The organism is Geobacillus sp. WSUCF1 (assembly GCF_000422025.1).
Taxonomy (GTDB): Bacteria; Bacillota; Bacilli; order Bacillales; family Anoxybacillaceae; genus Geobacillus; species Geobacillus zalihae.
The window spans coordinates 1-57,671 of sequence record NZ_ATCO01000118.1 but is presented as its reverse complement, the minus strand read 5'-3'; the positions used below and the strand labels follow the sequence as shown (position 1 = coordinate 57,671).

The following is a 57,671-nucleotide window of genomic DNA, read 5'->3' as shown; positions in this document are numbered from 1 at the left end:
CGAAAAGAGACGGCAATGTACCGATGCAAGCCAGCAACAAAGTCCCAGCGGCAAACAACAAGGAAAGAAGCCGCATTCCCCCGATCCGGTCGGCGATATAGCCGCCAATCGGCCGGATGAAACTGCCCGCAAACACGACGGCGGTGACGAAATCGCCGGCCGTGACTTTGCTGACGCCGTATTCATCAAAGAAGAAAATGCCCAAGTAACCCGTCAGCCCGACAAATCCGCCGAATGACAAGCTGTAGAAGAAACAAAACAGCCATGCTTCTTTTCGCTGGAGGACTGCTCGGTATTCACGCAAGGAAATGGGCTTCACCGCTGTTGGACATTCACGCGCCAGCCAAGCGAACAAAAGGAAGACGACAACAAGCGGTACGAGCGCCAACCCGAACACCGCGTTCCAACCATACATCTCCGCCAGGCGCGGACCAAACAGCGTCGCCAGCACCGTCCCGCTGTTGCCGGCCCCGGCGATCCCCATGGCCAGCCCTTGATACTCTTTCGGATACCAGCGGCTCGCGAGCGGCAAGGCAACAGCGAAGCTGGCTCCGCCCACCCCTAATAAAAATCCGAGCGCATACACATCCGTCATCTGATCTGCAAACCGCCAGCCCCACACAAGCGGCATAGCCGTCACCGCCATGCCAAGCAGACCGGCCCGCTTCCCGCCCCAGCGGTCTGCCAAAAGCCCCATCGGAATGCGAAGCAGCGCCCCGCCCAACACCGGAATGGCGACCATCAGCCCTTTTTCCGCCGGTGTGAGCGCAAACTGTTCAGCGACAAACACCCCGAGCGCACCAAGCAAGTTCCAAATCATGAAACTAATATCAAAATAGAGAAACGACGACAATAGCGTCGGCGCATGCCCGACGCGCCAAAACGATTTTCTCGCCATCTTCCCCCAACTCCCCCTTGGCACAGAATGTTCGTTATGCTAAAATGGAAATGAAAGCGATTTCTCCACCTACTTCCCGCCGTATTGCCGGGAAGTTTTTTTTCTTATGGCGCGTCTCGGTCCGCGCGCCCCGCTGGGGATGATTCCCCGCCGCGGACGGAAAAGAGAGCGCTTTTTCCGGCGAAATGAACCACACAAGTCAATTTCTCCCTAAATCGACCACTGGCCGCACCCGAGCTGCGCACCGCTTAAACGCCGGCATGCGGCAATGCGGATCGAGCTCATCGGATGTGACGTTGTTGATTTGCCCAAGGCCGCTCCAGTGAACGGGACAAAAATCGTATCCTCGCGAATTTGGTCATTGTATCGGCTGCGGACGACCGCCGCACCGCGGCGCGTTTCAATGCGCACAAGCATCCCTGGGCCGATCCCGTATCGTTTGGCCGTCCTCGGGTGGATTTCCACGACCGCCTCCGGCTGCCGCGCCGAAAGCGCCGGGCTCCGCCGCGTTTGCGTTCCGCTCAAATAATGAGCAAGCACCCGTCCGGTCGTTAAATAAAGCGGATACCATTCATCCGTCTCCTCTTTCTCCGGCCGAAACGGCAAAACCGCAAACCGAGCCTTGCCGTCCGGATGAGCAAACCGTTCCGTAAACAACCGAGGAGTCCCAGGATGATGCGCATCGGGGCAAGGCCAGTAGACACGTTCGCGCCGAAGCCGCTCATACGTCACACCGTAATAATCTGCTTTGCCGCCGCGGCTCGCCAACCGCAGTTCATTGAAAATCTCTTCGGCTGACGTGAAAGGAAAGAAGCGGCCTTTGCCAAGCTTGCAAGCGATATCACACAAAATTTCCCAATCGTGCTTCACCTCTCCCAGCCGTTTTCGCGCCGCCGGCCGAAAGCACACCCGCCCTTCGACGTTCGTCACCGTGCCTTCGTCTTCCAAATACGACGAAACAGGCAGCACGAGATCGGCCAGCTCGGCTGTTTCGGACAAAAACATATCCGCAACGACAAGAAACTTCAGTTTTTGCATCGCTTTGGCCACAAACGCCGCATTCGGGCTCGAGACGACGGGGTTCGACCCCATGACCAACAGCCCGGTGATCTCGCCCGCATCGATCTTTTGCATCATTTCATACGCTGACACCCCCTTTCGCGGCAGCTCATCCGGCGCAACGCCCCATACGCTTGCGATATACCGCCGGTGTTGCGGATGCTCAATGCTTCGGTAGCCCGGCAGCTGATCGGCTTTTTGTCCATGCTCGCGCCCGCCCTGCCCGTTCCCTTGTCCGGTGATCGAGCCAAACCCAGAGCCAGGACGGCCGATGTTTCCGGTTGCCAGCACGACGTTGATCCACTGTCTGACCGCCGCATAGCCGTCCGTCTGCTGCTCCAAGCCGCGCGCCGTGAGCACGATCGCATCGGCCGCCTCCCCGTACTTTCGCGCCGCCAAGCGAATCTTCTCTTCCGGCACGTCAGTCAGCCGGACGATCTCATCCATCTCCACTGCTTCTATGTGCTGTTTCCATTCGGCAAACCCAACCGTCCGCTCGCGCACAAACGCTTCATCGATATATCCTTCGTCAAGCAGCACTTTCCCGATGCCGACGGCCAGCGCCGCATCCGTTCCGGGCTTGAGCGGCAGGTGCAGATCCGCCAACGCCGCCGTTTTCGTTTCCCGCGGATCCACCACGATGATAAAAGCGCCGTTCTTCTTCGCTTCGTAAACATACGGCATCAACGTCGGCTGGCATTCGGCGACATTGGTCCCAGCCAAAATGATCGTCTGGGCGAGTGGAATGTCGGAGAGCGGATTCGTCAACCCGCGGTCAAGACCAAACGCGTCGTTCATCGCGGCCGCGGCCGCCGACATGCAAAAACGGCCGTTGTAGTCGATGTGCCGCGTCTTGAGCGCCACGCGGGCAAATTTCCCGAGCAAATACGCCTCCTCGTTCGTCAAGGATCCGCCGCCGTAAACAGCAAACGCATCGACTCCATCTTCCTTCTGAATGGAGATGATTCGTTCCGCGATCAGCGAAAGCGCCTCCTCCCAACGGACCCGCACAAACCGGCCGTCCACTTTCGCAAGCGGAACCAACAGCCGCTCGGGATGCAAAGCGTGCTGGTGGGCGTTCATCCCCTTTAAACAAAGGCGGCCGTTGGACGTCGGGTTGTCGGTCGGGACCGCCTTGTAGCGGCGCCGCTCTACAATCCGCTCCTCCACCAGCTGAAGCGTGCACTGGACGCTGCAAAACGGACATTGCGTCGCGGCAGCCGTTTCTGACGCCCGTTCTTTTTCCTTGGCGCGAAAGTAGCGCAGCAATTCGTTCGTCATCGCCATTCCCCCGCTTCCTACAGCTCGACATATACCAAGCCGTCTTTCACCGCCGCGCGGTACGTTTTGACACACCCTTCATCCGGCGCCTGTGCCTGACCGTCTCTTAAGCAAATTTTCCAATCATGAAGCGGACAAAACACATACTCGCCGCTGACAATGCCTTGCGACAGATCACCTCCTCTATGCGGACAGCGGTTTTCAACGGCAAATACTTGATCGTCACCCGTCCGGAACAACGCCAGCTCACGATTCCCGACCCGCACGCATTTTCCGAGCCGCTTCGGCAGCTGTTCCAATGTTCCCACTTCCACCTTCATCCTCTCTTCGTCCTCCCCCTGCATCGATGTCTGATCCTGTTTGGCCATTCCTTTACAAACTTTCATGAACAACAACGTAAAATCGTCGTTTCGCAAACGAAAACCTCGTTTCCGGCTGGACGATGGCCATCATTTCCCTCTCTTCGTTCCAGCATTGATCCTAACCCATGATCAATCCAGGCGGCGGAACATCAACTTTTTCCGCCCGCCGTCATCCCCCTTCATTCCACCGGCACCGGCTCTTTGTCGCCGATATCGCGGAACAACAGTTGCTGCAGTCTCTCGTTTTCGACGATGTCCCGCCACGGATCTGTTGTCGCGGAAAGAGCTTTGTGAAGCCGCTCAAGCAGCGCGCGGCGCGTTTCCACATCGAACAACACTTCGCGGATATGCTCGAGCCCGACGCGCTCCACCCATTTGGACGTCCGTTCCAAATAATGCGCGGACTCGCGGTAATATTGCAAAAAAGCACCGGTCATCTCGATCACCTCGTCTTCCGTCTTGACCGTGCAAAGCAAGTCAGCTGCACGCAAATGGGTGCCGCCGTTGCCGCCGACATAAATCTCCCATCCGCCCTCGACGCCGACGACGCCGACATCTTTAATGCCCGATTCCGCACAGTTGCGCGGGCAGGCGGAGACGGCCATTTTCACTTTATGCGGCGTTTTCAGCCGCTCAAATGTTTGTTCCATCCGAATGCCAAGCCCGGTCGAATCTTGCGTGCCAAAGCGGCAAAACTGCTTGCCGACGCACGTTTTCACCGTCCGAAGCGCCTTGGCGTAGGCGTAGCCTGACGGCATGCCGAGATCGGCCCAAATGCGCGGCAAATCTTCTTTTTTCACCCCAAGCAAGTCAATGCGCTGCCCGCCGGTGATCTTAATCATCGGCACGTTGTATTTTTCCGCGACATCAGCGATGTTCCGCAGCTGTTCGGCTGTCGTCACCCCGCCATATATGCGCGGCACAACGGAGTACGTGCCGTCGGCCTGGATGTTGGCGTGCAGCCGCTCATTGACAAACAAGGATTCCGCTTCTTCATCGTACTCGCCCGGATACAACATGCCCAGGTAATAATTGAGCGCCGGACGGCATTTGGAACAGCCTTCCTCGTTTTTCCATCCCAATACACTCATCACTTCTTTGACCGTCATCAGCCGTTTTTCTTTGATCGATGCAATCACTTCCTCACGGCTTAGGTCCGTGCAGCCGCAGATCGTTTCTTTCACCGCATACCGGTTCGCTTCTTCACCAAGCATATGCTCAAGCAGCTCGGCGACAAGCCCTTTGCATCCGCCGCACGAGCGAGACGCGTTCGTATAGTCGCGCACCTCGGCGACCGTCTTAAGCCCGTGTTCGGCAATCGCCTGACAAATCGCGCCTTTTGTCACCCCGTTGCAGCCGCAAACCACATCGGTGTCGGCCATCGCCGCCGCAAGGCTTCCCTTCCCGCCTAAAGCGGCTTGGGCAAACAGCGACAGCGAGAGCGCCTCAACCGAATCGCCGCGCTGGATCATATCGAACAGCTTTCGACCTTCGCTCGTATCGCCAAACAGCACCGCCCCAACGATTTTCCCTTGGCGAACGACGACTTTCTTGTACACCGAGCGTGCTTCGTCATACAGTTTGATCGACTCCGTCCCTTCGCCATCCATAAATTCACCAGCCGAGAACACGTCGACACCGGACACTTTCAGCTGAGTCGCAACGACCGATCCTTCATACGGCTTTCCTTTTCGGCCGCAAATCGCCTCTGCCAGCACTTTCCCCTGCTCATAAAGCGGAGCGACGAGCCCATACACAACACCGCGATGTTCCGCGCATTCACCGACCGCGTAAATGTGCGGCACGCTCGTTTCCAAGTAGTCATTGACAACGATTCCTCGATTCACTTCAATGCCGCTTCTCCGCGCTAAATCAACATTCGGACGAATGCCGACCGCCATCACCACCAAGTCGGCGGCAATGGACGTACCGTCCTTAAACCGCACTCCCTCCACACGGCCGTTACCGAACAATTCGGCCGTCTCCTTGCGAAGCAAAACGTTCATCCCTTGTTTCTCCAGCTCCCGCTGCAGCAGCTTGGAAGCGGTCGGATCAAGCTGGCGTTCCATCAAATAGTCGAAAATATGGATGACATCGACATCCATTCCTAAGTGAAGCAGGCCGCGCGCCGCCTCCAAGCCAAGCAAGCCGCCGCCAATGACCGCCGCTTTTTTGTACGTCTTCGCATATTCGATCATCCGCTCGCAATCTTGGATATCGCGAAACGCCGTCACCCCGGGCAAATCCGCCCCCGGCACCGGCAAGATAAACGGATTCGACCCTGTCGCGAAAATCAATTCATCGTATTCGACTACCCGCCCACGGTCGGTCCGGACAAGCCGCCGCTTGATGTCGACTTCCGTCACCGTTTCGCCGGCAAACAGCCGAATGCCGTTTCGTTCGTACCATTCCCAACTGTTCAACGTAATGTCATCAAGGCGCGTATCTCCTTGCAGCACCTTCGACAACAAAATGCGGTTATAATTCGGATGCGGTTCGCTGCCAAAAATCGTGATCTCAAACGCCTCGCGGTCAAGTTTTAAAATCTCCTCGATGCAGCGAACCCCTGCCATGCCGTTGCCGATTAACACGAGTTTTCGTCTCACGTCGCCATCCCTCCATCTTCGTTACCTTGTTTATCGTCATCGATGCAGCCAAAGCCAAATCGTCATCACCAACAGCTCCCATAATCCGACCGTTCTTGTTCGCATCACCCTCACAATTTCCCCTTTGCCTTGGCTGTGCCCATCATATCACGTCAAACATGAAGCATGCATTTTTTATGTGAGATTATATAACGCGATTTTAACAAAAAACATGAATAATCGCATGAAAAATCAGAGTAATATACGTATTTGTTGGATTTATGTAACTTTTTACGACATAAAAAAGCGGCCTTCCGCCTGATGGAGCGGAGGCCGCTTCTTGTTTGGAGGGTGCTTCATTAGGGGGATGATCAGTGAATCGGACGGGATTCCAACAGTTCATCGATGATGCGCGCGTAGTGGTCAATGCGCCGCTCCAGCTCCTCCATCTGCCGCTCAAGGCGGGTGATGTATTGACGGAAGGTCATCGGAGCGCCGTATCGCTGTTCGAGCCGTTCTTCGATTTTCTGCCGCTCGCCGTGGACAGAAACGAAGATGCGCATCTCGCGGCCGAACACTTCGCGGACGGTTTCACTGATGAGTTCGCCGTATCTTGTTTGCAGCCATTCACATTGAATGTCGTTGAGGCATTCGATGATGAGCCAATCGTCATCCACCGTCGCCGACGTCGAGGCAAACCACGTGTCAAACGACGGGCCGGGCAGCTTTTGCGCAAGCTTCGTTTTCACTTGCTCCCAAAGATGATGCTCCTTCACGCACTCACCCCCTTTCGTCTACTCGCCTGGCTGCCATACATGTTCGCGCAATTTCGCCCGAATGTCATCCGGAATCGGCTCGGGCCGCCGGGTGTCAAAATTGAAATTGACATACACCGCCCGCCCTTTGGCGCACACCACCCCGTTTTGGTGGATTTCTTCATAAATCGTGAGGCTTGTGTTGCCGATGCGTTCAATGCCGGTATACACGGTCACATCTTGCCCATAATACATTTGGTTGACATAATCGACTTCCATACGGATGATCACCATCCGCCAACGTTTGAATGACAAATCAGGCGTAAACAGCTTGAAAATTTCATGCCGCCCCGCTTCAAACCAAACGGGCACGGTCGTATTGTTAATATGGCCGACGCCGTCCGTCTCCGACACACGCGGCGTAATGACAGTCGTAAACATAAACGCTCTCCCTTCACAAGAACTGGAATCGTCTTTTGTCGAATTTAGGGGACTTATGTATATGAGTTCGCTCCACGATGTGGAAATTCCTGCTTCACCATCAAGAAAACGTGAAAAACGTCACCCCTTGAGCGGAAGGGGATCCAACCTGAGGAGCGAGACCCTATTTCCAACAGCCAAAGAAAAAACAGGAGCCTGAAGCAGCCCCTGTTTTTGTGTTCTCACTGGTTGTTCGGTTCCACGATCGCCCCGGCAAACGCCGCTTGGTAAATCGCGCGGATGTCGGCTTCCAAAAGCGGCATCGGACTGCGGGCGAGCAGCCGTTTTTGCTGGACGGCGTCCTTCGTCAGACTTTCTAATGCGCTTTCCGGAATGCCAAAACCGCCGAGCGTCTTCGGAATGCCGACATCGGCGACGAGGCGCTCGAGCTCCTCGACGCAGCGGCGCGACGCCTCCTCCTCTGATAAAAAGCTTGAGTTGCCGCCAAGGGCGTTTAACATGTCCGCCATTCGTTTCGTGCAGCTTTGGCGGATGTAGCCCATCACATACGGCAAGAGCACGGCGTTCGATTCGCCATGGGCGATATGAAACTGCCCGCCAAGCGGATACGCGAGCGCATGCACGCCCGCCACCCCGGCGTTGAAAAACGCCAAGCCAGCCAGGTAGCTGCCGTTCGCCATATCGATGCGCGCCTGTTTGTCCGCTCCATGTTCCACCGCCTTGCGCAATGAGCGGGAAATGAGACGCATCGCCTGAAGCGCCAAGCCGTCCGACGTCAGGCTCGCGTTGACCGACACGTACGCCTCGACCGCATGGGTGAGCGCATCGATCCCAGTCGCCGCCGTCACCCGCGGCGGGACGGAAACCGTAAGCTGCGGGTCGACGATCGCCACATCGGCCAGCAAGTAGTCATGCGTCACGACATCTTTCGTCGTTTCCAACGACAAGACGGAGATGTTCGTCACCTCCGACCCGGTGCCTGATGTCGTCGGAATCAATATTTTCGGCAATCCTTTTTTCTCAAGCGTTCTCGTTCCCGTCAAGTTTAAATACTCGGCGACCGAACCTTCATGCACGGCCAACACAGCGGCCAGCTTCGCCAAATCCATCGCGCTGCCGCCGCCGACCCCGATGACGAGATCAAACTCTCCGCCGCGGGCAAACGCCACCGCCTTTTCCCCCGTTTCAAGCGGCGGCTCCGGCACAACATCCGTATACACATGCACGCTGCATCCTGCTTGCCGGAGCGGGGACGTCACTTGCTCGACGAGGCCAATTTTTTCAAGCGCTGGATCGGTGATCACCAACACGTGTGTGCCCCCAAGCCTTTTCACTTCCGGAACTAACTGCGTAAGCGCCCCCCAGCCGACATAGCTGAGCGGTGGAAAGACGATGCGGGATGCGGTCATGGTTTTCTCTCCCCCTTATTCAACATTTTTTCGGAAGAATGAACGCGTTTTCTTTCCATCCGCATAACCAAACTCCTATGCTCGCCAAGCTTCCTCGAGCTCCCGCTTCAGCTCTTCGACAAGCTCCGCCGCCGGAAGCTCCCGCGCCAACCGATATCCCGTCCCGGCCCAAAGCGACATTCCTTCCGGATCGCCCGCCTTGGCGGATGCGGCGCGCAGCGGCTTCGTCATATGGTGCACATGCGGATACGCCGCCGGCGCCAAGGCGCGATACTCCGCCATAAACCGGTTCACAAGCCCGCGCGCCGGCCGGCCGGTAAACGCCCTCGTCACGGCCGTCTCCACAAACCGCGGATCGGCAAGCGCCTGTTTATGAAGCGGGTGCGCCCCGCTTTCCGGGCAGCGCAAAAACGCCGTCCCGAGCTGCACCGCGCTCGCCCCGGCTTTAAGAGCCGCCGCAATGCCGCGCCCATCCATGATCCCGCCCGCCGCCGCGAGCGGAACCCGGACCGCCGCCCGCACTCGGGCCAGCAGCGGAAACAACTCAAGCGCCTCATCCTGTTCCGGATCGTTGCCAAACGACGCCCGATGCCCGCCCGCTTCCTCCCCTTGCACACAAAGCGCATTCGCCCCAGCTTCGGCTGCCATTTCAGCTTCCTCCACCGCCGTGACCGTCACGATCACAAACGATCCCGCCTTTTGCAAGGCAGCGATCACTTCTTTGTCCGGGCAACCAAATGTAAAGCTCACAACCGGCACTCGCTCCTGAAGAAGCACATCAAGCTTCGCCGCCCAGTCGTCGTCCTCCCATTTCGGCTCGCCGACTGACGCCCCAAACCGCTCCGCCTCCGCCGCCAGTGCTACACGGTACCGTTCGACCGCCTCCTCATCCACTGTTTTGTCCCCCGGCACAAACACATTTACCCCAAACGGCCGATCCGTCAACGTCCGCAGCTCGTGAATTTCCTTCCTCATGGCCTCCGCTGTCTTGTACCCGCCGGCCAAAAACCCAAGCCCTCCGGCGTTCGACACCGCCGCGGCCAGTTCAGGCGTCGACACCCCGCCTGCCATCGGCGCTTGAATGATCGGGATGGGAAGTGTAGAGAACATGTGTATCTCCCTTCTTTCAGCTAAAACCGTTTTGCCCCTCTCCTATTTTTTTTCGCGCTTTGTGCAGGGATTTCCTGCCCCTTGGCAAACGAATCTTTGCGTCTGACGATGCCAGCAGCTACCCGGCCAGCATAGTCCGTTTCACACCTCAAATACTATTATCAAAAAACAGATGTTATCCGCGGTTCGATCAATAGACGGACACGAACCATGTCCAATCGCTGTTCCCCGGCGTCCAACAAACGGGCTGCTTGTTTGTGCATTGGTCGCTTTATTCAACATCTTTTAACAAACGGCTGGCCACTTCGATAAACATTTTGCCGTCCTCAAACGAAAAATAGCGCATGCTGTTTTCATGGACAAGTTCTTCGATTTTTGCCCATGTCTCCGTATCGCTGCGATGATGGATGCGTTCGAGTTTCTCTACTTCCAACTTCAAGGCACGAACCACCCATTTCGGCTCATCCGCTAGAAATTGCAACAGCTGTTCTTCCAATCAGCATTATAAAACGTCTGATTGTAATACGAGTCAAAGAAATATTGAAGATGTTCAAATTCTTTTCGAATGTCCATGTTTCGCTTCCCCCTTTTCAGTTCTTCTTTCAACAAGCATGGCGTGTTATCCTGCCCCGTGGCCTGATCAAACAAAAAACTCCCCAAACCATCCACTGGTTTAGGGAGTTTGTCGTCACGGCCGAAACGCTTTTAACCGTTTGGCCAGCTCTTTTGTGTGCGGATACATCTCTCGATAAATGGAAAACAGCTCTTTGTACTTGGCGACCGCATCCGGCCGCGGTTCGACGACGGATTCGACTTGTTTGAACGCATCCGCGCATTGCTTGAGCGAATCGAACCAGCCGACGCCGCAGGCCGCGATCATCGCGGCGCCGAGCCCCGGCCCCTGTTCGTTTTTCAGCTTCTCAACCGGCAGGCCGAAAATATCAGCTTGGATTTGCAGCCACTCGGCGCTTTTCGCCCCGCCGCCGATCGAGACGACCGAGTCGATCGTTTTGCCGCTCGCTTTGATGATCTCCACCGACTCGTTGAGCGAGAACGTAATCCCTTCCATGACCGCGCGGGCGAAATCCCATTTCGTCTGCCGCGAGTCGATGCCGATAAACGACCCGCGAATATCGGCGTCCGCATAAGGCGTCCGCTCGCCGACCAAATACGGCGTAAACAACAACCCGTTCGCACCGATCGGCGACTCGGCAGCGCGCTGGACGATCTCGGCAAACGGCACGTCTTCCGCAAACGTCCGCTTCCACCAGTCAAAGCTGTAGCCCGCCGCCAGCGTCACGCCCATGATATAGTAAGCATTTGGCTCGGCATGGTTGAAGTAATGCACTCGTCCAGCGAAGTCTTTTTCCCCACTTTGTTCATAGGCAAGCACAACGCCGGACGTGCCGATGCTTGACATCATGCGGCCTTCTGCCAAAATGCCCGCGCCAACCGCGCCGCAGGCGTTGTCCGCCCCGCCGGCAAACACTTTCACCGATACCGGCAGCCCCGTCTGCTCGGCCACCTCCGGGCGCAGCGTCCCGACGAACGCCGTCGCCTCGACAAGCGGCGGGCAAAGCGTGAGATCGACGCCGACCGCACGGGCGATCGCCTCGCTCCACGTTTTCGTTTTGATATCCAACAGCAGCGTCCCCGCCGCATCCGATACATCCATCGCCATGTGCCCGGTCAAGCGGAAGCGGACATAATCTTTCGGCAACAAAAACACCCGCGCCTGCTCGTAAAGGTGGGGTTCATGGTTTTTCACCCACAGCAGTTTCGGCAGCGTAAACCCTTCCAGCGCCTCATTTTTGGCAATGGAAAGCAGCTGGTCGCGGCCGACCTTTTCTTCAATTTCCCGACACTCTTCCGTCGTTCGCGTATCATTCCACAAAATCGCGTTGCGCACGACATTCCCGTCGCCGTCAAGCAACACCAGCCCATGCATCTGTCCGGAAAAACTAATCCCCGCGATCGACTCGGGGGAAACGCCCGCCGTCTCCCAGACGCGGCGCAGTGCGACGATCGTTTTTTCCACCCAATCGTCGGGGCGCTGCTCGCTATAGCCGGAATGCGGCTGGTAGAGAGGATAGGACTCGGTCCATTCCCCTCTGACTTGCCCATTGCGGTCGACAAGCAACACTTTCACCGCACTTGTTCCTAAATCGACGCCAATGACATATTCCACGCTCATCCCTCTTTCACGAACGAGATCCACTCGGCGCGCTGACTTCGAGCAAATATTGATTCAGCAACGTTTTCAAGCGCTCAAGACGTCCGGACGTATTGCGAATGTCGCCAAGCTGCAACGCGTATTGCTCCAGCTTGTGGAAGTCCGCCGTTCCTTCGACGATCTCGCGGCCAATGCCTTCCGTATAGCTTTTGTACCGCTCTTCGATGAACTGTTCAAACACGCGGTCTTCCAGCAAGCGATGAGCGACTTTCAAACCAATCGCAAAGCTGTCCATCCCGGCGATATGGGCGTAGAACAAGTCTTCCGGTTCAAACGAACCTCTCCGCACTTTCGCGTCAAAGTTCAAGCCGCCGCGCCCAAGGCCGCCGTTTTGCAAAATTTCGTACATCGCCAAGGTCGTCGCATACAAGTCGGTCGGGAATTCGTCCGTATCCCAGCCAAGCAGCGTATCACCTTGGTTCGCATCGACCGAACCGAGCATGCCGTGGATGCGGGCGACGCGCAGCTCATGTTCAAACGTATGGCCAGCCAACGTCGCATGGTTCGCTTCGATGTTGAATTTGAAGTAATCCTTGAGCCCGTACGTTTGCAAGAACGCCAACGCCGTCGCGACATCAAAATCGTATTGGTGCTTCGTCGGCTCTTTCGGCTTCGGCTCGATCAAAAACTGGCCGTCAAAGCCGATTTCTTTCGCATAGTCGACCGCCATGTGCAAGAAGCGAGCCAAATTGTCAAGCTCCAGCTTCATGTCCGTGTTCAGCAGCGTCTCATAACCTTCCCGGCCGCCCCAAAACACGTAGTTTTCCGCTCCGAGCCGTTTGGCGATCTCCAACCCTTTTTTCACTTTCGCCGCCGCATAGGCGAACACATCGGCATTGCATGACGTTGCCGCCCCGTGAACGAAGCGTGGATGGCTGAACAAGTTCGCCGTATTCCACAGCAGTTTCGTTTTGCTTGTTTTCATGTACTCTTCAATCATATCTACGATTTCATCCAAGTTTTTGTACGTCTCGCTGAGCGTTTCCCCTTCCGGCGCGATGTCGACGTCATGGAAGCAGAAAAACGGAACGTTCAGCTTTTCAAACAGTTCAAACGCCGCCTCCACGCGCGCCTTGGCCAAATCCATGCCGCTGTATTTGTCCCACGGGCGAATCATATTGCCGACGCCGAACGGATCCGATCCATCCCCCGTGAACGTATGCCAATACGCGACCGAAAAACGCAAATGCTCCTCCATTGTTTTGTCGCCGACTTTTTCTTCCGGATTATAAAACTTAAACGCCAACGGATTGCGCGACTCTGGTCCTTCATATGGAATGGTGCCGATATTCGGGAAATACGCCATGTCCAAGTCCTCCTTAAATAAGCGAGAATGATTTGTTTCAGTTTTATTATAACGCTTTCATATTTGTTTGTCTATCATATAAACAAAGTATTCTATAATTCTTTGTACAAAAAATAGTCAAAATCCGCATAGTTGTTTTGCCCCGAACCGTCCCGACAATGCATGCCCACAAACGCTCCGGTAAACGCAGCCCGGCTTTTGATATAGTCATCCGACAGTTTATATGATTCAAACGTGACAGGAAGATCAATCCAATTCATTCCATCGAAAGAATAAGAGTATTTGTACGTTGTCGCTTGCACGGTTACCCGTAAATACACATACTCGATGTCATCAGGAACGACAATCTCCCGTCCCCGCAACGGTTGATCAACCACGAGATGATCGCATGTCATCAATTCAAGAATCCGTCCTTTTTCCTCATGCCATGTGATTTGAAGCGTCGTCCAGTTTTGCGTATTGTAATAGTTTACTAGACCAGCCGATTGCTGAAAGGTTGTGGGGCGAAAGGACACTTTCGTCTCGGCAATGAAGTAAAAATGCTGCCATCGTCTGGCGACAAACGCCTGTGTAAACCGGGAAGTAAGCGACTCTCTTCCGTACAGCCGCAAATGTCCCGGACGAGCCTTTAAGGTAGCGATGTCTTCCCCTAAAGGAATTCGTAATGTTTGAAAATGGTGGTTTAATGTATCACCATCAAAATCATCTTTTTCATCGTAATCTTTTTCCCACGGAACTTCCTCAACGTTCGGCCCGTCGATTTCTAACGAAGGCCCGTTTCCTCCGACCACATAGGGCCATCCATCTTTCCATTCAAGCCGCTGAATCGCTGTTTCACGTCCGAGCGGGCAATAGCCGCGGTGTTCCAGCAGCGGCTGCCCTTCTCTTGGCAACGGCCGACCAGTTAAATGAACAAGAAACCATTCGTCCGTATGAGTATGGACAATCGACGCATGGCCGGCCTTTTGCAGCGGATTGCGCGGGTAAAGCCAAGACGTAATCAGCGGATTGTCGGGATGCACCTCATACGGACCATAGAGAGAGCGCGACCGGGCAATCGTCGCCGCATGGTTGTACCGCGTTCCCCCTTCCGCCGTCAATAAATAATAATAACCATTGATTTTATACAAATGCGGCCCTTCTGTAATTCTTAAGTCCGTTCCTTTGAAAATAATTTTCGGCTCACCAACCAATTTTTTCTGTTCCACACTGTATTCTTGAAGCACAATCCCGTAAAACGGATGATGCCGACGCGGTGATCCCAATACATATTCACCAAGTATTTTCTTCCGTCCTCATCGTGAAAGAGAGACGGGTCAAACCCAGAGCTATTTAAATAAATCGGATCCGACCACTCACCATCGATCGTGTCGCACGTCACAAGATAGTTGTGCCCATCCTTCCACTGGCCTTCGACAACTTTCACATCCGTATAAATGAGCCAAAACTTCCCGTCGCTGTACGACAAATGCGGCGCCCAAACGCCCCCGGAATCCGGGTTTCCGATCATATTCAATTGGCTTAACCGATTCAATGGCCGCGCCACCAAACGCCAATTCTTTAAATCTTTCGAATGATAAATTCTCACCCCCGGGAACCATTCGAACGTCGAAACGGCAATGTAATAGTCATCTCCCGCCCGGCAAATGGATGGATCGGGATGGAAGCCGGTTAAAATAGGATTTTTGATTTTGGACAATTGTACTCGTCCCCCTTTCTAAGGATGTATGTATGATTAATTTATTATCTAGACCTAACCCACTCAAACCCAATCTCCCTCAAAAACGCCCTTGCCAAAATCATATGTCCCGCAACGGACGGGTGAACCCGATCCCAAGCGAGCGCAGCCGGGTAAAGCGTCTTTAATACTTCATTGAAAGCTGCTTGGGTATCGACGAATAAACTGTTTGTTTCTTCCGCAATTTGCTTGACAACACGGCCATATTGATCCATTGTTCGGCGCATCGGATCCTGTTCATTTCCTTCGATATAAAACGGTGTCATCAAAATGATTCCTTTCACAAGCGGCTTCGTCTCGAGCACAAGGCTGCGGAGCGTCGCTTCATATTCATCCAAGTATACATGTTTTTCTTTCATGAACGGCAAATCATATTGCCGCCAAACATCGTTAATACCGATCATGATCGATACCCAGTCTGGCTTTTGGTCGATGACATCTTCTTTCCATCTTGCTTTCAAATCCCGCACCGTATTGCCGCTGACACCTTTATTGACGACGCGAATGCCTAGTTCGGGGTAAACCGCTTGCAAGAGACCATCCACATAAGCGACATATCCCGTGCCCAACGCTCCGAATGATCCTTCTCCCTCTGGCCGAGCGCGGCCGCAATCAGTGATCGAATCACCAATAAAGAGCAATTTTTCGCCAGAGCCGATTTTCATTCTCCTCTTTTCCTCCCTTGAAGTCCTATTCAAATTTGAAGTCCTATTCAAATCACCTGAAAAATCGGTCGCTCTCGAAGAAAATGGACGGGGATATCCGGAAACTGCTCCCCTAGCCATTCGGCCAAATACTTCATGCCTGGCTCTTCGCTTTCCGCATGTCCCAGTACAATCAACGCCTTTTGTCTTCCTTGGTACACGGCATCCCGAATATATTCCGGCGTCTCCCATTCAGGCCCCTCTCCATACATAATCGCATCGAGATGTTCCTGTTCAAACAATGGAATCGACAATGCCCCGCCGCCTCGATACCCCACCAATATTCCAATGCGGGTGCATGGCGCAGATAAATCTCCAGCGATACGTACAAATGGAATGCTCAATTTTTCCTTCGCATATTCAGCCACTTCCTTTGCCGTCATGCAGGGAATCGCTACAATCGCAGCGGCCGGCAAATATTTAGAAACATATGACTCCCACCCCAAAGCGCGAATGAAACCGACCATGATGCCATCCGGTTGATGCCGATGCCAATAATCATGAAATCGGTAAATCGCAATGCCCGACTCGCAGATCAAACGAATCTTTTCCTGATGTACCGGATCCTTTTGCATCATGTCGGTGTTGTCAGTATGGCTATAAAATAATCCTTCATGAGTAATGAGCAGATTGGCCTCCATTGAGACGGCTTGTTGGATCACACGATATGTAGGCATGAAGCTCGTTGCAATCCCCTTCACTTCCATGTTAGGGTCGCCATACTGAAGAGTATCCACGGTATTGGGAATTTTCCCAACCGATGCCGTTAATCGCTCTATCACATCTTGAACAGTAGTTGCCATAATTCTGCTCCTCTCGCCTGTTACGTCAGCTGTTATGAAATTCTCGTCCCATGTTTGTTCATAAAGAATAAGCGGTAAGCAACGATTTTAAGACCACTTTGTTCTGCCTCTCTAAAGATATCGTCGTTCGGCTACTCTGTTTCTCCTTCTCGAAAATAACGGCTAAAAACATTGCAACTAAGTATGTTTTGTATTCAAACTAATTATATACAGAATTTTTTTAACTTTCAAGTATGCCATTCGTACATCATCATCCAGTAAAAAGAGTGCTGTCCGTTTTCACTGTTGAGACAAATATTCGCTGCCGTTACATCACCGAGCTTCCAACCATATTATTTGAGCGATAAAATTAGCAACGTCACCTTCTGGGGCATCGCCGACAATCATACGTGGCTCGACAGCCGTGCGGATGTGTACTATGACGCCAACGGGAATGTTGTGGTTGACCCGAACGCTCCGTACGCAAAAGTGGAAAAAGGGAAAGGAAAAGATGCGCCGTTCGTTTTTGGACCGGATTACAAAGTCAAACCCGCATATTGGGCTATTATCGACCACAAATAGACAGCCAAAAGCACATCGGTGTCTCCAGCAAGGAAGAGGATGTCTCAACAGCAACGAGGCATCCTCTTTCTATATATACCGTATTGAACGAATTCACTTCTATATCCGGTGTTTCATCGAGAGGACAGACATCCTTTTAAGCCAGCCCTTTTTGATCGCTTGTGTTGACAACTCCTTAGTCCGCTTCAGCTTCTTTTAAGCCATAATGGACCTTTTTCTATATTTACTCTTAAGGGAAAGTGTTCATATCACCCCCCTTGTTTCCTGACCTCCAGCCTTTCCTCTGTTTTGCGAAATACACGCAATGCGCCGCTCATCACCACCAAGGCGAGCGAACTGATGCTGAAAAACGGGATCAGCCCCGGAATATACATCAATAAGACGAACAAGACCCCAACACTCATCAGCATCACGAGCGTCATGAGTGGATTGGCCATTCCAATGAGAAAGGCATATTTGATATATTGCCAAAAGCGCAATTCGTAATGCACATAGATCGGAAATACATATAAAAGCGTCACTGTATAAAAAATGAAAATGACCAGCAAAGCAACAGAAAACGGAAATCTCCATTCTATTGGCACGTGGGCGAGGTATAAAAGATCGATATAGAAAATATACGCTGCCGCCATCAACAAAAGCCCAATCCGGTTCGCCCGCCAAAATTCACCTTTATACGTACGAACGAATGTTTTCAGCACTGGAACATCGTGATCGTGAAAGAGAAGCCACTTCCTTACGATCGTAAACAGCGCCACCGTCGCCGGCGCAATGCCGAGAATGACAAGTCCAAGGACGGTAAAGACAAACCATAATAGATTGATATATGCAAGTCTTGTAATCCATTCACAAGCCCGATACAACTTTCCATCCAGCAAGCCGGTGCGCATAATTCATCCACCTTTTCTTGTTTTTTACCAGTATATCATAAGTTAAAAAAAGAGGGGAGGCTTTGTTTACCCTCCCTTCAAACTCCGGCATAAGCCAAAAAGCCGCCGTCAACAGGAACAGTCGTTCCAGTGACAAATCCACTCATTTGATCATCCACAAGCCAAAGCAAAGTCCCCAGCAAGTCTTCCGGCTTGCCGAGCCGCCGCATCGGTGTATGCATCAAAATTTTTTTCGTCCGCTCTGTATACGATCCGTCAGGATGTTTCAAAAGATGTTCATTTTGTTTCGTCAAAAAGAATCCCGGGGCAATCGCATTGACGCGAACCCCGATCTCAGCGACATGCACAGCCAGCCATTTCGTGAAGTTTTCAATTCCCGCTTTAGCCGCACTGTACGCCGGCACTTTCGTCATCGGCCGCGGAGCGCTCATCGAGGAAATATTGATGATGGTTCCCCCTCTTCCTATCATCTGTTTAAGAAAATGCTGCGTCGGGATGATCGTCCCAAGAATATTTAAATCAAAAACATAGGAAAACCCTTCTGTCGTCAAGTCGAAAAACGTTGTAATGTCTTGATTCTCTAGATCCTGCAACTCGAGTATTTCCTTTGTCGTAATGCCTTGCGGATGGTTTCCGCCTGCCCCATTAATCAGGACATCGCACGGCCCGTAAACGTCCGCTACCATTTCTGCCGCCTGTTTAACGCGTTCGACATCCAGAACATCGCACGAAATGGCCAGCGCCTCACCTCCTCGCTCTTCAATTTCATTCTTGATTCTTTCAGCTTTCTCGAGCGTTCGGTTTAAAATCGCCACTTTCATTCCTTGGCGGGCCAGTTCTTTCGCCATGCAGCTGCATAATACCCCACCCCCGCCCGTTACAACCGCTACCTTGCCTTTTAAACTTGGATGGATCGGGAGCATGTCTTCTCACCTTCCTGCTTCTTTTTTTCATTCTCCAAACTATCCCAAATGCCAAGCAAGTACATAATGCCAAGCGCCCGATCGTACAACCCGTAACCAGGACGAGCTTGTTCCCCCCAAATCATTCGGCCGTGATCTGGTCGAATGTACCCTTGAAAATTAGCTTCATGCAACGCTTTCATGATCTCGCATATATTCAACGAACCGTCGCAACTGCGATGAGACGTTTCCTCAAAATCGCCGTTCGCGTGAATTTCGACATTCCGTACATGAGCAAATGGCACTCGTCCCATTCGCAAAAAATGGCGGAAAATGTCCGGAACATCGTTGGCCGGATTGGCTCCAAGCGACCCGGAGCATAATGTCAACCCGTTCGCAGGGCTGTTGACCATATGAACGATTCGATCCAAATTCTCCTTATTGGTCGCAATCCGCGGCAATCCGAACACCGACCAGGGCGGATCATCAGGATGGAGAGCCATCCGAACGCCACACTCTTCCGCTACTGGAACGATTTGTTCCAAAAAGTAACGCAAATGATCAAATAGATCATCTTCGGTTACCCCTTTATATAGCGAAAAAAGAGGCTTGATTGTTTTCAAGCGTTCCGGTTCCCATCCCGGAAGCAAAAACCCGTTCGCTCCGCTTTCAATGCGGCGGATCATTTCCTCCGGATCGATTTGTTCAATCTTTTGTTTCTCATAGGCGAGCACCGTCGATCCGTCAGGCCGCCTTTTGGCTAAATCAGAACGGGTCCAGTCAAAAATCGGCATAAAGTTGTAACAAATCACTTTCACTCCTGCTTTCGCCAAGTTGCGAATCGTCTGTTTATAGTTTTCAATATATCGATCTCGGGAGGGCAAACCGAGTTTAATATCTTCGTGGACGTTGACGCTCTCAATGACTTCAAGATGAAATCCTTTTTCATTTACCTGCCGTTTGAGTTCCAATATATCATCAAGCGGCCATACTTCACCGACTGGAATATGATATAGAGCTCCAACGATTCCTTCAACTCCTGGAATTTGCCGAATATGATCTAATGAAACAGTATCATGTTCCTTTCCGAACCAGCGAAACGTCATTTTCATTCTGATCTCATCCCCCACTCACGCCGACTTGAAAGTATTGTTTCGCGTTGAAGTAACATACATCTTGAACGATTTTCCCTAAAAAATCATAGTCTTGCGGCACCTCTCCTTTTTCAATCCATGAACCGATCAAATTGCATACAATTCTGCGAAAATACTCGTGGCGTACATAAGACACAAAACTCCTTGAATCGGTCAACATTCCGACAAACGTGCTGAACACACCGACATTGGCAAGATCCGTCAAGTGTCTGATGATGCCATCTTGATGATCATTGAACCACCAAGCTGCGCCAAATTGAACTTTCCCTTTTACTCCTTCTGATTGAAAATTGCCGACCGTTGAGGCGACAATATAGTTATAAGCAGGGTTTAATGTGTACACAATCGTTTTTGGCAGTTGATCGCGACGCTCTAGCTCATTAAGAAAGGCATTTAACGGCTGGGCAAGGAAAAAGTCATGAATCGAATCATATCCTGTATTCGGACCAAGAAGCCGGAACATCTTTTCATTTGTATTTCGAATCGAACCGATGTGCAGCTGCATCACCCAACCAAGTGAGTGGTACAATCGGGCTAAGAAGCATAAAGTGAAAGTTTTATATTTTTCCTCCTCCTCACGGCTGAGGACAAATCCATTTTTTCGTTTTTGAAAAATATCGTTTGCTTCCTTCCAACCGCATTCTGAATACGGCATCGATTCTAAGCCGTGATCAGCCATCCGGCATCCTTTCTCGTGAAAATAACGCACTCGGCTTTCAATGGCTTGCAGCAGCTGACTGTAATCATGAATCGGCAGGCCAGCTGCTTCCCCTAGCTTTCCCACATAGTCTAAAAACGAAGGGCGGTTGATTTCAATGACTGCATCAGGACGAAAAGACGGAACAATCTTTACTGGAAATGATGGATCTTGGGCAATTGCCTGATGATCAGCTAAATCATCGAGCGGATCGTCCGTTGTCCCAATCCACTCCACATTAGATTTGACCATGAAAGAGCGGGCTGAGAATCCTTCCTGTCTCAATAAAGCGTTGCAATGATCCCAAATTTCGCGCCACGTCCGCTCATTCAGAAGAGCATCCACTTGAAAATAGCGTTTTAGCTCTAAATGTGTCCAATGATAGAGTGGATTCCCGATGCAATACGGCACCGTTTTCGCCCATGCTTGAAACTTTTCCTCTGGAGAGGCGTTTCCGGTAATATACTTTTCTTCGACTCCCATCGCCCGCATCGCCCGCCATTTGTAATGATCCCCCTCGAGCCAAAGCTCCGTCATATCATGAAACCGCCGGTCTTCCGCAATCTCTTTTGCGCTCAAATGGCAGTGATAATCAATAATCGGCAATGATTTCGCATAGTCATGGTATAACACTTCGGCATGCTTGTTTTGCAACAAAAAATTTTCATGAATGAACGGCTGCACACTGTCTCCCTCCCGCAAAGCGAAACTTCCAACAACTTATACAAAATAATGAGGATACTGCCTTTTTAGTACGTCTTTTTCAATTTCGACAAGCCGCAAATGCTCTTCCATCACCTGACGCACTTTCTCTGCTTCTTTATTCGCAATTAACCGATAAATTTGCTTGTGATGGGAAATAATAATGTCCCAATCAAGATCGGATGATAGTCTCAGTACACGCAAACGATTGAAATGACTGTTTAAACTTTGCACCATTTTCCACGAGCGCGACATTCGGCAGCCATCGTAAATGAGCTGATGGAACTTTTCATCAAGCTCAAACAACTCAAGAAAATTTCCTTTTTCGGCACACAACTCTTGCATCGCAATATTCTTCTCCATTTCAAATAGATGATCTTGACGCAATTTCGTACAAGCTAAAACGGCCACTTCTTTCTCGACAACCTCGCGGATAAAGCGCCCTTCCTCCACATGTTCCAAGTTGATGCGCGAAACAATGGTTCCGCTTTGCGGAATAATATCAAGCAATTCTTCTTGCGCCAGTTTGAGAAATGCTTCCCGCACCGGGGTGCGGCTAATATGCAATTGCTCCGCGATTTCCTTTTCGGAAATTTTTGTTCCTGGTTCCAACTCAAGGCGCAAAATCTTTTCCTTTAGCATCTCGTACAACTGGTCGCGCGCTGAACCCCTGACAGAACTTTTAATTTGTTGGCTTTGTTGGGCAGTAAAGATCACCGTGCGATTCCCCTTTTTCTTATATACTAGTATGGCAGTGAGAAAGTACATCCATGATCATGTGTTTTCTTCCAATGTAGGAAAGAACATATTTCCTGTCAAATTTCTTAGCGATTCATTCCACATTCTCTCCCCTCACCTTGTGCACAATCGACATCCATTGAGCTGCCCGTTCGGCAATAATCTTCCACTGATCGTTTTCCAATGCCCCTTCAACCTTCACTAACGAGTTCCCGACACCGATGGCATCCACTCCCGCTTTTATATACTCTCCAGCCGTTTTCAGATTGATTCCTCCAGTTGCGATGAGGGGGATGTGGGGGAGCGGCTCCTTTATGCTTCGAATATAGTTTGGCCCAAACACATGGGCAGGAAATACTTTCACCATATCAGCCCCGTGCTGAAAAGCATTCACAATTTCGGTCGGCGTCAATCCTCCTGCAATACTGACAACCCGATTTTGTTTTGCCGCCTGAATCACATCAATAGAAAGGGAGGGGGAAACGATAAACCGCGCCCCAGCTGAAATCGCTCTCTGTGCTGTTTCAGCATCCAGCACCGTTCCCGCACCGATCAACATATCTTTCAGTTCCCTTGCAGCCTTTTCCAACGCGGCCAAAGCCCCAGCTGTTTCCATCGTAATTTCCATGATTGGAATGCCTCCCTGCCGCAAAGCCAATGACAGCGGAAGAACAGTATCAACCGTCGCACCGCGGACGACTGGAATGATGCCAATCTCTCGAATCATTTGGACTACCTTCATGTAGGTTCATCTCCTTTATCGCGTAACATCTTCCCGTCGCTGATTTATCAAGCGCTCGACGTCATCGCGTTCCGGCATGCCATCAGCATCCCCCTCGACCATTGTCACAAGCGCGCCAACTGCATTCGCTCGCTGCACCGCTTCTGTTAAACGAAGTCCTTCAAGCAGTCCGGATAGCAGCCCAGCTGCAAACCCATCCCCAGCACCGACAGGGTCGATTACCCTTTCAACAGGAAACCCTGGAACATACTCATGATGCGCATTCGTAAAATAATGGGCACCATTTGCGCCTAGTTTAATGACAACAAGCGAGGCGCCCATGTCAAGCAGCCGGCTTCCCCATTCCTCAACCGAATGTTTTCCGAATAAAAACGATGCCTCAGCTTCTCCAGGGAGAACCACATCTGATTCAGCTGCCATGCGAAGCATCACTTCCTTGGCCCGATCCGCTTCATTCCATAGTTTCAACCGCAAATTCGGATCAAAAACGATTTTCACCCCGTGACGACGAGCGATCGCCATGGCGGCAAAGATCGTTTCACGACAATTCTCGCTTAACGCCGGAGTGATTCCCGTAATATGCAAATACTTTGCCTCTGCGATATATTTCTCATCCAAGTCGGCAGGCGTCAGCCTGCTCGCCGCTGATCCTTTGCGATAGTAATACACCCGCGTATCGTTTGGACGTCTTTGTTCCTTAAAGTAAATGCCGGTCGGCGCTTCCCCATCCATTTTTACCCGGCTGACATCCACTCCCTCACCTTTCAGGAAAGACAAAATCGCCTTTCCAAACTCATCGCTTCCGACCTTGCTGATCCATCCTACACGATGACCTAATCGAGCAAGGCCGACAGCGACATTGGATTCCGCTCCGCCAATCCGCATAGTAAAGGTGGTCGCCTGTCTCATCAAGCCGACGCTTGTTGGTGTAAATACGGCCATCGATTCGCCAATGGTGACTACGTCCATCTCGTCCCTCCAAAACCACTTTAGTAATCTTTCATGAAGAATACGATGTCATTTCACCATCATCTAAGCCGACATATGTGCTTGTCTCATCTCGAACTTGCTCAATCTCGATTAATGTCACTTCGTTTTTTGATAGGACAATAGATAAATGAATCACACCGTCCGTTGCCCGTCTCTGCTCCGTCATCACATGAGGCTGCGCCACTTGACGCAACGTTTCCACCGCTTGACGGCTTGGAAAGCGGGGACGCCCCATCTGTTTCCAAACTCTCCACGCGTTCCCGTACTGCTCATTGACGATTTGCCGCTTGATAAAAACAGCGGAAAATGAAACTGGAATCACCAGCTGCACTTCTTTTGTAAATCCTTCTCCTTTTTCCATCACTAAATTCCAAAGCACTGCGGCAATCGATCCATCTTTCCGCCTTGTCACAATCATCTCTCCGTCACGATACAACAGTTCGTCGCCTAGAGCATTAAAGAATGTAAACGCATGAAATGTCGGTTTGGGAATCGAGTGAAGCGCAACTAGACCGAACCCACCGTGAAACAACGCCTTCGGAACATCCATTTCTTCAAACACATCGCTGAACGTCCAATACGAAAACGAGTCGACGTAATCTCCCCCCTCACTTAAAATACGCGCAATGTACGCTGCGTTGAGCGCTGTATCATGAATCGGGTTGATGGGGCTGTACGATGTATTATATTCGGTAATATGCAATGGCAAATGCGGAAACGGAGACTGGCGAATCAAGGCGCGCACCGTTTTGAATTGCTCCAACATATCTTCTGGCGGCTCAAGCTCTTGATAGTAATATTCAAACGTTTTCTTATGCGGCGCCTTCGATGTATAGGCATGGCGGCTGACAAAATCAACAGGCACCCTCCGTTCGGCGCAAAAGTGGAGAAAATCCGTAATCCATTCATCGCTTCCTCCGCAAATGGCCGGTCCCCCAACTTGCAAATGAGGATCAACGCTTTTTACCGCTCGGGCTGTCACCTCGTACAGCTTAAAATACTCCTGTTTGTTGGCATCTTTCCAGAAGTTCACTAAATTAGGTTCATTCCATACTTCAAACAGCCATGTCCGCACTTCCTCAATCCCGTATCGCTCAATGAAATGGGAAACGACCGCTACGATGAGATCACGCCACTTGTTATAATCTTTCGGGGGTGTAACGTTGCCTTTCCAATAAAAAACTGTTTGGTCTCCCGAAGCAAGCGCTTTTGGCATAAATCCAAATTCAATAAACGGCCGGATATTCAACGCTAAATACGAATCAACAATCCGGTCGATGTACGTAAAGTTATAAAACGGCTTCATTTCCCCATCGATTTCGACTTCTCGATAAATTCCGACATCATCGGAAAGCAAGCCATGACCGCGGATGTATCGAAACCCTATTTTCTCTTGCACGAGTTTCAAGTGATCCAAATACTCCTTTTGCAAAGCAAGGCCGAGCCGCCCGGTGCCAACGCAAAATTTCCAATTCTTTTTAAACTTCTCCCTCCCGTTGCTTGGCACGTTTACAACCTTCATGCTCCTCTCCCCTATTCACCGATAAATTTTCCGCCCGTATTGGTCGTCTATTCCTGACTTCCGGTAAAAGTACGTATTGATGACATCTCGCCATTCTTTAGCATGTTCCACTTGGATCGTCAATCGTTCCAATACATCATGATACCGTTTTTCGTCGATTTTCCCTTTCAGTTGTTCCCATCGTTTCCGCAGCTGTTTCGCCTGCTCAACCCCTTCAAAATGAGTATTGTAAATATGTTGAATGACCGTTTCCCCTGAATGCAGCCGATGAGTGTACGGAACGTGATGGAAAAACAAGAGCAGCTCATCCGGACAAGTGTCGAGCGACTCATACATCGCTGCATTTTCCGGAAAGTACTGCGCCGTATATCCTGTTCCCGTAGCAACCGTCCGGTCAACACCGATCCCGTCGCGGTCAGCATAATGGTACGTCCCCCAATGCGAATATTCATAGCCATCCACATTAGGACCATAATGGTGTCCTGGGTTCACCATCCAGCCGACGCCAAGCGGAGAGGTGTAGTTTTCATAAATTCTCCATGAAGATAGAAGCATCCAACTGATCGTCTCGACGACTCGTGAATCATCCCCAAACGTTTGCACAACCCATTCGTTAGCAATTTCTTCGGCAGACAAATCCGGATTCCAAGCGAGCCGCCCAAATCCATACAAGTTTGCTTGCGCCAACGTATGCCCAGTCCAGTTTGGGTCACTGCCAATATTAGATACCCCTGCGATCCCGCTGTATCGATAGTCAAATAGCGATCCATCAATTACCTTTTTTACTTCCGACCCTTTTCCCTTGGCATACGTATCAAAATCAAGCACCTCTTTCCACTGTGGAATCAAGAAGCATAAATGTTTTTGCTGTCCCGTATATTCCTGAGTGATTTGAACCTCCATCATTTGATTGGTTTTCGGCATGGCGCCAAATAACGGAGAAACCGGCTCCCTTACTTGAAAATCCATTGGGCCGTTTTTAATTTGCAAGATGACATTCTCGCGAAACTGTCCATCCAATGGCTTAAAGTGATCATATGCGGCTTTTGCCCGATCGGTCGTCCGATCGCGCCAATCTTGCTGGCAGTTATAGACAAAGCATCTCCAAATGACGAGCCCCCCAAATGGCGCCAACGCCTCTGCCAACATATTTGCTCCTTCCGCGTGATCGCGCCCATACGTAAAGGGACCAGGACGAAACTCGGAATCCGCTTTGACTACAAAGCCGCCAAAATCAGGAATATATTGATAAATACGTTTCGCCGTTTCCTTCCACCACCTTCGCACCTCGGGATCAAGCGGATCTGCTGTTGGAAGCCCGCCAATCTCAATCGGGCTTGCGTAGTTGATACTTAAAAATGTTTTGATTCCGTAGGTTCGGAAGATATCCGCTACTTCCGCCACGTCAGGCAAAAAGTGATCGGTGATGAGTTTCGTTTCGGTTTTGTGTACGTTGACATTGTTGATGGAGATGGCGTTAATGCCCACAGAAGCCAGCAATCGTGCATAATCTTTTATCCGTTGGTTTTGCTTCACAAACTGGCCACCGGCAAAGAAAATCGACCGTCCAGCATATCCGCGCTCAATGCTGCCATCCATATTGTCCCAATGATTGATCATGCGCAACCGGTTTTTTGGCTGCTCGATGATAGACAATTGGGCGATGTTCTCACCCATTTGCAATAATCGGAGGAAATGAAAGACACCATACAACACACCAGCATCTGTTTTCCCAATAATGTAGATACGGAACGGTCTATCGTCGACATCCGATCGAATCACATACCCTTCCGGATGAACAAGTGTTCCCTCTAATGGCCGCTCGTACTCTTCATCTTCAAGCGTCCCAAGCCAAATCGAATTAGCTGTTTCATTTACTTCCTGCACCACTTGCGGCTCAATCTCCATCATCGAACGAAGCCCTTTTTGGAGTTCTTCCACGGCTGCTTGAAAAATGGGCGATGTTCTTTTCGCCACAATCTCCTCAAACCGCAATCGACTATATTGATCCTTCCGCTCATACCGCAGCCAACAAGGTTCGTATCCCGCCGTCATGTCGAATTCTCCTCCTGTTACTCTTTTTCCGCCCCCAACACAATCCCTTTCACAAAAAACTTTTGCACAAACGGATAAACAATCAGCATCGGCAAAGCTGCGATGAAGATTTGTGCCGCCTTCACTGTCCGTTCAGATAAGTTTTTCAATGTTTCTGCATCGACGCTCATTTTCGTAAAATCCTGTTGAACAATAATCGTTTGTAAGAACGTAGATAACGGGTAATGTTTCACATCGGACATATAAATCAACCCATCAAACCATGAGTTCCAATGAAAAACCATCGTAAAGAGCGAAATCGTCGCAATGGCAGGCACCGAAATCGGCAAATAAATTTTCCAAAAAATCGTGAAATGATTTGCGCCATCCATTAAAGCGGCCTCTTCAAGCGATTTCGGCACCGAAGTTCGGAAAAAGTTCACAAGCAAAATTAAGTTAAAGGCGCTGACAGCTGGCGGTAAAATCAACGCCCAAATCGTATCTGTCAACCCGAGCTTCGTCACCACCATATAAGTCGGAACGAGACCGCCATGGAACAACATCGTAAACACAAAAATCCACATATAGAGTTTCCGGCCGCGAAAGGCGTCGTCGCTTTTGGACAGCGGATAGGCAGCGCATAACATGACTCCCATGGAAATGACTGTTCCCAATACAACACGCAAAAACGAATTCCAAAGGGAACGCAAAAAATTTTCATTCCCAATCGTTTTCTCATAAGCGTCCAACGTAAAGTCAACGGGCCACAGTCCGACCAGATTAGCGGTCGCCGCTGCACTGCCGCTGAATGAGACGGCTAAAATATGGATGAGAGGCAAAAGGCAAAGAACGGCAATGATCGTTAAAAGAGTATAGTTAAACACCGTGAATAGTTTATAAGACAAGCTTTTTTGGTAGTGATGATGCATAGACCTCCCCTCCCTTAGAAGATTTTATAGTTGGCATACTTATAAGCGAGACGATACCCTGTGACCACGAGAATAAAACTGATGACGGATTTAAACAATCCAACGGCTGTCGCATAACTAAAATCCCCGTTCAAAAGGCCGACACGGTAAACATACGTATCGATGATATCACCCGTTTTGTAAACAAGCGGATTGTACAAGTTTAAAATTTGATCAAATCCGGCATTTAAAATGTTTCCGAGCGACAACGTTCCAACCACAATGATGATCGGCAACATGGAAGGCAACGTAATGTAAATAGTTTGTTGCCACCTGTTGGCTCCATCCACGATAGCCGCTTCATACAACGATGGGTTAATGGAAGTAAGGGCAGCTAAAAATACAATCGTGTTAAATCCGCATTCTTTCCACACATCTGTAACGACAACAACGGTACGAAACCAATCGTTATCTCCGAGGAAGAAAATAGGCTTAACACCGAATATTGATAAAAAACGGTTAACAATCCCCCCTTCAGGAGAAAGCATGTCAATCAAGATCCCGCCCAGAATCACCCATGACAAAAAGTGCGGCAAATACACGATCGTTTGAACCGTCCGCTTAAACTTCATCACGTATACTTCGTTGAGAAGCAACGCAAACGCCAAAGGCACACCGAGGTTAAAGATGATTTTTAATGTTGAAATGACCAATGTATTCCATATGACTTGACGAGCGTCTTCATATTCAAACATCGTTTTAAAATGCTCGAGACCAACCCAAGGAGAACGCAAAAAGCCAAGCCAAGGCTCATAATCTTGAAAAGCCATGACTAGTCCTAGCATCGGAACATATTGAAAAATCAACACAATGATGAGGGCAGGAAGCAACATAACATGCAACTGCCACGTTCCTCTTCTTTTCTGAACTCTCTTTGCTTCCACCGCTGTTGTTTGTCCTTTGACATCGACGGCCGACTGCATACCCGTTTTCTCCTTCCGGCGTCATCTCTTGCAAAAAAGCAGGTGCGGACATCGATGTAAATTCTCTTTCACTGCTCGCCCCCGTCCGCACCCCACCATCGTTGAAACCGCTACTTTGCTCCTTTTACCGATTGATACCATTCATTCACTTCTTTTGTAATTTCTTTGCCCCCAGATTCTTCCCATTTTTTCACAAAGTCATCAAATGCACTGAGCGGCGCCCGTCCGTAAATGATGTTGGCAAAGGTTTCACGTTCCATTTTCGTCAAAAACTCTCCGCGTTTTTGCATCGTTTTAGTGGGCGGACCTGTAAACTCGTTTTCAATGCGGTATTGATTTTGTTGGTTGACGATTGTAGCCGCTTTCATAAACGACTCACCTAAAGATACAATTCGTGTATACTCATAGGCGTTTTTCGGCTGACGCTTCGTTGTATACAACTCCTCGACTAGATCATACAGCATGTACGGAACGGTCGGAATGGCTTCCGTAATGAAATAAGCCCCTGGATCCAATCTTCCTCCTGGAATTTCCTTGTCATCATAAACGGGCTTGCCGTTCTTCATCACATAGTCATAACCTTCCGCCAACCCGTATTTAAAATATTTCGAGTCATTATACACATAGGCGTATGCTTCATCTAAGTATTGGAAGAATTTATCCATATGTTTAAAGTCTTTGCTGAACAAAAACATGCCTGTAACCAATCCCTCGCCACGCCGGCCGATTTTGCCATCCGGACCACTCGGCAGTGGGTATGGTTCCACAATGGCTCCTGGATTATTTTTCAACGCATCTGCGATTGGCCATCCAGCAGCCCAAGGAGGAGCAGAAATGATTCCAGATTTTCCAGCGACAAAGCTTTTGATCGCCGTCTGTTCGTCCAAAATGCCAACTTCTTTGTCCAAGTATCCTTTTTCATACCATTCATTCAGCTTAGCCAACGCTTTTTTCATAGACGGCTGTACCGATCCATAGACAAGCTTCCCATCTTCGCCTTTTGACCATGAACCAGGTTCATAGTTGCCATAAGCACCGAAAATAAAGCTTCCGTCGGCCAACCAAGTCGCCAATCCGTTTTTGCTGGCCAGCGTCAAGCCAATCGTATCCTTTTTCCCATTGCCGTCAGGGTCTTTATTGACAAACGCGTCCATGATTTTTTCGAGATCTTCGATTGTTTTAGGTGGCTGAAGACCTAACTTATCAAGCCAGTCTTTGCGAATCCAAAGCAAGGAGTCAGAACCATTGCCTCCAGAGAACCGTGGAATTCCATAGCGTTTTCCATCGACAGTCGCCGGATAAAACGCTTCCGGAAATTGCTCATAAATCTTTTTCAATCTCGGTGACGCATATTTCTCAATCGCTTCATCGACTGGCATTACTTTTCCAGAACGAATTAAATCATTGATCAACTGCCCGTCTGACACTTTAAATACGTCAGGCAGTTTCTGTCCAGAAGATAAAGCTAAGCGAATTTTATTGTGATACTGTTCATCGTTTGGAGCTGTCCACAATGTTTTCCATTTAATCCCCAATTCTTTTTCCGACCATCGTGTGATAGGATTGTTGTTCAAATCCTCTCCCTCTCGAAATTTCGTATCATCCTTTAATGTGCGGACAGTTGTAATAGTTACAATGCCATTTTTCTCTTTTGAATCTCCAGACTCGTTGGACGAAGAAGATTGGCTGTCCGTACATCCTGCAAGCATTCCAACCGCCAGTGCAGTTGCGGTTAAAGCCGCAAACGCTTTTTTTAGCATATTTCTCCCTCCAATCCCATTGTCTCAAAATCCCCCTTGGCTGCGATCACATTCTTTTTGATAAAGAAAACATAACGATTCCCTGTCTCAATCCCCCCTTTCAAGGTCTTATTGAGAAAGCGATTTCAACCGATCGAAATCCAACTCCTAACCACTCCACAAACATTCTAGTATACTAGTTTGAAACGACGCATCCTACAAAATGGCTGTAATGCCTTCCTCATGATTCCAGACAAACAGAAGAATGAATTCTCGATTGACATCCCTGTTCATATAGTCAAAATGTCAATCAGCTTCATGATTTGCCGTTTGCTTTTCTACTACTAGTATGACTAGTATACTAGTTCTGCTTCCTATTATAATGGAAAGTCCACTTACATTCAATGATTTTCTGAAATCTTTTGATTATTCACAAAGAGAGGAACCCTTATTTGCTGTTCCCCTCTTCGCCGCGACGTGAAGCAATATCATCAGACACTCACTGCCCGCCAAAAAGCTGGTTTCGGTTTATGCTGTTCATCGAACAAAAGCGGCCAGTTTTTTCTCCCCTGCACTGGAAAGTTATCGAGCCATGTATGGTCATCAGCAATTCCCCAAAATGTGACACTTTGAATAACATCGCGATACTCCTTAAACAAAGCGAAAATTTGCCCATACCGCTCTGCTTGCTGTTCGATCATTTCGTTCGTCGGGACAGCCAAATCGGTTCGACGATCGTGAAATTCAAACATGGATACATCGAGTTCCGTAATATGAAGAACAACGCCAAGGGACGCATATCGTTCAATGGCCGCACGAATTTCATCAAGCGACGGGCGAGTCAAGCTCCAATGCGCTTGCATCCCGATGCCATGAATCGGAATGCCTTTATCACGCAGCGATTTGACAAGTGCAAAAATTTTTTCTCTCTTTTCCGGAAAACATTCATTATAGTCATTGTAAAAAAGCAGTGCATCTGGGTCAGCTTCATAAGCGTAGAGAAATGCTTGTTCCATAAAATCGTCCCCGATGATTTGTCGCCACTTCGACGGCCTCAACAATTCGTCTCCTTCGTCGGCTACCGCTTCGTTGATGACATCCCAACAATATATTTTTCCCTTGTATCGCCGTACAACAGTTGAAATGTGACATTTCATCCGCTCAAGCAACACATCCCGACTGACGAAATGGCCTTGACCATCTTGAAACACCCAATCCGGAGTCTGGTTGTGCCATACAAGTGTGTGCCCTCGAACCGCCATTCGGTGCGAACAAGCAAAATCAACAATCCGATCCGCTTCCTGAAAGGTAAATTTCCCTTCTTCCGGCTGAAGATGCTCAAACTTCATATGGTTCTCTGCCGTAATACTGTTGACATGATCGATCAACAACTGTTTTTGCATCTCGATCGTCACAGGATTGACCGCCGCCCCGATGCGGAAATCATTCGCGAATACATCGCGGAGGGAGGGGAGGGAGCTGTTCATCTTCATTCCCCCTCCTCCAACCATAAAATGCTCGTCACGCCGCGCGGATAATATTTGCTGCCGCTGATTTCGCCAGCGATAATTTGGTCGCTCCAACTCCAAATGGAGAGCGTCGGATGCGTGAGCCACGCAACATGAGCCGCATCAGCTCGTTTTCCTTGTTCATCCCATTCCCACCCTAAAATGTGACGGGCAATAAACTGGCATAAGTAAATTTTGCTCAACCACGAGTTGTTGCTTGTCGAGGAAATTTTCCATCCCCCATCCGGGAATAGGCAAATTCCTTCCCGCAACACATATTGCAAATGTTGTCGCAGCGCACGAATATAGTCTCCAAAACGTCCGTCTTCTCTTAACGCCTCATGGCAGTTCGTAAAGTAAGGAAACACAAGCCCCTCAATAGCCGGAATGATTTTCGAGTCATTTCCTTCTCCCATCACAGCTGGGATATACCCGTCCTCCGTCACGTGACTGACAATCGTCGCGGCGCATTTTTCCGCCTGCTTCCCCGCCAGCACAGCCAGCTCCTCTTTACCGACATCGCGGAACAACTTTTCGAGCGCCACATAGGCAGCCCAACATTTTCCTGCCAAATATAAATTGTTGCGCGCCTGGCCGAGGGAAACATCCAAACTATCATACGTTGTGATTTCCGCTCCACCCATGGTGCGGGTGCTGTCAAGCCCCATCACGCCGTTCCGCTTTTCTGGATCCGGATGATCGCGGCGCACCATGCTTTCGAGACATTGTTCCAAGATCGTAAGCCGCCGGTCGCGCCATGCCCAGTCTTTCGTTTGTTCGATGTATACCGCCGCGCAAAGCACCCAGTTGACGAGCTGTTCGTGCGTCATATGTGAAAAGCAACCGCTGATCCCGTATAGCTCATATGACGAGTAATGCGGGCGTGAGAACGTGTTGGCGACTCCCATATCATGAGTGAAGCTGATGCCGCCGGGATATTCCGTCTCATCTCCTGGGAAACGGACACGATCCTCATAGCTGTAGCGCTCGACATAAAAGTCAAGCACATTTTTCACCGTCCACGGATTCATTTTCAATTCAAAAAAGAGCTGGTCGACAGTGAGATCAAACGTATTCATCATCCGGTACTCGCCTTCATTGACGACCCAAATCGGCTTTCCTTCATGCTCAAGCAGCTGTGTATTGCCATAGTAGCTGCGGATCGCGTGCGCCATCATAAACTTTTGATCATCGGAGAGCCATTCTTTTTCAATGAGTTCATTCGAACGGAACGCCTGCTCCTTTAACACCTCGGCCTGCTCTAACGCATAAAGACCGACTTCTTCGATATTACGGAAGAAACGGGTGTAAAAATAAGAGGCATCCATTCCTGCGGTAACATAACCACCGCGGTAAAAACAAACAGCAAATTGATACGTTTTCTTTTCTCCCGCCGGCACATCCGCAATTAATGCACCGACTTTCCCGAGCCCAAACGTCCAGTTTTCTTCGAGAGTCGCCGTTAAGATATCCTCCATGCTAAAATGCAGTGCTGAACGAACGCCCTCATCCTTGGATGCAATGCCCAAAATCCGCCCTTGACCGACCCCTCGCAACTGCGGGCATGTATCATCGATCCGCCGCATCGAGGTATACGGGTCGGTGCCTTCGAATCCGAAAAACGCCCGTCGTGTTCTTGTTCCGTTCGTGTTATCGATCGTCATCTCGACAATGACAGCTGGGACCAACGCCAGCTTAAGCTCTTCCTCGGATGCCGTTTCCGGGTCTGGTACGGCCTTCACCGGTGAATAAATCGTCAACGTCAAGTCCCCGGCTTTCCATGTATCCGTGGCAACGCGAAATTCGCGTTCGATCCGCTCTTTCGCAAATGGAATCAGGATGTTTGGTTTTTGCGGATTCGGATCAGGATTTTCAATGTCATATCGTTTGCTTTCATCCTCGCCTGCTGTTTCCGCGAATGGAAGGATATGATACAGCCCCGGCTCATGCGGCGACTCAACGCCAATAAAGACATTTTGCCGTGGCGGTCGGGCAAGTTCCAAATCTAGTCCTCCGCTTTTTCCTGGGAATCCTAGCGTAAAGCTGGCAAACGCCCCAACCGGCGAGTGATGGGCGTTGAAAAATACATTGGTTGGCATGAATAGCTCACTCTCCCCTTTTCTTACTATGCATGCGATCAATCATCAGAGCATCAGAGAACTGCTACTTTTTCATCTGCTTCCAGCTTGCAGCTCCAACAATTCGCTGACCGTGACCAATTTGTAACCTTGCGAATACAATTCGGATACGAGTATATTGACAGCCTCGATCGTCTGCGAACGATCTCCAAATCCGTCATGAAAAAGCAAGATGCTCCCGTTTTTTATATGGGGGCGACTCTTCCGAACAATATAGTCAACTCCTGGCTGTTCCCAGTCTCGGGCATCCGTATTGAGCGCACCGATCATTTGGTAGCCGAAATGGTTGCACATCGAAACAACAGTTGCATTGTAGTCAAGATAAGGAGGACGGAAAATCGTGGGCTTCGCTCCAGTCATCTCGGTAATGATGGCATCCGTCCACTCCATTTCTCTCAAAGCCTCATCTTCCGTTAGAGAAGTGAGGTTAGCGTGAGAATACGTATGATTGCCAATTTCATGCCCTTGCGCCTTGACCGCCTTTACAACTTCCGGATGCTTCTCCATCTGGCTTCCGATCATAAAAAAGGTCGCTTTTCCAGATGCCTTCTCCAATATCTCCAACACGTTCAATGTATAAACCGGATTCGGTCCATCATCAAACGTCAGGGCGACCAATCTGTGCGGCGTCTCTACATGTTCAATCATTCCTCTATCTTTCCTCCATTGATTCAAATGATGCCAAACCGATAGACCGTCGTTGATGCTCGCTCTTGGCCAGCTGGCAATACGATCGACGGAAACTGCGGATGATGAACCGCATCCGGCAGTCCTTGCGTTTCCAGGCAGATGCCTAAATATTTCCGCGACGGCACGCCGCCCAAATCCAGCCCCTTCGGCAATTGGTTTGACGTATACACGACGACGCCGACCTCATCCGTCTCCACCGTCAGCACCCGCCCGCTCTCCGGATCGGAAAGCACAATCTCTTTGTCATGATGCCGATCGAGCCAAAACGGATGGTCATAACCCCCGCCGACGAGTGCAATTTGCGGATGCCCCGATTCGACCGCCTCCCGGATCGTCTTTCCTTGCCGCAAATCAAACGGCGTTCCAGTGACATCCAAGACGCGGCCTGTCGGAATCAGCTCCTCATTCAATTCGAGCACACGCGAGCTTTGGATTGTCAACGTGTGGTCCAATATATCGCGCTTGCCGTTGCCGCTTAGGTTAAAATACGTATGGTTCGTCAAATTGACGAGCGTCGTTTTGTCCGAACGAGCCCGGTACGTGACGGTCCATTCGTTGTCATTGTTGAGCCAATATTCCACTTGAACATGAACCGTTCCCGGGTACCCTTCCTCCCCGTCCGGGCTCGTGTACGAAAAGACGACGCCGACCGCATCGTCGCGCTGAACGGGCTCGGCCTGCCACAGCACGCGGTGGAATCCGTTCGGCCCGCCGTGCAGATGGTTGTTGTGTTCGTTTTTCGCCAACCGGTACGTGACGCCCTCAAGCTCAAAGCTCGCTCCACGAATGCGCCCCGCCACCCGGCCGATCACGGCGCCGAAATAAGGGGCGTTCTCAACATACGGTTCAAATCGTCCAAACCCGAGCACGACGTTTTCGATGTTGCCGTTCCGGTCGGGAACGCGGAGGTCCGTCACGATGCAACCGTAGTTTGTCGCCGACAGTTCCATGCCGCGGTCGTTTGTCAACGTAAATAAAAGAACATCTTTTTCGTTGAAACAAGACCATGTTTCTTTCCTAATCCGCAACCTCTCTCCCCCTCTCCAACGATGGAAAAAGCAACGATTTGATCATTTTCATCATACTATATTTCATTTAGTTTGTATATAACACAAACAAACTTAACCACAATCACATATGACATCATCCTTTTACCGAACCGGCAACCAATCCTTCAATAATTCGATCGCTCAAGAATAAGTACACAATCAAAATCGGCAAAATGCTGATCACCAAAGTCGCGCCGATCGCCCCCCAGTCGGTGAGATATTGGCCGACAAAATTATTGACTCCGACTGTGATCGTTTTCCATTTTTCCGAACTAATGAACGTGTTGACAAACACAAACTCATTCCAATTGTAAATCATGTTGATAATAGCTGTAGTCGCAAGAACAGGCGCTGTCATCGGCAATGTGATGCGGAAAAAAATGCGATGAACAGAGCACCCGTCCATTACCGCCGCTTCTTCGATTTCGCGCGGCAACGACTGATAAAATCCTAGCAAAATCATAATCGTAATCGGCAAGTTAAAGGTCGTATACGAAAGGATGATCGAAACGGGGTTATCAATCAAGTTCATTTTATTATAAATATTAAACAACGGAATGAGCGTCGAATGAAGCGGGATCATGTAAGCGATCATAAACAGGGCCAATACAACACCTTTGAATTTCCACTCCATTCTGGTCAAGGCGAACGTGACAAAACTGGCTAAAATCAAAGTCAATACAACAGCGACGATCGTATACCAGACACTATTGAAAAAGTATTGGTTGATCCCTCCATCAAACCAAGCATTTATATAATTTTCCCATCGCGGAGATTTCGGCAAAGCGAACGGAGACATTCCAAATACTTCCTGATTCGTCTTCAACGACAATAAGAATAACCATACTAACGGATATAATTGAAGAAGCGCTACGACAACCAAGATAAAGTAAAGAATTCCCATTGCGATTTGTCGTAAAGGAGAACGAGGCTTGGAATCTAAGATTTTCTTTTCTTTCATGGTCAATTCTCCTTTTATTCTTGATTGACTCTCAACATTTTTTGAATCATCCAGGTCGCTCCCATGCTAAGGATGAGCAACCCAAAACCAATCGCACTTCCATACCCGAAGTTGAATTTCCCAAACGCTTCTTTATACATATAAGAAGCAATCACTTCCGTGGCATGCCCCGGGCCGCCTCCGGTCATGACGTAAATCAAATCAAAATATTTCAAAGACCCGACAACGGCTAGAATCACCAATACTTTTAACACCCCAGAAATAAGGGGCACCTTAATTTTGTAGGCAATTTGAAAGGCATTGGCACCATCGATTCTTGCAGCTTCAATCAATTCTTGGGGTACATTGATCAAAGCCGCATACATAATAATGATGTAAAACCCCGCATACTGCCAAACGATCGGGATGAAAACCGAATATAGCGCCATATCCGGATCCGCCAACCAAAGTGGAGTCTCTTTTATCCCAAACATAGACAATAAACTGTTAATCAGCCCATTCATCGGATCAAAAATCTTAATCCAAAGTTGAGCGATGGCGACAGACGACATAAGCATGGGAATAATATAAATTTTTCTAAACAAATTCCCTCCCTTAATTTTGCTCGCTAATATTAAAGAAACGATTAAATAGCCGATCAAACTGAGAACGGAAAACAACGCCAACAAGACGGAGTGCCAGGTGCTCTCCCAAAACAGCTTGTCATGAATAAGCTTTTTATAATTTTCCAAGCCGATGAACTTCATCTGGCCTACCCCGCTCCAATCCATCAATCCATAATATCCCGTCAGCGCAATCGGGATATAAATCAAAAACAAGACAAGGAGAAGCGACGGCAGGACATAAAGAATGATGGCTGTTTTATTGGACATAACATTTTTCATCGCTGATAACTCCTTCTTTACAAATAAGGGGGCATGTGTTGTTCCAGATGCCCCCAAAATTCTTATTTGTTGGCTTCCTCCGCCAACGCGTCATCATGTTGTTTCGCAAATTCTTCTGGAGTGATTTGTTTGCCAAACAGGGCCGTCATTAAGTCATGGTGCAGCTCAGAAACATTCGGGCTTGCTTGGGTGTCAAACCAAGTCGTAATGTTTGTTGCATTGTTAATATCATTCAGGACATCAAGATACATTTGTGGTACGTCCAGTCCTTCTGTATCAACTTTCATAGCCGGAAGAATGCCCGCGCCTTCAACAGAACGTTTTCCCCACTCTTTTACGAGATAAGCCGCAAAATCTTTCGCTTGTTCTTTATGTTTTGAGTTTTCTGCAACGAATGCACCTAACCCAGGTCCACCAACATAGCTGTTGATGTCCGTTCCTTTGCCGCCTTCATACAGTGGGAATTTAAAGTAACCAACCTTCTCTTTAAACTCTTGCGGCACATCCGGGCTGGTTGTAAAGTTCGGCAACTCCCATGTGGCCGTTAAGAACATGGCTGCCTTTTCGTTTAGGAAATAACCTTTAGCATCATCATTCGAGAAGGCAGTGTTCCCTTTGACAAAGAACCCCATATCCACAAGATTTTGAACTTCTTTTGCCGCTTTGACAATAGCTGGGTCAGACATTTTCACTTTTCCTTGAATGACATCGGTCAAAATCGTCGGGCCGCCAATCCGGTCAGCGAGGTACATAAACCACATCGATGCCGGCCATCCGTCTTTTGAACCGACTGTGGCTGGAATCACCCCATGCTTGATCAACGTTTTCCCAATGTTTTTCAAATCTTCAAAGGTTTTCGGTTCCTGAAGACCATATTTTTTGAAAATCTCTTTGTTGTAGAAAATATACGTGATGTTCATCTCCATTGGAAGCGCATACGATTTGCCGTTAAAGGTATACGCTTCTACCGTTCCAGGTACAAACTGGTCTTTAAATTCTTTTTCGATAATATCATTTAGCGGCGCAAATTGTCCTCCAGTGGCGTATGGTTCGGCAAAACCGTTCGACCACGTCAACCCTACGTCAGGCAATTCATTCGAAGCGGCCAACACTTTTAATTTATCCCGATATTGATCCGGATTTAATACCTCTACATCAATCTGAACATTCGGATGCTTCGCTTCATAGTCTTTAATAATCTCCTCTACAAGATTGTAGTAAGCGGTTGAACTGCCTTTTGGCCAGTCGTGCATAAACTTCAAATGAATTTTCCCGTCTCCGGATTTCCCCTCGCTCGCAGAATCGCTCGACGAAGAAGAACAACCAGACAGCACAATCCCCGCCATCAACATTAGCAAAACCAACCATGTGAACGCTTTCTTTTTCATAAACTGTACCCCCTTTTCTATTCTTTGCTTGCAAATACAGTCTACCATCATCATGAAGGGGGAAAAAGGCAACAACCATTAGGAAAAGTACCAGTATTTTTAGATTACTTTTCTTTTTGACTTTTTCGATAGCTGCTCGGAGTCTTTCCCTCCATTTCCTTAAACAAATGAATAAAATATTTCGCTGTTTTGTAACCGCACTCTTCCGCAATCTCTGATACAGCCATATCAGTCGTCATCAACAGTTCTTTAGCTCGCTGCATTCTTCTTCTTGTGAGATATTCGCTGAATGTGAGTTTCATTTGTTCTTTAAACAGCGTGCTAAAATAGCTTGGATTCAAATGGACGTGCTCCGCCACTTCTTTTAGTGATATATCATCTTTTAGATGCCGATCAATAAACTGGATGGCCTCGCGAATCGGTTCACGAGTTTGGGGGTGACGGTCAAGGGCATCGATGAGTTTATCGTCAATCAATTGTTTCATCACTCGTTCCCTTTCCTTTTGCTCGGAAACGTGGATCGCTCTTTCTACCGCTTCGAATAATTCGCTTTTTTTCACCGGCTTCAACAAATAGTGTAATACCCCAAGGCTGATGGCTTTTTGCGCATAATCGAAATCAGGGTAAGCAGAAATGAGGATCACTGCCGGAGAATCGTCTTTTTCTCTCATTTTCTCTAACACATCAAGCCCGGTAATTTCCGGCATCCGAATATCTGTCAATAACACGTGCACTCGCTCTTGCCGCAAAATGTCAAGCGCTTCTTGGCCATTGGCAGCCGTTATGATTCGGTGTTTGCCGGAGGCCCATTTTTCCAACAACCGCTTCATCCCTTCTCTCGCCCTCGGCTCATCATCCACAACTAAAATGGTCTTCTCATGCATCATTTTTCACCTCCGTTAACGGGAATTCGAATCGTGACTTTTGTGCCTTTGTTTTTATGGCTGTCAATCGTTATGCCATCGCTCGTTTCTTTCTTGTAATAAAGTTGGAGACGTTTTTTCACATTATACAATGCCATTCCTTTTCCTTTCGCTTCTCCTGTATGCATAGCCTGTTTCACCGCCTCGAGCCTTTCTTCATCCATTCCAACTCCATCATCTTCCACCATGATCTCCAGATGACGATCCGAAACTGGCTTGACAGCCACGATAATGGTACAAGGGGCTGACCGGTTTTCCGAACCATGCACGACCGCGTTTTCGACTAACGGTTGAATCAACAGTTTTGGGATTTTGACATTTTCCCATTCCTCAGGCAGCGACAAATGCCACTTGATGCGATCGCCAAACCGAAATTTGATAATGTCCATATAATTTTCGATATGGCGAAATTCCTCTTTCAATGTAACCCAATCATCGTTCACATTTCGGCTGATGGTGTAGCGAAACAGCTCTGACATGGACACAACGACATCTGCCAACTCTTCTTCTCCCTTTTCTTCTAACGACCACCGCAGCGACTCCAACGTGTTGTACAAGAAATGAGGGTTGATTTGCGCTTGAAGCGCTTTCAATTCACTTTGGCTGCGAACAATCTCTTTTTGATACACCATTTTGATCAAATGATTCGTTTCTCTCACCAATTGGTTATAGGTGCTATTCAGCTCCCTGATCTCATTGACCGTAACCATCTTCGGATCAACTGTTAATAACCGCTCATTCGCCAGCCGCATCGTTTTCGTTAATTGAACAATCGGCCGTGTAATGATGGTCGAGAGAAGCAGCGAACATAAAAAGTAAACAAGCATCCCGATAATGCCAGCGAAAATGATCCCAAACCGAATGCTGTTCACTCCCTTGGTCAGGGCACTGACAGGCGTTAATATGAAAACGGTGAACCCTTTGTTGGAAGACTGCTTTGTTACCATGTATTCGGTTTGATTTATTACCGTTGCTGACCGTTGATTTAATGAAGATACATCAGTTAAGCTGGAATTATTTGAAAAAATAACCTTTCCTTCCGGATCGGAAACCAATACGTATTGCCCCGTGTTCACCTCAGTAATCGCGAAATACGGCTTGTAAATTCGCACAAGCAAGTATCCCCCGTTGGCAAAATGACGCTCCATCAACGTAATGCGCCGTATCGCTAAATAAAATTGCGGGTTTCGCGGATCTTCTCCGATCCATACAAGTCTGCCTTTCGCGCGATCCGCTTCATAAATCCATTTCACGTTGAGACGTTGAAACATCTTCATAGAACTGTCTAGGGGAAACACTTGCTTTAAATCTTCTGTATAGAGCTCGACAGAGTAAATGCCCTCAGAGTTGGCTTGGATATTATTAACCACACTTTTTAACCTTTGCAATTCTGGAAACGTCACTTTCTCTCCCCCATGGATTCGTTCAAATAATCGTTGAACTTCTTGATTGGTCATCACAAACTTTGTCGCTGTATTCAACTGTTCAAACAATGAATCAATCCGACCGCTCGCTTCAATAGCTGTCTGCTTGATTTGGTTTTCAGCGTTGTTCCGAATCAACAGGGACACTTGCTTGAGCGTGATCATGCTGACGAGAGACAGCACAATCACCATGACAAATAGGAATACGACCAATATCTGATTTCGCAACGTGTTCCATTTTTTTAGGTAGCTAAGCATGGCGATGTCCCTTCCTAACGGAAAAGAGTATGTGAAAGACAAATCTCTTTAATTACTAGTATAGTGGCTTCTACATAATTTGTATAGAACACAAACAAAGATTGTCGAAACAAAAAGCTGATCGTGTCCGGTTCATCAACCATCCGACCAGCTCATTCATTCACCTTGGTATTTCATCTTCATTTCCAAATCATTTCACACAGTGAATAGCAACATCGATAGGTCTATTTCTCATTCACCCACACCGTCATCTCCCCTTCCCCACGGTTGCACCAAGCGTAATAAGGAATCGCTCGGAACGGAACTTGATAGGTTCGGGGTTCAATCGGCCGATACAACTCATCATTCCATGCCGACTCATCGACCCGCTCGGCGGTGCCTGTGATTACCACGACCCCTTCTAGCAAGTCCGGCTCAAAGTGCGCTTCCAACTGGGCATCGCGCGGGAGGAACAAATTTGCCAAATTCGGTCCGTTATCGACTTCTTCCAAACAATACACAATCGGCCCGCGCTGCAACGCAACTTTGCCGGCATTGACGCGCACTTGGGGATGCGCCTTAATCCGCTCGACCGGCATCGAGAAGTGAAGGACCATTTCATCCCCTTGCCGCCACACTCGACGGATATAAGCGTACCCTTTTTTGGTCAGCGGCGCAATGTCTACGTTTTCCCCATTGATCGTTACCTCCGCTCCCCGGCACCATCCAGGAATGCGCAATCCAAGTGTAAATTCCTGAGCTGATTCCGCCGAAACCGTCAATCGAACCGTTCCATCCCAAGGATAATTCGTCTCTTGCACGATCTCGACTGACCGACCGCCTATTTCCGTTTGAATGTTGCTGCCGACATAAAGGTGGACGAACAACGCATCCGATGTTTGTGAATAAATATAATGGCCGATCGAGGCGATGAGACGGGCCAAGTTCGGCGGGCAGCACGCACAGCTGAACCATTTTTGCCGCACCGGTTTCACATGGCGTTTGTCATGGCGTTCACATGCCTTCGGCCACACTTCGAGCGAGTTGACATAAAAGAATCTCTTGCCGTCCAAATCCATGCCGCTGATCGTTCCGTTGTATAGCGCCCGTTCCATCACATCCGCGTACTTCCCATCCATCTCCAGTTCCAGCATGCGGCGGGCCCAAAACACTAACGCAATTGACGCGCACGTCTCGGCATAGACCGTATCATTCGGCAAATCAAAATCAAACGTAAACGATTCGCCAAAAGCGCTCGAGCCGACGCCGCCCGTGATATACATTTGCCGTTTCGTCACGTTTTCCCATAACGTTTGGCATGCTTGTTTCAACGATTCGTCTCCCGTTTTCGCCGCCAGTCCAGCCATGGCGGTATACATATAGAGCGCCCGCACCGCATGCCCGACAGCTTGTTTCTGTTCCCTGACCGGAATGTGCGCCTGATGGTAACGATACCCGCCGTCATACCAAAATGGCTTCGTTTCCCCTCTTGCTTCTTTTTCCTGATCAAAGTAATGAGGTTGCTGCCCGCGCTGATCAATAAAATATTGGCTCAGTTTTAAATAGTTCTCGTTTCCAGTCGCCTCATACAATTTCAACAGCGCCAACTCAATTTCCTGATGTCCGTCGTATCCAGGAATTTGGCCTTCCCCGCGGCCGAATACCGTACCGATATAGTCGGCATATTTGCACATAATGTCTAAAAAGCGCCGTTTGCCTGTAGCCTGGAAATAAGCAACTGCCGCTTCGATCAAATGGCCGGCGCAATACAATTCATGGTTGTCCCGCAGGTTGGTCCAACGTTTACCGGGTTCCTTGACCGTATAATACGTGTTGAGATAGCCGTCCGGCTGCTGGGCGCGGCCAAGCAGCTCAATCACGTCATCCGCGAGTGCTTCCAATTCCGAGTCACGCTTTTCCTCGAGTAAATACGCCACCGCTTCGAGCCATTTCGCTACATCGCTGTCTTGAAAGACCATCCCATAAAATTCTCCATCTGATTCGCCAGCGGCAATGCGGAAGTTTTTGATTGCATGGCTCGGTTCAGCATCAGGAATGCGGTCATTGAGCGCTTCCCACTGGTAAGGAACGACTTCGTTCCGGACGACATCGATATATCGTTTCCAAAACCGATCGTTGACATTTGCCCTTATTGTAGCTTTTTCCACTTTGATTCCCCCTATCATGTTCCTAAAACCCATTCATTTAAAAAGTAGAGAATCGTAAAGCGGTTCGGACGCAATCGATGAGCCTCCCGCAGACTCCGTTCAACCAACGGAAGATCGATGCCGAGTTGTTCCGGAAAAGCGGCACCTCCTACTTTCTCTAACATGGCCCGAATACGATCTGGAGAGGGCAACGATTCAAGCAGTTTCTGAATAGAAGCCGCATTGGCTTTGAGTCGTTTCCTTGCAGTTTCGTCTATTGATTTCGGCCGTTCTTCTAGTTTGTTCCATAACGGCCAAAAAACGCGTTGATAGTGTTCAATGATCATCGGAGTCGCTACGCCAACCTTCGCCCCGTGCAGCACTTGCCGTTTGTTCCGACGCAAAAATTCCATTTCCCAGTAGTGGGACAGATGGTGTTCCGCTCCCGATGCCGAGTACGATTGCCCCATGAGCAACATCGCAATGCCCGACTGCAGCAACGCATTCATTAATACACGAATCCCTTGTTCACCGCCATCGGCAATGTCATCAATATGGTCGACACATGCTTTGAGAGATTGTTCGGTAAGCTGGTGAACAAATGGACAATAGGGCTCATCGGCCATCCAGTGGGCAAACTGCCAGTCGACCAATGACGTATACTTCGCCACCATATCGCCAAATCCAGCGGCGATCATCTCTTTTGGAGCCCGGGATAACACATCCGTATGAGCAAACACAGCGACCGGCGCCTGTGCTTGAATGGTTTTTTTCACCCCACGAATGATGAGCGGAGCTCCCATTGACGTAAATCCGTCCACCGATGGGGCAGTGGGGACAGAAATGAACGGAATCTTCATTTTATAGCTGCTAAAACGGGTAATGTCATGAATCGTCCCTGCTCCTGCCGCAATGAGAACATCGACATCGTCGGGCGTTTCCAGAAGCACTTGCACAATCGAACGTTCATCGGCGATGACATCCCCATTTTGATCGGGTTGCACGAGGCATATTGTATAGCGGATCGATTTGTTTTCCAGTTCATCACACAATGACTCCCCTGCTGCGGCAAACGTCCGCTCATCGGCCACCACGGCCACCTTCTCATACCGCTTATGACGCAAATAAGCAACGAGCTGCTCAAACGCGTCACATCCCACCGCCATCTGTTCGATCGGGATGTCATAATGACGGTGGCCACAATCGCATTGTTTCACCAATGGCACGATTTCTTCTATTGAATTCACTGCACGATCTCCTTTCCGAGCCCCACGATATCATAAATGGAATCCATCACATAATCCGGCCGTTCTTTTTCCCTCCATGCCTCTAATTCGTTGCGCTTCGTATTTCCTGTCAGCACAAGAGCGGTTTTCATACCGTACATTCTCCCCATGCGAATATCCGATTCCACGCTGTCACCAATGACGAGACAGCGGTTAGGAGGCACCTTCAGCTGGCGCAAAGCGGTTTCGACCATAAAGCAAGAAGGCTTCCCTAACACAAGTTCCACTTTTCGGCTCGCCGCCGCTTCAATCGCCCCGACCATCCCGGCGACATCAATGGCATTTCCATGTTCACTCGGAAATGTTTTATCGATGTTGGTCGCAATGATTCGCGCCCCATGATGGACAGCACGAAATGCCAAATCCAAATCGCGATACGTCATCGTTTCATGCAGCGTGATGATGAGAAAATCCGCGTCTTCGGGAGCTGGCGCCAACGGCACCTGGTGATGCTGCAGCTCTTCACGCAATCCTTCGTCGCCTAACGTCCAAACTTGGCATAGCGGATAATGTTTCCGCAAAAATTGGGCTGTTACCGTTGAGGATAAAATGATGTCTTCCTCCCCGGCCGCAATTCCAAACCGTCCAAGCCGTTCATGGCACATGCGCCGCGACCAATTGCCCCGGTTACTGACGAACACGATTCGTTTTCCAAGAGAACGGAGGTAGGCAACCGCCTCATTCGCATGGGGAATTAGTTCATTTCCTCTCCATATCGTCCCGTCAAGATCGATCAACACCCCTTCGATTTCCTCCATCAAGAGTCATCCGCCTCCTATCCGTCTATGACGTCCGCACACCAAACCGGTAGACCGTCGTTGATGCTCGCTCTTTGCCAGCCGGCAATACGATCGACGGAAACTGCGGATGATGAACCGCATCCGGCAGTCCTTGTGTTTCCAGGCAGATGCCTAAATATTTCCGCGACGGCACGCCGCCTAGATCCAACCCTTCCGGCAACTGGTTCGATGTATACACCACCACGCCGACTTCGTCCGTCTCCACCGTCAACACTCGCCCGCTCTTCGGGTCGGAAAGCACAATCTCTTTGTCATGATGCCGATCGAGCCAAAACGGATGGTCATAACCTCCGCCAACGAGTTCAATTTGCGGATGCCCGGATTCGACCGCCTCCCAGATCGCCTTTCCTTGCCGCAAGTCAAACGGCGTGCCGGCGACATCCAAGACGCGGCCTGTCGGAATCAGCTCCTCATTCAATTCCAGCACACGCGAGCTTTGGATTGTCAGCGTGTGGTCCAATATATCGCGCTTGCCGTTGCCGCTTAGGTTAAAATACGTATGGTTCGTCAAATTGAGCAAAGTTGTTTTGTCCGAACGAGCCCGGTACGTGACGGTCCATTCGTTGTCATTGTTGAGCCAATATTCCACTTGAACATGAACCGTTCCTGGATACCCTTCCTCCCCGTCCGGGCTCGTGTACGAAAAGACGACGCCCACTGCATCGTCGCGCTGGACGGGCTCGGCCTGCCACAGCACGCGGTGGAATCCGTTCGAACCGCCGTGCAAGTGGTTGTTGTTTTCGTTTTTCGCCAGTTGATATGTGATTCCATCAAGTTCGAAGCTCGCTCCACGAATGCGCCCCGCCACCCGGCCGATCACGGCGCCGAAATAAGGGGCGTTCTCAACATACGGTTCAAATCGTCCAAACCCGAGCACGACATTTTCGATGTTGCCGTTCCGGTCGGGAACGCGGAGGTCCGTCACGATGCAGCCGTAGTTTGTCGCCGACAGTTTTATGCCGCGGTCGTTTGTCAAGGTGAACAAGAGAATATCGTTTCCATTCAGTTCGGACCACTTTTCGTATGTAATGTTCATCTCGATTCTCCTTCCTTTATAACTATAACCGCACGATCGCTCCCGTTTTCATCGATGTGCGGCAAGCATCGAGCGCCCGTGCTTGTTGGATCATGCGCTCCAGGGAATACAACAGCGGCGTTCCTTCGAGAACGGCGCGTGAAAAGTGCTCGATTTGCAGCGCGTATTGATCGCCTGACACCGTTTCCTCGCGTACGTTCCCATCAGCCGTTGCGACCGTAATCCGTCCCTCTCCATCATCCACATCCGGTCGATACGCCCGAGAAACAACAATGTTTCCTTTCGTGCCGATGATTTCGTACTCATTTTTGAAGAACATATCGAAGCTGCACGTGAACTGCGCAAGAACACCGTTTTCCATCCTCATCCAACCGTTCGTCGTCAAATCGACCGAATGGTGTGAATCAAAATGGGACTGAACAAATAGTTCAATAGGTTCGGCGCCAAGGATGTGTCTTGTCGAGTGCACACAATAACAGCCGACATCGAACAGACTTCCCCCGCCAAGCTCATCGTTCATGCGAATATTCGTCTCCCGGTCTTCCAGGTAAAACGAGAAATGGGTGCGCATGTACTTGACATCGCCGATCTCGCCAGCAGCTAGAAGTTGCTTCACCCGCTCGTGCTGCGGGTGGAATTGGTACATGAACGCTTCCATAAATAAAACGCCATTTTCCTCGCACACCTCGATCATGCGCCGGACATCTTCTGCGCATAAAGCGGCAGGTTTTTCACAAAGCACGTGCTTTTTCTTCTTCGCCGCTTTGATCGTCCATTCAGCGTGCAGGCTGTTTGGAAGCGGGATGTACACTGCGTCGACGTCCGGGTCATCAAGCAGCTGGTCATAGCTGTCATACGCTTTCGGAATACCGAGCTCCTTCGCCGCTTGTTTAGCTTTCCCGCTCTCACTCGCAATGGCCACGACTTCAGCGTAATCCGCCCGACGAATGGCGGGAATCATCACGTCTTTGGCAATGGCAGCTGTACTCATAATACCAAAGCGGACTTTACATCCCATATTTCGTATCTCCTTCCCGTTTTCAAAGGGATAGGCTGGCCATCAGACCAGCCTTCACTTCCTTATCGTTTTCCTAAACGAATGACGTTCCACGACAACTTCGGCAACGTCGCTGACACTTTTCCAGCGGACATCTGAGCGTCGCCGTTGCGATGCGGAACAACCGGGGACGACTGCGCCGAATTCGTTTGTTTCACGTTTTCATGCTCCAAAACGATATGCTCAATGACGCGATAGTCTTCAAAACTGCGAACATCGCATTCGAGCAGCAACGCATCGTCCATATCACGGTTGACGGCAAAAATCGTCACTTCTTCTTTTTCTTCATTGTAAACCGCAATCGATTCTAAGTATGGCACATCGGTGAAGTCTTTGCTGTCGTATTTCGGGCTCGAGATGACCGGATGCAACGCCACCCCTCTGCCGTAAACCGAGGCATGCATAAACGGATAGTAAATGGTTTGCTTCCATGCCGGCCCGTTCGGTTCCGTCATGATCGGTGCAATGACATTCACTAACTGAGCCAAGCAGGCAATTTTCACCCGATCGGCATGTTTCATGAGCGTAATAAGCATGCAGCCGACAAGAAGCGCATCTTCAAAGTTATAAATATCCTCCAACAAAGGCGGCGCCACCGTCCACGGTTCAATTTGCTTATCCGCCTCATTCGAATGGTACCATACGTTCCATTCGTCAAACGAAAGATGAATCGTCTTCTTGCTTCGTTTTTTCGCCTTCACGTAATCGGCAATGGCCACAACCGAACGGATAAAATCATCCATTTCCAGCGACAGCGCCAAATAATTGGCCGTATCATTGTCCCGGTTTCCATAGTATTGATGGAGAGAAATATAATCGACGTACTCATACGTATGATCAAGAACGGTCGCTTCCCATTCCGCAAACGTCGGCATATTCCGGTTCGAACTGCCGCAGGCGACGAGTTCAATGGTCGGGTCGACCCACTTCATCACTTTTGCGGCTTCGCATGCAATCCGCCCATACTCCACTGCTGTCTTGTGGCCGATTTGCCACGGGCCGTCCATCTCATTGCCCAAGCACCACGTTTTAATTTTATGGGGCTCTTTATAGCCGTGGGAAATACGCAAATCGCTGTAATACGAGCCCGATGGGTGGTTGCAGTATTCGACTAAGTTGCGAGCTGCATCAATGCCTCGTGTCCCTAAGTTGACAGCCATATTTACTTCGGCCCCGACCATCTTGGCCCAGTCCATAAATTCATTCAACCCGATTTCATTCGTTTCCACCGACCGCCATGCCAAATCCAACCGCCGTGGCCGCTTTTCTTTCGGCCCAACGCCATCCTCCAGTTGTAGCCGGACACAAAATTCCCGCCCGGATAGCGGATGATTGGCACTTGCAGCTCTTTGACCAGCTCGATGACATCTTGCCGGAAGCCGTTTTCATCGGCCTGCGGATGTCCCGGCTCATAAATCCCTCCGTATACAGCGCGGCCGAGGTGCTCGATAAAAGAACCGTAAATGCGTTTGTCGATTTCAGCGATTTTGAAGTCTTTTTCGATGATCATCGTTGCTTTTTTCGTAGCCATCTGCCACTCTTCCTTTCTATTTTTTATCAACTTGTCAATCTATTCTTCCCTTCCCCATTTCGCCCTTCCCGGAAACGGGCAACATTCCCGCCTCCATTTTGCCTGGTAATGGACAAGATACCCGCTATAGGCGCAAGTTGTGCCATATTGGAGAGAGGAACAACTTCTGCATATATTGATCCTTTTCTCATATACGTCATCGGAAACGAGTGCTGAACGATCAATTTGTTCAATGAGCGGATCCATCATTTCCCGTGTAACGATGACGCTGCCCGCGCAGTCTTGGCACCAATTTTTTTCTTCCATATTTTCCGCCGCCTTTGTCTTCATTGTCGTTCAATCAAAGCCGCTTTATTTTCAACAATCGCTAAAGTGACGACAGACATGGGCGGAAGTTTGGCCATCAGTGTATGTTGGCCGAGCTCTATTTGACGGAACGGTTCGGGCTTCACTGCATCCGGCTTTTCAAATGTATTATGGGCATTCATCTCATTCGCTGTTAACATCGTGCCGAATACTTGCTTGCGTGCGAGGCTGTCTCCACGAAACTCTAAATCTACTACCGCCTCATTTCGATGATCAATATTGCATAAACTGATATGGACAGTTCCTTCCCCGTTCTTGGATGCAGTGATGCTTACTTGCGGCAACGTTTCCCCGCGATGCTCATACTCGGCACATGAAGACTCTATTGCCAACAACTCGGCATCTTGGTGAACCTTATACATGTCAAACACATGATACGTAGGCGTGAGAATCATTTGTTCCCCTCTTGTCAAAATGACCGCTTGCAAGACGTTAACCGTTTGCGCGATATTCGCCATTCGCACTCGATCACAATGGTTATGGAAAATATGAAAATGGAGAGCTGCGACAAGCGCATCACGGATTGTATTTTGTTGATATAAGAATCCCGGATTCGTGCCCGGTTCTACGTCATACCACGTTCCCCATTCATCCACAATGAGCCCGACGCGCTTTTCCGGATCGTACTTATCCATAATCGTGCTATGCCTCGTAATCAATTCATCTATATATAATGCTTTTTTCAATGTAATAAACCACTCATCTTCTGTAAAATCCGTGGCGGAGCCTTTCCCGAGCCAAAAGTCCCCAGGAATTGTATAATAATGAAGGCTCAACCCATCCATAAAGCGGCCGGCATTTTTCATTAAAACTTCTGTCCAGTAATAGTCATCTACATTCGCACCACAGGCAATTTTATAAATTTGATTGTCCCCGTAATTTCTGACATATGTTTGATAGCGGCGATACAGGTCGGCGTAATATTCAGGGCGCATATTCCCTCCGCAGCCCCAGTTTTCATTCCCGACCCCGAAATATTTCAACTTCCACGGCTTCTCCCGCCCATTCTCCTTGCGCCAATTCGCCATTGGCGATTCTCCATCAAATGTCATATACTCAATCCATTCTGACATCTCTTGAACCGTGCCGCTGCCTACATTGCCGCAAATATAAGGCTCGCATTCAAGCATTTCGCATAACATCATAAACTCGTGAGTGCCGAAATGATTGTTCTCAATCACCCCTCCCCAATGGGTGTTAATCATTTTTTTGCGCTGCTCCCTTGGGCCAACCCCATCCTTCCAATGGTACTCATCCGCAAAGCAGCCGCCCGGCCACCGTAGAACCGGAACTTTTATGTTTTTCAACGCTTGCAATACATCGTTGCGAATCCCATTTGTATTCGGAATCGGAGAGTCTTCTCCGACCCAAATTCCTTCATAAATGCAACGCCCAAGATGTTCCGCAAAATGGCCGTAAATGTTCTTGTTGATGGTTCCTTTTGGCATGCCGACGTTTATTACCGCTCTGTTTCTCACAATACCTCTCCCATTCCTTTCATTAATGTTATGTAGACATTTGCTTCACCAGTGTCAGATTATAATTTGTACGTACTATAGAAGACATTAAACAAAGTTAAGGTATATTTGTACGTATAAATTTCAATTCGATTGTATCACAACCTTTCTTTTTTTCAAGGGGGCTTTCAAAATTTTCGAATCGTTCGCAACACCTCTGCTTTGCCGCCCTATCCATCGATGGAGATGCGAGCCCCCTTGGAAAAAGCCAAGGGGACTTCTCTGATTTATTCACTCGTTTGCGCCAAGTCAGTCACTTGGGAAGGAGTTAACGCGCCCTCGTAAATGCGCAGTTCGTCAATCAATCCTTTGAATGGAGGATCCCACCAGTTTACCCCTAGAGCGAAGCTTGCGTTTGCGCCGGTGAAGACATCCGGAAAGTTTGTGCCGCTGAATTTTTCCACGCCGTTTATATAAACTTTAACCGCGCCGTTATCGACCGAGAACGCTAAATGTGTCCACTGACCCGTTGGGATTTTCCAAAAAGTTCGACCATCATACCATGGCGAGCTTCCTGACCATAGCATCGTATTGCCGTCCCAACCTTGCGGAACGAGGCTTACCCAATGGTTAGGATCCTTGGCGCCAAAGAAAGTTGTCGTATGCGTGGTTAATTGTTCCGGTTTCACCCAAAGCGACACCGAATATTGGTTGCTTGAGACCAAACCGTCCGGCAAGCGGATGCCAGATTGTCCGTTCAATACGGCCGCTTTCCCGATCTTGCCGTCTGCATAAGCGATCGTGCCGCCCTCGTTATCGATTCTATTGCCAGTAATCGTACCTGGTCCAAAATTGCCCGTACTATCGCTTAAGTCATTGTTATCAAAACTGTAATGCGCAGTTAACTTCGCTTCCTCGTAGGGCAGTACAGTAATGTGAAACACTTTCGTCGCTGTGGCATCTCCTTTCGTAATCGTCGCCGTAAGGGTAGCCGTAACAGGGGCTGAGCCGACTTCCGGACGATGAACGACTCCCGTCTCGGAAACCACCTTTGCGTCCGAAGTGGTCCACGAAATTACCGTATGCCTTGTTCCCTCGGTGGGAAGATGTAAGTTGGAAACCACGTGATCGGTATCACCAAGATCCAAGTCACTCGCGACATCCTCTACAATTTCCTCATCTGTTTTATCAGCCAGTTTGCTCCCCCAGATCGAGACACCTTCATTTGAAAGAGCGGTAAAGGCCATGACATAACGTTTGGAAGTGGGATCCCATTGACGTACAAATACCCCGTCATACGTTTCTCCATCGATTGTGATTTCTGCTTGATTATGTCCGATTTTTCTCCACGTCCCAGTGGCATCCCCGGAAATGGTGTTATTTCTGTTCAAGCGTACAAATATTTGCTTTTTTATGTCAGCCGAATAGTCTTTCCCGTGATTGATCAATTGATATTCCCCAACAACATCTTGCTTGTTGACTTTTTCAAGCTTTTCGCCTGCATACCGATATGGAGCTACAACCGGCCATCCATTTTTATTCATAAACATTTGATGGACCCGGACTTCATGATACTCACCCGATTGCGGAAAACGAGTATGAAAAACTAAAAATTGCTGGCCAGTTTTGCGGTCCAAATAAACAGAGTTATGCCCCGGAGAGACATACCCTACGCCGATTCCCGTCCCAGGATCCCCTACTTTTCGTTCGAATAAGAAGTTCCCCATAATTTTATTGCCATAAGGGGAGTTATCAACTTCTCCGGGCAAAACGGCACTTTGCCCCTTTGCATCTACGTAAGGTCCTGTCGGGCTAGTTGACCGAAACTGTCTCATGTTATAGCCGCCGTCCGCTCCTAACCAACCATATGTGACATACAAATAATAATAGTCTGTATTTTTATCGTAGACGATGTACGTCCCTTCTCCTGATTGATAATACCCGCCCGCGATCTTTATGCCGAAATATCGGTCAACAAGCCGTCCATCGGGAGTTTTTCCATCTTTGCCAGGATAGATCGGCTTGCCAGTCGTTTTGTCCATCGGCAGGACAAAAATACCGCCAGACCATGATCCGTAAGCCATCCAAAGGTTCCCTTTCTCATCATAGAACAAATTGGGGTCAATAGCGTTAGGAAAGTCTCGATTATTATACGATCCATCATTATGAAACCAATCGGCCCGCACCCCTTTCAATTTTCCTTGCTCGATCAATTTAGGAATATTCGTATTCGTCCATTTTTTATTGATTTTGCTGTTGGCATCATACGCTTCCTCTTTAGTAAATCCGGAATATACAATTGTATCCACATACTTATATGGGCCTTCGATATGCTTAGACACCGCATATCCGATGGCTGACCGAATGTAAGTGGACGAAACCGAGTAATAAATCATATAGGCTCCTTTTGTGCCGTCTTCATTGATATAGTCTTTGTTCCAAAAAACATCCGGAGCCCAAACCGCAAAACCACCCTTGCTGTCGGCATCATTTTCGCCCGCCCATGCAAAGGAACCGGCCAAATTTTTAGATAAATCACCATATAACTTATTATTTGGGGTTGTATAACCGTTTGTGAATTTCTCCCAATGAATCAAATCTGTTGATTTGACTGCCTCAATATGAGAACCAAAAACGTAATACGTATTCCCATCTTTGACGATCGACGGGTCGTGGACGGATACATTTTGAACATCGGGTTCCTTCCCGTGATCATCAAGATAAGGCTTATTACTATGTCCACCGGACTGACCGGTAAATCTGTCAGCGCTTCTCCCAATTGTGGCATTGGAAACAACCAGTGCAAGCATTAGGGCAATAAAAGTAAAATTCCGTAGTAAACTTTTACTCATTCAAGAATCCTCTTTTCTTTAACCATCCTTATCTCCCTTATTTATATAGAATCGATAATCGATATATCTTCATTTACCTTTTTAAGAGCAATATTTCCTAATGGATCCTTCCGTGTGGGAACTAAGGTGAGAACGCAATTTTCCAATCACATTTTTTCTTTTAAACATACAAATAGTGCTTACCAAACGTCGAGCAGTGTACAATATAGGAGCCTTCAACGGCCCCTACAGAAAAACTGCTTCTATATAAATGCACCTTAAACGATCACGCTGTATCCCCAAGCGTCGCATCACTTCCTCTGGGCGTTCTCAGACATCATTTTCAAACCAAGCGACAATGTGGACAACTCTTATGTGAACGTTAACCTGTCAACGAGCATGTATATAGCAATTGGCTTCCCTCTCCGACAGTTAAACGATTTTCCTGTTTGAGGATTAACCCTGATGATGCTATTTATACACTGCAATGTTCTACACTTCTCGGTTCTTACGCTTTTTTGGTGACAGCTCAAAAAATGTGAGGAATCGGCTAAACCACTCATAGCGTTTCTGGCGATTTACCTTTGGATGATCATGAAGAAGCGAACAATTATCCCATTATCTTAATTATCATTCGCTATTCACCGAATATGCGTAAGAACCACTTTTTTCTTGCAGAAGATTCCCATAATCAAAAAGTTAAGGGATAATACCTACCCTTTTATTCCTGTCATAGTGATTCCTTCTATTAGTTGTTTCTGAGCAAAGAAAAACATGAGTATAGTAGGTATTAAAGCAAGTACAGAACCAGCCATAATTAATGTCCATTCAGAAGAATAGAATCCACTAAATGAAGCAAGCACTAACTGCAACGTGAACTTTTCAGGACTGTTGATATAAATTAAGGGCCCTGTGAAATCATTATATCCTGCTAAAAACCACAAAAGTCCTTGCGTTATAATTGCAGGCTTCCCTAATGGTAACACAATTCGAGAAAATATACCGAAATGCCCCAATCCATCCAGTTTAGCCGCTTCAATTAATTCGTTAGGTATAGTTAAGAAAAATTGACGTAGAAAAAAGACGCACATGGCAGAACCGAACATCGCTGGAATCATCAAGGGTTTCCATGTATCTAGCCATCCAAGATCTCTAAAAATTATAAACTGTGGAACCATTGTCACAATCCCTGGGATCATCATTGTGGCGATAAGAAGGAAAAACAGTTTATCACGTCCTGGAAACTTTATCTTCGCAAATGCGTATGCGGCTAATGAACTAGTAAATAACCCTACGATCATCGAAGGAACAACAATCATTAACGTGTTGATAAATCCCCTAAGTAAATCTGATTCAGTCAGAACTGTCCAGTAATTTGACCATTTAAACTCCTTCGGAATAAACTCTGGAGGAATAGTAAATACGGCCCCTTCTGATTTTAAAGATGTAGAAAGCATCCATAAAAATGGGATTGCCATTGTTATAGAACCAATAATCAAAAAAACATAAGCGAATAAGTTTTTGATTTTTCCTATTTTTTTCTTATCCTTGTACCACGGAACCGCTATTGTAGTCATAAGGTTCCCTCCCTACATCTTCCGGTCATTTTAGTAATGAACCCATTTTTTACTCAATTTAAAATTGATTATTGTAATAATAAGAATGATTATCCCTAAAACCCAAGCCATCGCAGAAGCATACCCCATCTTCATATACCTAAAAGCATTTAAAAATAGATAGTATACAACTGTTGTTGTGGCATAATTCGGACCACCTTCAGTCATAATCATGAATCGCTGAAAATCTTGAAGAGCACCAATTATTGACGTAACAAGTATGAAAAACGTTGTTGGAGATATTGAAGGTATGGTTATATATATAAGTTTATGCCAACCATTTGCACCATCTATTTCTGCAGCTTCGTAAAGATCCTTCGGTACTGATTGTAGAGCAGCAAGGTACAATATCATGTTAACACCAAGGCCACCCCATACCCCTTGGATAATCATGGCAGGCATGGCCCAATGCTCATCACTTAACCACGCCGGTCCTGAAACCCCTATATAACTCAATAGAATGTTTAGTAATCCAAAATCTGAGTTGAATATCCATTTCCAAAGTAAAGTCAGTGCGACTATTGAACATACAGTAGGTAAAAAGAAAGCTGTTCTAAAAAAAGTTAGTCCTTTTATCCTTTGGTTTAAGGCTATTGCTATCATAAGGGAAAATATCATCCTATAGGGATACCTAAAGCGGCATAAAATGTGTTACCCACCGTTTTTATAAAAATATCATCTTGGAACAACTGCTTATAGTTTTCTAATCCATTGAACCTCGCAGGACTATATAAATCGAACTCTGTAAAACTCACATATATAGAAAATAGCATAGGCAAAAAGGCAAATAACAAAAACCCAACTATCGGAGAGGCAATAAACAAATAGCCCCATAGATATTCCTTTTTAAACTTTCTTTTGTTTTTGGCAACTACTATTTTTTTTGGGAAATCTAACATTAATTTTCTATCCACAATCTCACCTTCTTTCCCTTATGAAAAAGTTTTTTGCCCGAAGGAAAGGGGAGGTAATCGCCTCTCGACTTGCCAACTTTGCGGCTCTTCACCACAACATGTACTTGACAAGCAATACGGTTTCCTGCACAAAGATGTGCAAAAATCACTGATTTGTTGATTTTCCCTCACAAGCGTAAATA

The 57,671-nt window shown here is 48.7% G+C and carries 45 protein-coding genes and 3 pseudogenes (1 of these 48 running past the window's edge); 1 reads left to right on the top strand and 47 read right to left on the bottom strand.

The features are described 5' to 3' along the window. The 14 genes and pseudogenes from I656_RS04790 to I656_RS04845 all read right to left on the bottom strand — a co-directional run. Positions 1-898, bottom strand: partial view of a NarK/NasA family nitrate transporter gene (locus I656_RS04790; protein ID WP_033006100.1) — the 5' portion only. The gene continues 305 nt to the left of window position 1, outside the view; 898 of the gene's 1,203 nt are visible here — the first part of the coding sequence; the start codon lies at positions 896-898; its stop codon lies beyond the left edge, outside the window. Between the two features lie 199 nt (positions 899-1,097). Beyond that, positions 1,098-3,244 (bottom strand): annotated as a pseudogene (locus I656_RS04795) (molybdopterin oxidoreductase family protein). 11 nt (positions 3,245-3,255) lie between these two features. Beyond that, complete coding sequence (nirD, locus tag I656_RS0116120) at positions 3,256-3,558, bottom strand: nitrite reductase small subunit NirD (RefSeq protein WP_033006119.1); 303 nt, start codon at positions 3,556-3,558, stop codon at positions 3,256-3,258. Between the two features lie 221 nt (positions 3,559-3,779). Next, on the bottom strand, positions 3,780-6,206 hold the full coding sequence (gene nirB, locus I656_RS04800; RefSeq protein WP_020755831.1) for a nitrite reductase large subunit NirB: 2,427 nt from the start codon (positions 6,204-6,206) through the stop codon (positions 3,780-3,782). Between the two features lie 350 nt (positions 6,207-6,556). After that, the gene (locus I656_RS04805) at positions 6,557-6,961 is read right to left on the bottom strand and encodes a DnaA N-terminal domain-containing protein (RefSeq protein WP_020755829.1); all 405 of its coding nucleotides are present in this window, start codon (positions 6,959-6,961) and stop codon (positions 6,557-6,559) included. An 18-nt stretch (positions 6,962-6,979) separates the two neighbouring features. Then, complete coding sequence (locus I656_RS04810; RefSeq protein ID WP_015374955.1) at positions 6,980-7,381, bottom strand: thioesterase family protein; 402 nt, start codon at positions 7,379-7,381, stop codon at positions 6,980-6,982. A gap of 221 nt (positions 7,382-7,602) precedes the next feature. Further along, on the bottom strand, positions 7,603-8,790 hold the full coding sequence (locus tag I656_RS04815) for an iron-containing alcohol dehydrogenase (protein WP_020755828.1): 1,188 nt from the start codon (positions 8,788-8,790) through the stop codon (positions 7,603-7,605). Between the two features lie 75 nt (positions 8,791-8,865). Further along, on the bottom strand, positions 8,866-9,900 hold the full coding sequence (locus I656_RS04820) for a nitronate monooxygenase (RefSeq protein WP_020755827.1): 1,035 nt from the start codon (positions 9,898-9,900) through the stop codon (positions 8,866-8,868). A gap of 271 nt (positions 9,901-10,171) precedes the next feature. After that, a complete protein-coding gene (locus I656_RS04825) occupies positions 10,172-10,381 on the bottom strand; it encodes a hypothetical protein (RefSeq protein WP_015374958.1) in 210 nt (69 codons plus the stop codon). 207 nt (positions 10,382-10,588) lie between these two features. Beyond that, the gene (gene xylB, locus I656_RS04830) at positions 10,589-12,088 is read right to left on the bottom strand and encodes a xylulokinase (RefSeq protein ID WP_015374959.1); all 1,500 of its coding nucleotides are present in this window, start codon (positions 12,086-12,088) and stop codon (positions 10,589-10,591) included. Between the two features lie 13 nt (positions 12,089-12,101). After that, entirely contained in the window at positions 12,102-13,439 is a 1,338-nt protein-coding gene (xylA, locus tag I656_RS04835; RefSeq protein WP_015374960.1) for a xylose isomerase, read from the bottom strand. A gap of 92 nt (positions 13,440-13,531) precedes the next feature. Then, positions 13,532-15,138: pseudogene (locus I656_RS19775) on the bottom strand (glycoside hydrolase family 43 protein). Between the two features lie 44 nt (positions 15,139-15,182). Then, on the bottom strand, positions 15,183-15,842 hold the full coding sequence (locus I656_RS04840; protein ID WP_033006097.1) for an SGNH/GDSL hydrolase family protein: 660 nt from the start codon (positions 15,840-15,842) through the stop codon (positions 15,183-15,185). A 47-nt stretch (positions 15,843-15,889) separates the two neighbouring features. Further along, positions 15,890-16,684, bottom strand: a complete 795-nt coding sequence (locus I656_RS04845) for a Nif3-like dinuclear metal center hexameric protein (protein WP_020755819.1) — start codon at positions 16,682-16,684, stop codon at positions 15,890-15,892. Positions 16,685-16,966: 282 nt separating this feature from the next. Between I656_RS04845 and I656_RS04850 the strand changes: the two genes are divergently transcribed. After that, the gene (locus I656_RS04850; RefSeq protein WP_369770206.1) at positions 16,967-17,245 is read left to right on the top strand and encodes an endo-1,4-beta-xylanase; all 279 of its coding nucleotides are present in this window, start codon (positions 16,967-16,969) and stop codon (positions 17,243-17,245) included. Positions 17,246-17,493: 248 nt separating this feature from the next. Here the strand turns inward: I656_RS04850 and I656_RS04855 are convergent, their stop codons facing one another. The 33 genes and pseudogenes from I656_RS04855 to I656_RS19300 all read right to left on the bottom strand — a co-directional run bounded on the left by I656_RS04855 (position 17,494) and on the right by I656_RS19300 (position 57,489). Continuing rightward, a complete protein-coding gene (locus I656_RS04855) occupies positions 17,494-18,135 on the bottom strand; it encodes a YesL family protein (protein ID WP_020755817.1) in 642 nt (213 codons plus the stop codon). 77 nt (positions 18,136-18,212) lie between these two features. Beyond that, positions 18,213-19,058, bottom strand: coding sequence for an SDR family oxidoreductase (locus tag I656_RS04860; protein ID WP_015374970.1), 846 nt, complete (start codon positions 19,056-19,058; stop codon positions 18,213-18,215). Then, on the bottom strand, positions 19,034-20,149 hold the full coding sequence (uxuA, locus tag I656_RS04865) for a mannonate dehydratase (protein ID WP_033006094.1): 1,116 nt from the start codon (positions 20,147-20,149) through the stop codon (positions 19,034-19,036). The genes I656_RS04860 and uxuA overlap by 25 nt, the downstream gene beginning before the upstream one ends. A gap of 7 nt (positions 20,150-20,156) precedes the next feature. Continuing rightward, positions 20,157-21,572 carry a glucuronate isomerase gene (gene uxaC / locus I656_RS04870; RefSeq protein ID WP_020755815.1) on the bottom strand — a complete coding sequence of 472 codons (1,416 nt, stop codon included), beginning with the start codon at positions 21,570-21,572 and terminating at the stop codon, positions 20,157-20,159. 36 nt (positions 21,573-21,608) lie between these two features. Then, the gene (locus I656_RS04875; RefSeq protein ID WP_013145193.1) at positions 21,609-22,307 is read right to left on the bottom strand and encodes a GntR family transcriptional regulator; all 699 of its coding nucleotides are present in this window, start codon (positions 22,305-22,307) and stop codon (positions 21,609-21,611) included. Between the two features lie 115 nt (positions 22,308-22,422). Continuing rightward, positions 22,423-23,070 carry a bifunctional 4-hydroxy-2-oxoglutarate aldolase/2-dehydro-3-deoxy-phosphogluconate aldolase gene (locus tag I656_RS04880; RefSeq protein ID WP_020755813.1) on the bottom strand — a complete coding sequence of 216 codons (648 nt, stop codon included), beginning with the start codon at positions 23,068-23,070 and terminating at the stop codon, positions 22,423-22,425. 15 nt (positions 23,071-23,085) lie between these two features. Next, the gene (locus I656_RS04885) at positions 23,086-24,039 is read right to left on the bottom strand and encodes a sugar kinase (protein ID WP_020755812.1); all 954 of its coding nucleotides are present in this window, start codon (positions 24,037-24,039) and stop codon (positions 23,086-23,088) included. 31 nt (positions 24,040-24,070) lie between these two features. Then, positions 24,071-25,582: a GH39 family glycosyl hydrolase gene (locus I656_RS04890; protein WP_020755811.1), complete on the bottom strand. Its 1,512-nt coding sequence runs from the start codon at positions 25,580-25,582 to the stop codon at positions 24,071-24,073. Positions 25,583-25,597: 15 nt separating this feature from the next. Then, positions 25,598-27,637, bottom strand: coding sequence for an alpha-glucuronidase family glycosyl hydrolase (locus I656_RS04895; protein WP_020755810.1), 2,040 nt, complete (start codon positions 27,635-27,637; stop codon positions 25,598-25,600). Between the two features lie 17 nt (positions 27,638-27,654). Next, positions 27,655-28,545, bottom strand: a complete 891-nt coding sequence (locus I656_RS04900; protein ID WP_015374977.1) for a carbohydrate ABC transporter permease — start codon at positions 28,543-28,545, stop codon at positions 27,655-27,657. A 14-nt stretch (positions 28,546-28,559) separates the two neighbouring features. Continuing rightward, entirely contained in the window at positions 28,560-29,507 is a 948-nt protein-coding gene (locus tag I656_RS04905) for a sugar ABC transporter permease (protein ID WP_013145187.1), read from the bottom strand. 110 nt (positions 29,508-29,617) lie between these two features. Beyond that, positions 29,618-31,267 (bottom strand): extracellular solute-binding protein, encoded by a 1,650-nt coding sequence (locus I656_RS04910; protein ID WP_020755809.1) that lies wholly within the window; start codon positions 31,265-31,267, stop codon positions 29,618-29,620. A gap of 470 nt (positions 31,268-31,737) precedes the next feature. Then, positions 31,738-32,733, bottom strand: a complete 996-nt coding sequence (locus tag I656_RS04915) for an endo-1,4-beta-xylanase (protein WP_033006091.1) — start codon at positions 32,731-32,733, stop codon at positions 31,738-31,740. Positions 32,734-32,735: 2 nt separating this feature from the next. Continuing rightward, positions 32,736-34,853 carry a glycoside hydrolase family 52 protein gene (locus I656_RS04920; protein WP_033006090.1) on the bottom strand — a complete coding sequence of 706 codons (2,118 nt, stop codon included), beginning with the start codon at positions 34,851-34,853 and terminating at the stop codon, positions 32,736-32,738. A gap of 72 nt (positions 34,854-34,925) precedes the next feature. Continuing rightward, the gene (locus tag I656_RS04925) at positions 34,926-35,540 is read right to left on the bottom strand and encodes a polysaccharide deacetylase family protein (protein ID WP_033006088.1); all 615 of its coding nucleotides are present in this window, start codon (positions 35,538-35,540) and stop codon (positions 34,926-34,928) included. 23 nt (positions 35,541-35,563) lie between these two features. Next, on the bottom strand, positions 35,564-36,610 hold the full coding sequence (locus I656_RS04930; protein WP_020755804.1) for an aldose epimerase family protein: 1,047 nt from the start codon (positions 36,608-36,610) through the stop codon (positions 35,564-35,566). 115 nt (positions 36,611-36,725) lie between these two features. Then, entirely contained in the window at positions 36,726-37,592 is an 867-nt protein-coding gene (locus tag I656_RS04935) for a carbohydrate ABC transporter permease (protein ID WP_015374982.1), read from the bottom strand. 14 nt (positions 37,593-37,606) lie between these two features. Beyond that, positions 37,607-38,476: a carbohydrate ABC transporter permease gene (locus tag I656_RS04940; RefSeq protein WP_013145180.1), complete on the bottom strand. Its 870-nt coding sequence runs from the start codon at positions 38,474-38,476 to the stop codon at positions 37,607-37,609. Between the two features lie 62 nt (positions 38,477-38,538). Beyond that, positions 38,539-39,864 carry an extracellular solute-binding protein gene (locus tag I656_RS04945; protein ID WP_015374983.1) on the bottom strand — a complete coding sequence of 442 codons (1,326 nt, stop codon included), beginning with the start codon at positions 39,862-39,864 and terminating at the stop codon, positions 38,539-38,541. A gap of 104 nt (positions 39,865-39,968) precedes the next feature. Beyond that, positions 39,969-40,748, bottom strand: a complete 780-nt coding sequence (locus I656_RS04950) for a response regulator (RefSeq protein ID WP_033006086.1) — start codon at positions 40,746-40,748, stop codon at positions 39,969-39,971. Continuing rightward, positions 40,748-42,469 carry a sensor histidine kinase gene (locus I656_RS04955; RefSeq protein ID WP_033006083.1) on the bottom strand — a complete coding sequence of 574 codons (1,722 nt, stop codon included), beginning with the start codon at positions 42,467-42,469 and terminating at the stop codon, positions 40,748-40,750. Before I656_RS04955 ends, I656_RS04950 begins: the two co-directional genes overlap by 1 nt. A 224-nt stretch (positions 42,470-42,693) precedes the next feature. After that, on the bottom strand, positions 42,694-44,634 hold the full coding sequence (locus tag I656_RS04960) for a glycoside hydrolase family 127 protein (RefSeq protein ID WP_050572317.1): 1,941 nt from the start codon (positions 44,632-44,634) through the stop codon (positions 42,694-42,696). After that, positions 44,631-45,842, bottom strand: coding sequence for a sn-glycerol-1-phosphate dehydrogenase (locus tag I656_RS04965; protein ID WP_020755797.1), 1,212 nt, complete (start codon positions 45,840-45,842; stop codon positions 44,631-44,633). The genes I656_RS04960 and I656_RS04965 overlap by 4 nt, the downstream gene beginning before the upstream one ends. After that, positions 45,839-46,639: an HAD-IIA family hydrolase gene (locus tag I656_RS04970; protein WP_015374988.1), complete on the bottom strand. Its 801-nt coding sequence runs from the start codon at positions 46,637-46,639 to the stop codon at positions 45,839-45,841. The genes I656_RS04965 and I656_RS04970 overlap by 4 nt, the downstream gene beginning before the upstream one ends. A gap of 25 nt (positions 46,640-46,664) precedes the next feature. After that, the gene (locus I656_RS04975) at positions 46,665-47,717 is read right to left on the bottom strand and encodes an aldose epimerase family protein (protein ID WP_020755795.1); all 1,053 of its coding nucleotides are present in this window, start codon (positions 47,715-47,717) and stop codon (positions 46,665-46,667) included. 22 nt (positions 47,718-47,739) lie between these two features. Then, the gene (locus tag I656_RS04980; protein ID WP_020755794.1) at positions 47,740-48,735 is read right to left on the bottom strand and encodes a Gfo/Idh/MocA family protein; all 996 of its coding nucleotides are present in this window, start codon (positions 48,733-48,735) and stop codon (positions 47,740-47,742) included. A 62-nt stretch (positions 48,736-48,797) separates the two neighbouring features. Beyond that, positions 48,798-50,305, bottom strand: a pseudogene (locus I656_RS0116110) (alpha-N-arabinofuranosidase). Between the two features lie 39 nt (positions 50,306-50,344). Then, positions 50,345-50,611, bottom strand: a complete 267-nt coding sequence (locus I656_RS19305; RefSeq protein WP_075261719.1) for a DUF6171 family protein — start codon at positions 50,609-50,611, stop codon at positions 50,345-50,347. A 20-nt stretch (positions 50,612-50,631) separates the two neighbouring features. Next, positions 50,632-52,119, bottom strand: coding sequence for an alpha-N-arabinofuranosidase (locus I656_RS04985; RefSeq protein ID WP_049777096.1), 1,488 nt, complete (start codon positions 52,117-52,119; stop codon positions 50,632-50,634). Positions 52,120-52,415: 296 nt separating this feature from the next. Continuing rightward, positions 52,416-54,980: a LamG-like jellyroll fold domain-containing protein gene (locus I656_RS04990; RefSeq protein WP_020755789.1), complete on the bottom strand. Its 2,565-nt coding sequence runs from the start codon at positions 54,978-54,980 to the stop codon at positions 52,416-52,418. 692 nt (positions 54,981-55,672) lie between these two features. After that, a complete protein-coding gene (locus I656_RS04995) occupies positions 55,673-56,536 on the bottom strand; it encodes a carbohydrate ABC transporter permease (protein ID WP_020755788.1) in 864 nt (287 codons plus the stop codon). Between the two features lie 30 nt (positions 56,537-56,566). Continuing rightward, positions 56,567-57,178 carry a carbohydrate ABC transporter permease gene (locus I656_RS0116105; RefSeq protein ID WP_235048640.1) on the bottom strand — a complete coding sequence of 204 codons (612 nt, stop codon included), beginning with the start codon at positions 57,176-57,178 and terminating at the stop codon, positions 56,567-56,569. Positions 57,179-57,189: 11 nt separating this feature from the next. After that, positions 57,190-57,489, bottom strand: a complete 300-nt coding sequence (locus I656_RS19300; protein ID WP_020755786.1) for a carbohydrate ABC transporter permease — start codon at positions 57,487-57,489, stop codon at positions 57,190-57,192. Positions 57,490-57,671 lie beyond the last annotated feature (182 nt).

Bases quoted from the DNA above. Each gene is read 5' to 3' on its own strand.
- nirD (WP_033006119.1), bottom strand. From the start codon at position 3,558: ATGAAGGTGGAAGTGGGAACATTGGAACAGCTGCCGAAGCGGCTCGGA.
- I656_RS04810 (WP_015374955.1), bottom strand. From the start codon at position 7,381: ATGTTTACGACTGTCATTACGCCGCGTGTGTCGGAGACGGACGGCGTC.
- I656_RS04815 (WP_020755828.1), bottom strand. From the start codon at position 8,790: ATGACCGCATCCCGCATCGTCTTTCCACCGCTCAGCTATGTCGGCTGG.
- I656_RS04820 (WP_020755827.1), bottom strand. From the start codon at position 9,900: ATGTTCTCTACACTTCCCATCCCGATCATTCAAGCGCCGATGGCAGGC.
- xylA (WP_015374960.1), bottom strand. From the start codon at position 13,439: ATGGCGTATTTCCCGAATATCGGCACCATTCCATATGAAGGACCAGAG.
- I656_RS04840 (WP_033006097.1), bottom strand. From the start codon at position 15,842: ATGAAAATCGGCTCTGGCGAAAAATTGCTCTTTATTGGTGATTCGATC.
- I656_RS04845 (WP_020755819.1), bottom strand. From the start codon at position 16,684: ATGGCAACTACTGTTCAAGATGTGATAGAGCGATTAACGGCATCGGTT.
- I656_RS04855 (WP_020755817.1), bottom strand. From the start codon at position 18,135: ATGCGCACCGGCTTGCTGGATGGAAAGTTGTATCGGGCTTGTGAATGG.
- I656_RS04860 (WP_015374970.1), bottom strand. From the start codon at position 19,058: ATGCTCCCGATCCATCCAAGTTTAAAAGGCAAGGTAGCGGTTGTAACG.
- uxuA (WP_033006094.1), bottom strand. From the start codon at position 20,149: ATGAAAATGACGTTTCGCTGGTTCGGAAAGGAACATGATACTGTTTCA.
- I656_RS04880 (WP_020755813.1), bottom strand. From the start codon at position 23,070: ATGAAGGTAGTCCAAATGATTCGAGAGATTGGCATCATTCCAGTCGTC.
- I656_RS04885 (WP_020755812.1), bottom strand. From the start codon at position 24,039: ATGGACGTAGTCACCATTGGCGAATCGATGGCCGTATTTACACCAACA.
- I656_RS04890 (WP_020755811.1), bottom strand. From the start codon at position 25,582: ATGAAGGTTGTAAACGTGCCAAGCAACGGGAGGGAGAAGTTTAAAAAG.
- I656_RS04895 (WP_020755810.1), bottom strand. From the start codon at position 27,637: ATGACGGCGGGATACGAACCTTGTTGGCTGCGGTATGAGCGGAAGGAT.
- I656_RS04900 (WP_015374977.1), bottom strand. From the start codon at position 28,545: ATGCATCATCACTACCAAAAAAGCTTGTCTTATAAACTATTCACGGTG.
- I656_RS04905 (WP_013145187.1), bottom strand. From the start codon at position 29,507: ATGCAGTCGGCCGTCGATGTCAAAGGACAAACAACAGCGGTGGAAGCA.
- I656_RS04910 (WP_020755809.1), bottom strand. From the start codon at position 31,267: ATGCTAAAAAAAGCGTTTGCGGCTTTAACCGCAACTGCACTGGCGGTT.
- I656_RS04915 (WP_033006091.1), bottom strand. From the start codon at position 32,733: ATGAACAGCTCCCTCCCCTCCCTCCGCGATGTATTCGCGAATGATTTC.
- I656_RS04920 (WP_033006090.1), bottom strand. From the start codon at position 34,853: ATGCCAACCAATGTATTTTTCAACGCCCATCACTCGCCGGTTGGGGCG.
- I656_RS04925 (WP_033006088.1), bottom strand. From the start codon at position 35,540: ATGATTGAACATGTAGAGACGCCGCACAGATTGGTCGCCCTGACGTTT.
- I656_RS04935 (WP_015374982.1), bottom strand. From the start codon at position 37,592: ATGAAAGAAAAGAAAATCTTAGATTCCAAGCCTCGTTCTCCTTTACGA.
- I656_RS04940 (WP_013145180.1), bottom strand. From the start codon at position 38,476: ATGAAAAATGTTATGTCCAATAAAACAGCCATCATTCTTTATGTCCTG.
- I656_RS04945 (WP_015374983.1), bottom strand. From the start codon at position 39,864: ATGAAAAAGAAAGCGTTCACATGGTTGGTTTTGCTAATGTTGATGGCG.
- I656_RS04950 (WP_033006086.1), bottom strand. From the start codon at position 40,748: ATGCATGAGAAGACCATTTTAGTTGTGGATGATGAGCCGAGGGCGAGA.
- I656_RS04955 (WP_033006083.1), bottom strand. From the start codon at position 42,469: ATGCTTAGCTACCTAAAAAAATGGAACACGTTGCGAAATCAGATATTG.
- I656_RS04960 (WP_050572317.1), bottom strand. From the start codon at position 44,634: ATGATAGGGGGAATCAAAGTGGAAAAAGCTACAATAAGGGCAAATGTC.
- I656_RS04970 (WP_015374988.1), bottom strand. From the start codon at position 46,639: ATGGAGGAAATCGAAGGGGTGTTGATCGATCTTGACGGGACGATATGG.
- I656_RS04975 (WP_020755795.1), bottom strand. From the start codon at position 47,717: ATGAACATTACATACGAAAAGTGGTCCGAACTGAATGGAAACGATATT.
- I656_RS04980 (WP_020755794.1), bottom strand. From the start codon at position 48,735: ATGGGATGTAAAGTCCGCTTTGGTATTATGAGTACAGCTGCCATTGCC.
- I656_RS19305 (WP_075261719.1), bottom strand. From the start codon at position 50,611: ATGGAAGAAAAAAATTGGTGCCAAGACTGCGCGGGCAGCGTCATCGTT.
- I656_RS04985 (WP_049777096.1), bottom strand. From the start codon at position 52,119: ATGCCAAAAGGAACCATCAACAAGAACATTTACGGCCATTTTGCGGAA.
- I656_RS04990 (WP_020755789.1), bottom strand. From the start codon at position 54,980: ATGAGTAAAAGTTTACTACGGAATTTTACTTTTATTGCCCTAATGCTT.
- I656_RS04995 (WP_020755788.1), bottom strand. From the start codon at position 56,536: ATGACTACAATAGCGGTTCCGTGGTACAAGGATAAGAAAAAAATAGGA.
- I656_RS0116105 (WP_235048640.1), bottom strand. From the start codon at position 57,178: ATGATAGCAATAGCCTTAAACCAAAGGATAAAAGGACTAACTTTTTTT.